Raw genomic sequence first — 55,020 nt, forward strand, 5'->3', positions numbered from 1 at the left:
GGTTCGGAATCCGCGAGTGCAGCGCCATCAGCAGGGCGATCAGCACGGCGAAGAGAGCGAGGACGACGCCGCGCCGCCAGATGCCCCGGTCCTCGCGCCACCGCGCGGGCAGGAGACCCCCGAGTCTCCCGGCGAAGGAGCCGGTGTGCGTCCCGGCTGCGCCGTTCCCCGTTTCCGCCGTGTACGCCTGCGCCATGAATGCTGTCCTCACTGCCTTGCACTGTCTTGCCGTCACGCCTGCCTCGCCGCCGTCCCAAGGACCCTAGGCGATGGCCGGTGGTCACTCCGCCGTCCCGGGACGGCCGTACTTCCTCGATGACGACGGGGCGCCACCACGGGTTCCTGGCGTACGGCCCGCCGCCGACGCTGTGACAGAACGGGCACACTTCCGCGCCCGGGCGCGGCGGCGCGCGCCGTGTGACGGGGTCCTCTTTTCGCGGGGCGGCATGAAGTGCCACCATGGAGGCGGTCCGGGGACGCCGTCAGGGCGCCTCGAGATGACGAAGGAGCCGAATACTCATGACGCTTCAGCCTGCCCAGAAGGCCACCGACAGCAGCAAGGCGCTGTACGGAGGCAAGCAGCAGCGCCGCATCACCGTGCACGACATCGCCGCTGCCAAGGAGCGCGGCGAGAAGTGGCCCATGCTCACCGCCTACGACGCGATGACCGCGTCCGTGTTCGACGAGGCAGGCATCCCCGTGGTGCTCGTCGGCGACTCGATGGGCAACTGCCACCTCGGTTACGAAACCACCGTGCCCGTCACCATGGACGAGATGACCCTGCTGTCGGCGGCCGTCGTACGGGGCACCAAGCGCGCCCTCGTCGTCGGCGACCTGCCCTTCGGCGCGTACCAGGAGGGCCCGGTCCAGGCCCTGCGCAACGCCACCCGGCTGGTCAAGGAAGCGGGTGTCGGCGCGGTCAAGCTGGAGGGCGGCGAGCGTTCGCTGGCCCAGACCGAGCTGATCGTGCGGTCCGGCATCCCGGTCATGTCGCACCTCGGTCTGACCCCCCAGTCCGTGAACACCATGGGCTACCGCGTGCAGGGCCGCAGCGACGAGGCCGCGCACCGGCTGATCCACGACGCCAAGGCCGCTCAGGACGCGGGCGCGTTCGCGGTGGTCCTCGAACTGGTCCCCGCCGAGCTCGCCGCCGAGGTCACCCGCTCCCTGCACATCCCCACCATCGGCATCGGCGCCGGCCCCGACACGGACGCGCAGGTCCTGGTGTGGACCGACATGGCGGGCCTGACGGGCGGCAAGGTGCCGCGCTTCACCAAGCAGTACGCTGACCTCCGCCGGACCCTCGGCGACGCGGCGAAGGCGTTCGCGGACGACGTCGCGGGCGGCGCGTTCCCCGCCGAGGAGCACACGTTCCACTGAGTCACGCGCACCACCGCATCGAGCCACTCCCGGCACAGACGACAGCCCGCCGACCGTCCCCCGTCGGCGGGCTGTCGGCGTGACGTGCCAGTCGGCCGTAACGTGCCAGTCGGCGTAACGTGAGAAGTGGCCTCGGGGACCGCACGTACATCGCCAGGAGGCGGGACATCATGGCCGCACTCGTGAGCAGGAACTTCGACTCGGCTGACGAGACCCGTGCGTTCGAGGACGGGAAGGGAAAGCTGGACGTCATCAACACGGAGCACGGGCCGGTCGGCCGGGCCGTGTTCGAACCGGGCTGGCGCTGGTCCACCCACATCAAGCCGATCGCGGGCACGGACAGCTGCCAGGCCGCCCATGTGGGCTACACGGTGAGCGGCCGGATGAAGGTCGTCATGGACGACGGCGAGACCGGCGAGGCCGGCCCCGGTGACTTCATCTCCATCGCACCCGGCCATGACGCCTGGGTCGTCGGCGACGAGCCGTGCGTGGTGATCGACTGGGTCGGCTTCGGCGAATACGCCAAGTCCTGACCGGCACGGACAACGGCCGCCGGCTTCTCGTCGGCGGCCTGCCCCGCGCAGGATGCCTCCGCTACGGGCCGTCGTGGGCGAAGGGGGCCCAGAGCATCGGGTTCGTGGGGTCCGCGTCGCGCAGTTCCGCGACGGCGCGGTGCAGGGCCACGGCGGCACCGGCCGAACGCAGCGCGCCCGGGGCTCCGAGGTTCCGGTAGAACGCGGCGGCTACGGCGGGCGCGACCCGGTCCTGGACGGACCACAGGGTGGACACCACATGGCGGAAGCCCGCCATGCGCAGCGCGGCCGCGGTGTGGATGGCCTCGTCCGGCAACTGCCCACCGCCCAGCCGCGTATGGCAGGCGGAGAGGAACGCCAGGTCCGCACCGGTCAGTCGGAGCTCCGCGAAGTCGAGCACGTTCATGTCGCCGTCGCGCAGGCACAGGCCCGAAGTCGCCGGTGCGCTCATGTCCAGTCTGCCGTGGCAGGCGAAGTGCGCCCACGGGTGCCCGGGCAGTCGCTCCCGCACCGCCGCCACGGTGGCCGCGTCGTCGGCCAGTGTGCTCAGCCGCTCGCGGCCGAGCGCGTCGCGCAGTCCCCGGAGCTCCTCCGGAACTCCCGGCAGGGGCGTGTGGCCCCGCCCGGTGTCGGACAGTGCCACGGCCAGCAGCCGGGGATCGCCCGCCGCCGGCCGCCGCCTGGCGTCGACGAGTGCGGCGAGGGTCGTGGTGCAGGACGACACCACCGCGTAGGGCAGTCCGACCGGCTCGGTCCGGTCGGCGCGGGTGCGGGGGTAACGCCCCGCCGCATGCAGCGGCAACGACACCAAGGAGGCCGTGGGGCACCACCAGATCCGCGGGGGCGCCTCGGACCGGTACGGCAGGGCCAGCCGGTCCAGCACCGGCCGGGCGATCTTCTTCCACAGCCATTCCAGGGTGTCGTGGACAGTGTGCTGCGCGCGTTGCCGGATCCGGCCCGTGGCACCGGGTGCCAGCGCGTCCCCCAGGTGCTCCAGGTAGGTGTTGCAGACGCTGTCGGCGCTGCGGAAGTCGACGTCGGGCAGCGGTACGACGTCGACCCGTCCGCCCGGAAGCACCAGGATCGCGTCGCAGCGCAGGGTGCTGATGTTGACGACGACCACGGGACCCTCGGCCGCCGCGGTAGCGAGTTCACCGAACTCGGGCGGGGCAAGGAAGCGTTCGAAGCCGGGCAGGCTCCTGACCCGGTCGCACAGTTGTGTCCAGCGGCGGGCCAGCCGCAGCCGGGTCTCCGGGTCGGCCCGGTCGTCGCCGTCCAGCGCGGAGCGGACACTCTCCAGCTCCGCCGCGAGGGAGGGCTCCCGCGCCGCGAGGGAGGCGAGGTCGCCGCGCAGGTGCAGCGTGGAACGCCACAGCACCGACCGACCCTGCTCCAGGAGTTCCACGGCCAGTTCGGGCCGGCCCTCGGTGATCGCCAGGGCAGCCGCATCCCTCGGCATCGCGGCACCGCTGCGCAGGGCCTGCTCCTGGTCGGGGCGTTCGAGCCCGGTCCAGCCGATGTCCCGCAGCAGGGAGACCGCGACGCGCGCCCCCACCAGCGCGTCGGCGGTGTCGCCTGCCTCGTGGGCCAGACCCGCCCACATCCGGGTGGCGGACAGGCGGCTCTCGGGCGAGGAGCCGACCGCGTGGGCCGCGTCCCTGAGCGCCGTCAGCGCCGCCTCGCGGTCGGGGCCGTCAGGTGCGAACCGAAGGCGGTTCACCAGCGCCACCGCCAGACCGATCAGCACTTCGGCGCGGTCCACGTCCGTCGCCTCACATGCCGCGACCGCCGCCGTGAAGGCCGCCACGGCCTCTTCCACCTCGGCGCGGTCCGGCCCACCGTCGTCGTGCGAACGCAGCAGCAGAGAGCCGAGGAGCCACCGCGACTCGAACGTGCTCTCCTCGCTCACCGCGGTGGCCGCGGCCTCCCGGGCCGCGGCCACCGCGCCGTCCCGGTCACCCTCCTCCTCCAGTGCCGTGGCCAGCAGGACCAGCAGCTTCGGTCGCAGGGCGTGTGAGCGGGGCACGGCCGCCAGCGCACGGCGGGCGTCCTCGGAGGTGGCGGAGCCGCCGGCCGCGAACAGGGAGTACATCAGCGTCCGCGGATGGTCCGCGGGTGACTCCCGCAGCACGGTCCGCGCCTCGTCCGCCACCGCGTCGGCCTCGCGCCGGTCCTGCGACCGGCGGATGAGGGAGGCCCGGCTGCGCAGCACCGACGCGAGGTTGGTGGCGGCATCGACCCGGTGCCTCGGGTTGTCCGCGGTCCGTGCCGCCGCCCGCAACAGGACGACGGCCTCGTCCAGATCGTCCGGTGAACCTCTGCGCGAGCCCCGCACGTGCAGCGCCGCCCCGAGATTGGTGCGGGACACCGTGTCGTCCGGTGGCAGGCTCTCGACGGCCGCGCGCCCCAGCGCGACCGCCTCGTCCAGGTATCCGTCGATCGGGGCCTCGGCATCCGCTGCGGCGGCAGCGCCGTCGCCCGCCGCCGGTCCGGCGCCGGTGTCCGTGTGCTGGACGGCCAGCGACGTCAGGGCGCTGCAGAGACTCGCCTCGAGGTGGGCCCGTGCCTCCTCGTCGCCGCCCGGCCGCGTCAGCACCTGCCTGCCGATGTCCACGGCGCGATGCACCGGCTCCGCGTCACCGGTGACCTGGGACAGGTCACGCAGAATCCCGACGGCGGCCTCTGCGGCCTCCGTACGCACCGGATCGTCCGGGGCGCGGGCCGACAGTTCCTCCAGCGCGACAAGGGCCGCCTCCCGCAGGTCGGCGGTGTGGCCCCGCAAGTCGTAGCGGTAGCGCAGGACTCCACGCAGTGCGCCCAGCAGGACCGCCCGTGCCGGATGCCCTTCGGGTGCCAGGCGCACCCCGTCCCGGGTGATGTTGACGGCTGCCACGAGGGACGCGTCGTCGCCCGTCGCCTCGAACCGCTTGAACGCCGCCTCCGCATTCAGGTACTTCGCCACCGGCACCATCTCCGGGTCCACCGGAGGAGGGGGGTCGGCGGCCTCCAGTCGCCGTAGGTTGGCGACGGCCTGGGGATGGCCCCTCGATGCGGCGATCCGGAACCAGTGGACCGCGTCGGGGTCCTCCTGGTTGTGCAGCAGTGCTCCCAGGTTGTTGGCGGCCTCCGGATGCCCGTGGCGGAACGCTTCGGTGTACCAGAGGCGGGCCATGCGGATCCGGCCGGTGCGCTCCGCCACCAGAGCCAGGTTGTACATCCCGTTGAAGTCGGCGTACCCCCCGGCCGCCTCCCGGAAGAGCCTCTCCGCCTCCTCGGTACGACCGTGGCGGTCCAACTCCACTCCCCGAAGGAGCAGTTGCCGTCCGCGGTCCTCTCCCGCACCGTCGTCCCCCGCTCCGCCCCCATCGCTGCCGACCGCCATGAGCCCCCCTGGCCCTGAGTGGTGCGAACAGCACTCAAGGTAAACCGGCGCTCATTACAGTGTGGCCATGTCCGACGCAGCGGCCCCGGCCTATCTCGCCACCACCGACCGTGAACTGACCGGCCGTGCCTACGACTTGCTCGAGGCCGGGCAGCTCACGGTGTCGCCGCACGGTTCGGGCGGCGTGTACGGCTTCGTCGTGGCCGGTCCGTGTCCCCGCTGCGACCACCACATCGTCGACCGTCAGGTCTCGGTCGCGCTCACCGGCACCGGCGGGGTCGGCCGTTCCGCGGACACCGACCCGGTGGAGACCGTGGTGCTGGACGTCTCCTGCGGCTGCGGCAGTACCCACGTGGACGCCCCGGAGGGCCTGACGGGATGCGGCGCCAGCTTCCGCCTCGAACTGGACATCGTGTGAACCTGCGGCCCCGCAGGCCGACCGGTCCGCCCAGTGCGGCCGACCTGGCGGAGCGGGACCGGTTCAGGGAACTGGTGCGCGAGTCGCTGCCGGCGGTGCGGGCGAGCGCGGAGGCGTGGCGCAACGGTCTCGCGGCCTTCATCACCCTGATCGGCGCGGCGATCGTGATCAAGGGCCGGGGCACCACCGCCGAGCTGCCCTTCGGCTGGCGGGTGGCCGTCACCGTGCTCGTCGGCGGCGGACTGGCCCTGGCCGTGGTGGGCCTGTGGCACGCTCTGGCGGCGCAGGCGGGGAACCGGCCACTGGCGGTGACCCTGGCCGGCATCCACCGTGATCACGGATCGGTGGACGGTTTCGAGGTGGCGACGGCGATATCGGCGGCCCGGCGGCTCACCCGTGCCCGCCGTGCCGTGGCGGTGGCCCTCGTACTGCTGTTCGCCGGCACGGCGCTCACCTGGTGGGCGCCCGCGGCCAGGCCCGCGTTCCTGAAGGTCACCCACGGTACGGGGACCACCTGCGGCGCCCTGTTGTCGGCGGACGGCGGCACGGTGCGTCTGTCCGTGGCCGGGCGGGCGGGTCCGGTCGAGATCCCGCTCGCGTCGGTCGACAACATGGCCGTGACCGGCACCTGCCCGTAGGCGCGCGTCGGCGAGGGCCCGCCGGGTCCGCGTCGGCGGCCTGTCGGCCGGGTGTCGGTGGTCTGTCGGTGGTCTGTCGGCGCGGTCGGACACCGTGTTCCCCATGACGCGAACCGACAAGAACGCCGTCGAGGTACGGGGCCTCGTGAAGCACTACGGCGAGACGAAGGCGCTCGACGGGGTGGACCTCGACGTCCGTGAAGGAACGGTCCTCGGGGTCCTCGGTCCCAACGGCGCGGGCAAGACCACCCTCGTGCGCTGCCTCTCCACCCTGATCGTCCCCGACTCGGGCCGTGCCACCGTCGCCGGCTACGACGCGGTGAAGCAGCCCCGGCAGCTGCGCCGCACCATCGGGCTCACCGGCCAGTACGCCTCGGTCGATGAGAAGCTCTCCGGCTGGGAGAACCTGTACATGATCGGGCGGCTGCTGGACCTGTCCCGCAGGGACGCCCGCCTCCGGGCGGACGAGCTGCTGGAACGCTTCTCGCTCACCGAGGCCGCCAAGCGGCCCGCCGCGCAGTACTCGGGCGGCATGCGCCGGCGCCTCGACCTCGCCGCCTCGATGATCGGCCGCCCGGCCGTGCTCTACCTCGACGAGCCGACGACCGGTCTCGACCCCCGTACCCGCAACGAGGTCTGGGACGAGGTGCGGCGCATGGTCGCGGAGGGCGCGACCGTGCTGCTGACCACGCAGTACATGGAGGAGGCGGAGCAGCTCGCGAGCGAGCTGACCGTCATCGACCGGGGCCGGGTCATCGCCGGCGGCGCCGTGGAGCAGCTGAAGGCCAAGGTCGGCGGACGCACGCTGCAGATCCGGCCCAGCGACCCGGCACAACTCGCCGCCATGGCGGGGGCGGTGGCCGAAGCGGGCCTCGACGGCGTCGGAGGGGTGTCGGCCGTGCCGGACGAAGGGCAGCTGTACGTGCCGATCCTGAGCGACGCCCAGCTCACCGCGGTCGTCGCGCTCCTGGCCGGCCGGGGCTTTCCGATCGCGCACATCGGCACGCATCTGCCCAGCCTGGACGAGGTGTTCCTGGCCATCACCGGCGAGAAGAGCTCGTCCGCCGCCGTCGAAGACACCGACATGATCCCCGAGGAGGTCGCGGCATGAGCGCGGCAGCACTCACCGCCCCCGTCGCCGCCGACCGGGCAGACGGACGGATCGGCCTGCGGGCCAATCTGCGGCACATCGGCGCCCTGGTGCGCCGCAACGCCATGCAGATCAAGCAGGACCCGGAGTCGATGTTCGACGTCCTGCTGATGCCGATCATGTTCACGCTGCTGTTCGTGTACGTCTTCGGCGGCGCGATCTCGGGCAAGGGCAATCAGGACGTGTACGTCAACTACGTGGTGCCCGGCCTGATGGCGATGATGGGCCTGAACATCGCCATGGCCGTCGGTACGGGCATCAACGACGACTTCAGGAAGGGTGTGATGGACCGGTTCCGGACGATGCCCATCGCCCGGTCCTCGGTGCTCATCGCCAAGATCGTGGTCGAGGTCGGCCGGATGGTGATCGCCACCGCGATCCTGCTCGGCATGGGCTTCCTGCTGGGGCTGGAGATCAAGACCTCCGTGCTCGGCCTCCTGGCGGCCGTCGGTCTCTCGCTTCTCTTCGGCGCCTCGCTGACGTGGATCTTCATCCTGCTGGGGCTGACCATGAAGACGGCGCAGGCCGTCCAGGGGATGGCCATGCTGGTACTGGTGCCGCTGCAGTTCGGGTCGTCGATCTTCTCGCCGCCGTCGACCATGCCGGGCTGGCTGAAGACGTTCACCGACTACAACCCGCTCTCCAACCTCGCCGACGCGGCCCGCGCGCTCATCAACGGCGGGCCGGTCGCCGAGTCGGTGTGGATGACGCTGGGCTGGACGGCGGCGATCACCGTGGTCACGGCGCCGCTGGCCGTCGCCAAGTTCCGCAGGAAGACGTGACGTCCGGTCCGTGACGCTCAGCCCGTCGCGCTCAGCCCATGGCACTCAGCGCGTGGCGCGCAACAGGGCGGCGGCCTCCTCCAGGGTGAGGCCGCCGCCCTCCGCGTACGCGTCCTCGAAGGCGGCGTCCCCGAGGGCGGCGCGGGCGACGTCCTCGGCGAGATCGCGGTTCTCCCGATCCAGCGAGGTCATGAACTGGCCCTGTGGAAGCAGCCCTTCGTACGCGCCGAGCAGCCGCGCCGCGAGCAGCGCGTCACCGGCCCCCGCGAGCGCGCGGGCCGCCGTCAGGATGTGCGCGGCCGGCATCTGCGGCGCGATCATCATGGACAGCGGCTCCAGGGCGTACGCGAGCGCCTTACGGGCTCCGTCGCACGCCTCGGCGTGGCGGCCGTCGACCGTGTCCAGCCACGCCAGGAAACCGACGACCATGCCCTCGAAGACGGCGAGAGTGTCGCCCGTGAGGTCTGCGCGCAGTGTCGCCAGCTCCGCGCGTGCCTCGTCGCTGCGTCCCGAGCGGCCGAGCCGCATCGCGAGCACCGTCCGGGCCAGTGCCCTGGCCTCGTACCCGGCGTCGTGTCCCGCGGAGAGCACCTCGCGCAGAATCACCTCGGCCTCGGCCCCGTGGCCGCTCTCCAGCAGGGCGTTCGCGAGACGGCCGCGCAGCAGGGACGCCTGGCCCCGGGCGCCGAGCGTGGCGGCGCGCTCGACGGCCGCGCCGTAATCGGCGGCGGCCTCCTCGAACGCGCCCCGCCGCGCTTGGGCCTCGCCGCGGGACGCGAGCGCCTCGGCCACGCCCCAGGCGTCACCCAGCCGCTCGAAGATCCGCAGGCTGCGGTCGGCGTCGCGGTGGGCGTCACCGGCCCACATGCCGCGGTTGGCGAGGATGTTGGCCCGCCACTGGAGGGCGTTGGCCAGCTCCCACTCCGGGCCGTGCTCCTCCGCGGTCCGCACGGTCAGGTCGAGTACGTGGCGCACCCGGTCGCCGTCGCCGGTGATCAGTACGGCGTAGAACCAGAGCGAGGCGGGGAAGCGGCACACCTGCGGCGGGCCCGCGTCGTAGACGCCGACGACGCGGCGCAGCCAGGCGAGCTTCTCGGGGGTGGTCCACTCCTCGACGCCGTGGTCCATGCTGACCATCCGGACCAGCGCGGCCTGCCGCCGGGCCTCTGCGAGCAGTTCGGGCCGCATCGGCGGGGGCGCGTCGGTGCAGCGCTCGGTGAGCGGCGGCGCCGGGTGCACGGGCGGGGCGAAGGGGTCGCAGTGGAGGGCGGACACGGCCTCGGTCCACTGGCGGGCGTCGGTGCGCAGGTCCTGCATGTGCCAGTACCAGGACAGGGAGAGGACGAGACACAGGGCCTCGTGCTCGTCGCGGGCCTCGACCGCCTGCCGCAGGGCGGTGCGCAGGTTCTCGTACTCGCGCCGCAGCAGGGCGAGGGCGGCCTGCTGGCCGTGGCCGCGGAGCAGGGGGTCGGTGGTGCGGGCGAGCTCCCGGTAGTGCACCAGGTGCCGCCGCTCGGCCCCGGTCCGCTCCCCGGCCTCGTCGAGCCGCTCGGCGGCGTACTCGGCGACGGTCTCGAGCAGCCGGTACCGCATCTGCCCGTCGGCGGCCGGCTCGGCGACGACGAGCGACTTGTCGACAAGCGCGCCGACCGCGCCGGCGACGTCACCCACGTCGCTCACGCCGTCGGCGTCGGCGGAGTCGCCGGCCGGGGTCGGGCAGACCGTCTCGGCCGCGGCGAGGTCGCAGCCGCCGGCGAAGACCGAGAGGCGGCGGAGTACGGCCCGTTCCGGCTCGGTCAGGAGGTCCCAGGACCAGTCGACGACCGCACGGAGCGTCTGCTGACGCGGCAGGACCGTACGGGCGCCGCTGGTCAGCAGACGGAACCGGTCGTCCAGCCGGTCCGCGATCTGCCGCGGGGTGAGCATCCGCAGCCGCGCCGCGGCCAGTTCGATGGCGAGCGGCAGGCCGTCCAGCCGGCGGCAGATCTCGGCGGCCGCGGTGGCCGTCTCCTCGTCCGCGTCGACACGGAACCCCGGCCGCGCGGACGCGCCCCGTTCCGCCAGCAGCCGCAGCGCCATCGGGTCCGGCAGCGGGTCGACCGGGCGGAGAAGTTCACCGGGGACGCCGAGCGGCTCACGGCTGGTGGCCAGGACCGTCACGCCGGGGCAGGTCTCCAGCAGGCGCTCCGCCAGCGTCGCCGCCGCCTCGACGACGTGTTCGCAGTTGTCGAGGAGCACGAGCATGCGGCGCCGGGCGCAGTGCTCGGTGAGACGGACGAGCGGGTCGTCGCCGTGCGGGTCGGCCGCACGCAGCTCCTCCGCGCCGGCGCCGCGCAGCACCGTCTCACGCCCGCCGACCGCGGTGAGCACCGCCTCCGGTACCGCCGACGGGTCGTCCACCGGCGCGAGTTCGGCGATCCAGACGCCGTCCGGCCAGGGGTCGCCGGGGTGGGCGGCGGCCCGCTCCGCGGCCTCCTGGGAGAGTCGCGTCTTGCCCGCGCCGCCCGGCCCGAGCAGGGTCACGAGCCGGGTACGCGCCAGGTCGTCGCGGATCTCGCGGAGCTCGGGCTCGCGGCCGACGAAGCTGGTGAGCCTGGCGCGCAGATTGCCGGTGGGGGCGGCCGGCGCCGGCGGGTTCAGCAACTCGGCGTGCAGGGCGGTCAGTTCGGGGCCGGGATCGGTGCCGAGCCGGTCGGCCAGTTCCCGGCGCACCTCCTCGTACGCGGCCAGCGCCTGCGCCGCCCGGCCGGTGTCCCGCAGGGCCCGTACGCGCAGGGCCTGGAGCGGCTCGTCGAGCGGATGCGCCTCGCAGAGCGCGGCGAGCTCCGGCAGTGCGTCCTGCGCGCCGTCGAGGGCGACCGCCGCCGCGAGGCGCGTCCGGCGGGCGTCCAGCCGCCGGGCCTCCCACCGGACCTCCGCCGCCGCACGGTCCGGCAGGTCGGCCAGTACCGGCCCCCGCCACAGTGCGAGCGCGTCGTCGAGGAGGGCCGTGGCCTTGACCGCGTCGCCGTCCTCCAGTGCCCGCGCCCCTTCCCCGGTGAGCCGGTCGAAGCGGTGGAGGTCCACGTCGTCGGGGTCGGCGCGGATCCGGTAGCCGCCGTCGGCGGAGGCGACGGCGGCGTGCCCCAGGGCCCGCCGCAGCCGGCCGACGAGCGCCTGCACGGCCCCGGTCGCGTCGGCAGGCGGGTCCCCGTCCCACACCTCGTCGATCAGGACGTCCACGGGGACCGTGCGTCCGGCCCGCAGCGCGAGTGCCGCCAGCAGGGCGCGCAGCCGGGCCCCGCCGAGCACGACGGGCGTGCCGTCGTCGTGGACGGCCTGTGTGGTGCCGAGCAGGAGATAGCGCACCGCCCCATTGTCCCTGCGGCGGCCACCGCGCCGGTGTCGACGCCCCTCCGGCCGGGCAGGCGCAGGAACCGGGAGCGACCTGCCGGACGTTTCACCCCGCACCACCGGTACGGTCTACTCCGCACACCACCCGCCGTGCCGTCCCGCACGCCCGCCGCATTCAGGAGCCGCGTCCATGACCACCGCCGCCAGGCGTCACAGCGACCGCGCCGTCAGTCCCGTCTTCCTGGGGATCGCCGCGGTGATGGGGGTCACCGGCTGGGCGGTGTGGACGGGCTTCTCGACCAACACCGGGCTCGCCGTCTTCCTCTTCGTCGTCTCCGCGTGGATCGTCTCCCTCTGCCTGCACGAGTACGCGCACGCCCGCACCGCGCTGCACGGCGGCGACATCTCCATCGGCGCCAAGGGCTATCTGACGCTGAACCCGCTGAAGTACACGCACGCCCTGCTGAGCATCGTGCTGCCGGTCATCTTCGTGATCATGGGCGGCATCGGTCTGCCGGGCGGCGCGGTCTTCATCGAGCGGAACCGCATCAGGGGCCGCTGGAAGCACAGCATGATCTCGGCGGCGGGTCCGCTGACGAACGTGCTGTTCGCCGCCGTGTGCACCGCGCCGTTCTGGCTGGACGCGCTGGACGGCGTGCCGGTCGAGTTCCGTTTCGCGCTCGCGTTCCTCGCGATGCTCCAGGTCACCGCCGCGATCTTGAACTTCCTGCCGGTCCCGGGTCTGGACGGCTACGGCGTGATCGAGCCCTGGCTCTCGTACAAGGTGCGCCGGCAGGTGGAGCCGATCGCGCCGTTCGGACTGATCATCGTCTTTGTGATCCTTTTCATCCCCGAGGTCAACGTGGTGTTCTTCGACGCCGTCTACGGGGTCATGGAGGCTCTCGGCGTGAACGAGTTCGGGATCTACTGCGGCCGGGACCTGTTCGAGTTCTGGAACGGGCGACACGAGTTCTGCGCGTCCTCGGCCTGACGCACGGGCCCGACCTGACGCACAGGCGTGGTCCGGCGCGCAGGCCCGGTCCGGTCCTGCGGGCCGGTCAGGCCGCCCCGCCCCCGGCGCCTGCCGCGGCACGCTCTGCCTTCGCCCGACGCCGGTAGTACCAGGCCATGTTCGAGGCGAGCCCCGCGAGCAGCACCCACACGATGCCGAGCCACAGGCCCTGCACGAAGGAGATCACCGCCGCGACGACGGCGAGGACGCAGACGGCGAGGGAGTAGAGAGCGAGGCGGGGCATGGGGTGGAGCTCCTGTCGGTTCCTGCGGACGGGGCGCCTCCGCCCGCCGCGGCGCGGCGGGAGGTACGGCCTCTCCAGTGTCCCCCATGCCCGCCCCGCGACCGTGCCCGGCGCCCGCGACGGCCGGCACGTCCGCTCAGACGTCGGTGACGCGCAGCCCCGCGTGTGCCTTGTAGCGGCGGTTGACCGAGATCAGGTTCGCCACCAGCGACTCCACCTGGTGCGCGTTGCGCAGCCGTCCGGCGAAGACGCCCCGCATGCCCGGGATCCGGGCGGCCAGAGCCTGGACGATGTCGGTGTCGGCACGGGTCTCGCCGAGCACCATCACATCGGTGTCGATCTCCTCGATCGTCTCGTCCTGGAGCAGCACGGCGGACAGATGGTGGAAGGCCGCCGTGACCCGCGAGTCGGGCAGCAGGGCGGCGGCCTGCTCGGCGGCGCTGCCCTCCTCGGGCTTGAGCGCGTACGCGCCCTTCTTGTCGAAGCCGAGCGGATTGACGCAGTCGACGACGAGCTTGCCGACGAGCTCCTTCTGCAGCGTCTCCAGCGTCTTGGCGTGCCCGTCCCACGGCACCGCCACGATCACCACGTCGCTGCGCCGCGCGCACTCGGCGTTGTCGGCGCCCTCGATGCCGAGACCCAGTTCCTCCGCGGCGGCCTCCGCGCGCTCCACGGAACGGGACCCGATGATCACCTTCTGGCCGGCCCCGGCCAGCCGGTAGGCGAGTCCGCGGCCCTGGTCGCCGGTGCCGCCGAGGACACCGACGACGAGGTCGGAGACATCGGGAAGGTCCCGGGGGTCCTTCGCCGGGGCCTTGGGCGCGGTGCCTGAACTGTCGGTACCAGTAGTAGTCATGGGCCGACTCTACTTCGCGCGCCCCGGCCTCCCGATCGGGTGAGACGGAGCCGACCCGGCCCCGCCCGGTCCGGGTCCGGTGCAGGATGCGCGGCATGGATGCCGTACACGTCGCGCTGCTGCGCGAAGTCCTCGCCGGAACCCAGTGGCCCGCGGCGACCCGGCGGTTCGCCCAGGCGCTGCGGTCCTCCGTGGTGCCCCGCGGCGGCGGGCTGCTGCTCGTCGGCACGGCGGAGTACGAGCCGTGGCACATGGCCGCGCATCTCGTCGACGAGGCGGCGTGGTCGGGGCAGCCCGAGCTGACGCCGACGCTCGTACGGCACCGGGTGCGGGCCACGGATCCGGCGCACCTGGCCGTCGGGCTGGGCAGGCTCGAGGCGGCCAGGCGCGGCGAGACCCTGCTGGTGGTCGCGCCCGCGCCGCCGGACGAGGGCCTGCTGGAGCGCGTCCACGACGCACGACGGGCCGGGGCGACGGTCCTGGCCCTCGACGACGGCGACCCCGAGGTGCACGGCCTGGCGCACGAGGCCCTGACGGTGCCGGGCGCCGACCACGCGGCGGGTGCGGCGGAGATCGACATCGACACGGTGCAGCACCTGGTGAGCGCGGCGGCGGGCGAGAACTGCCTGCCGGCGCCGCGCGGCCGCTCGCGCCTGAGGGACCGGCTGTCGTGGCTGGCGGACCAGCTGACGTCACCGCCGCCGGCGCGCTGGTAGCGCGGGACGCCGGGCGCTAATTCGGTTGCCGGGGGCGACGAGCAGCCCGGAGCATGGCCGTCTGTGACCTTCAAGCTCTCCGCCGTCCTGCCCGATCTTTCGCCGTGGCGGTCGTCCCGCGGTTTCCGGCTGCTGTGGACCCAGGGCCTTGTCACGTACTTCGCGAGCTCGATGGCGATGATCGCCCTGCCGCTGCAGATCAAGGACCTGACCGGCTCCCCGCTCGCGGTGGGCGCGATGGGCGCGGTGGAGCTGGTCCCGCTGATCGTCTTCGGTCTCTACGGCGGCGCGCTCGCGGACGCCGTGGACCGCCGCAAGGTGATCCTCGGCACCGAGGCCGCGCTCGGTCTGCTGGCGGGCATCCTGCTCGTCAACGCGGCACTGCCCGAACCGATGCTGTGGCCGCTGTACGTGGTCGCGGCCGGGGTCTCCGCGTGCGCGGGGCTGCAGCGCCCGGCGCTCGACTCCCTGCTGGCCCGGATCGTGCCCCACGACCAGCTCACGGCGGCCGCCGCGCTGAACTCCATCCGCTGGCAGCTCGGCGCGATCGCCGGCCCGGCGGTCGCCGGCGTCGTGGTGGCCTACGCCGGGCACGCGACGGCGTACGGGCTCACGGTCGCCGGCTTCGCCGTCTCGGTGCTGCTGTGCCTGCGTCTGGACCCTGCGCCGGCGGCCCACGACGCCGAGAAGCCGTCCCTGCGCGGCATCGCGGAGGGCGCCCGGTACGCGTGGTCGCGCCCGGTGCTGCTGGGGACGTACGCGATCGACCTGGCGGCGATGATCCTCGCCTTCCCCCACACGATCTTCCCGTTCCTGGCGGACGACCTGGACGCCGAGTGGTCCCTCGGCCTGATGTACGCGGCGGGCTCGGCCGGGTCCGTACTGCTGAGCCTGACCAGCGGCTGGACCTCCCGGATACGCCGGCACGGCCTGCTCGTAATCTTCGGCGCGGCGGGGTGGGGCCTCGCCGTGGCGGCGGCCGGCTGGTTCACGGACGTATGGCTGGTGCTGGTGTGCCTGGCGTTCGCGGGCGCCGGCGACATGCTGAGCGGGCTGGGCCGCTCGACGATCTGGAACCAGACCATCCCCGACGGCCTGCGCGGCCGCCTGGCCGGTATCGAGGTCCTCTCGTACAGCGTCGGCCCGCAGCTGGGCCAGGTGCGGGCCGGCGCGATGGCGGGCTGGACGGGGACGCGGCCGGCGATCTGGGGAGGGGGCGTGGCGTGCGTGGCGGCGGTGGGGGTGCTGGCGGCGGTGCTGCCGAGGCTGGTCACGTACGACGCGGACACGGACGAGGACGCGGTGGCGCGGCGGGCCGCGCGGGAGGCGGCGGACGCGTGACGCCTGCGGCGGGCGTCTTCCCCGCCCCGCCCCTTCCCGAAACCGGGGACTCCGCCCCCGGTTTCGGGAAGGGGCGGGGCGGGGAAAGGCTCCGCGCAGCGGCCCTGCACGCGCCCGCCCGCGTTCAGTCCTCCGTCGGCGGCGACGGCGCATCGTGCCAGCGGGGATCCGTCTCCCACTCCAGATTCCGCTCCCGCGCCGTCTCCATCGCCTGCGTCGCCTCCGTCCGGGACGCGTACGGCCCGAAGCGGTCCTTCGCAGGGCACTCCGGGCCTTCCTCGACCTTCTTGTGCTGCAGGCAGTAGTACCACTCGCCCGGCTTGCCCACCGTGCGCTTCTTGAACAGGGCCATCGTCGGCTCCTTCCTCTCAGGCCATGCTGCCCCAGCGGGGCTGGTTAGACTCGCTGGCATGTCTGGCCAGTCGCTGCTCGTACCAGGGGAGCTCTCTCCCACCCGTTCCGTCCCCGGCAACATCCGGCGTCCCGAGTATGTCGGGAGGCCCGCGCCGACCCCGTACACGGGGCCGGAGGTCCAGGACGCGGAGACCATCGAGCGGATGCGCATTGCGGGACGCATCGCCGCGCAGGCGATGGAGGAGGCCGCCAAGCACATCGCGCCCGGTGTGACGACGGACGAACTGGACCGTGTGGCGCACGAGTTCATGTGCGACCACGGCGCCTACCCGTCGACGCTCGGCTACCGCGGTTTTCCGAAGTCGCTGTGCGCCTCGATCAACGAGGTCATCTGCCACGGCATCCCGGACTCGACCGTGCTGCGGGACGGCGACATCGTGAACCTCGACGTCACGGCGTACATCAACGGTGTGCACGGCGACAACAACGCCACCTACCTCTGCGGTGACGTCGACGAGGAGTCGCGGCTGCTCGTCGAGCGCACCCGGGAGTCGCTGAACCGTGCGATCAAGGCGGTCAAGCCGGGCCGCCAGGTCAATGTCATCGGCCGGGTCATCGAGTCGTACGCCAAGCGGTTCGGTTACGGAGTCGTCCGCGACTTCACGGGCCACGGGATCAATTCGTCGTTTCACTCCGGGCTGATCATCCCGCACTACGACGCGGCGCACGCCACGACCGTCATCCAGCCCGGGATGACCTTCACCATCGAGCCGATGCTCACCCTCGGGACGTACGAGTACGACATGTGGGACGACGGCTGGACGGTGGTCACGAAGGACCGCAAGCGCACGGCGCAGTTCGAGCACACGCTGGTGGTGACGGGCACGGGGGCCGAAATCCTTACGTTGCCCTGACCCACGGGGCGGGTAGCGTTTTACCGACAGGACGTCGGGAACACATTGACTTAGGCAAGCCTGAGCAGAAGGATCGGTGGTGGCGACAGCCGCCGCCGTGCGTTCCCGTCCCATCGGTCTCTGGAGGCCCGCCTTGGACGCCACCGCCACCCCCTTCTCCACACAGATCCGTCTCGCCTCGCACGAGCGGCACACCACGGTGCAGACGTCCGACTTCATGGACCGCCTGCTCGCCGGGCGGCTCGGCGTCGAGGCGTACGCGCGGTACACCGAGGAGCTGTGGTTCGTCTACCGGGCGCTCGAGGGCGCGGCGCACGCGCTGCGGGACGACCCGGTCGCCGGCCCGTTCATCCGGCCGGAGCTGATGCGCACCGCGGAGCTCGAGCGTGACCTCGGGCATCTGCGGGGCGCGGACGTCCGGCCCGAGGAGCTCGTACCGCTGCCGGCCACGGCCGCGTACGCCGCCCGGATCGAGGAGTGCGCGCGGACCTGGCCCGCCGGGTACGTTGCGCACCACTACACCCGCTATCTCGGCGATCTCTCCGGCGGCCAAGTGCTGCGGGACATGGCGGAGAAGACCTGGGGCTTCGACCGCAAGGGCGACGGCGTCCGCTTCTACGTCTTCGAGCAGATCCCGAACCCGGCGGCGTTCAAGCGCGGATACCGCGAACTGCTGGACGCGGTGGACGCCGACGACCTGGAGAAGCAGCGCATGGTCGACGAGTGCCGCTCGGCCTTCGATCACAACGTGGCCGTCCTGCGGGAGCTGGAGCGGGAGTTCCCGCTCAGCGCGTAGCCGTCAGGACGTGGGGCCCGGCGCCGTCACCGCGTGCGGCAGCCGGGTCCGCCCGCCGCCCGGGAGGCTCATCCGGACGGAGGCGGGCGCCCAGCCGGGGGCAGGGGCGGCCGCGGGCGTCGCGAGGCGCACACGGCCGCCGATCTCGACGATGCCGTCCGGGCCGGGGGCGGTCAGGATCTGCGACCCGCGGCCCTGCGTGATGTTCAGCGCGCGGCCGAGCCGGTCGGTCAGCAGCAGCGCCGCCGCGCCGGTCGCCTCGTCCTCGACGATGCCGTCCCCGTTCCGGGGAAACGCGCGGGCCCGTACGCGGCCCCCCGCCTCGTCCTCCCACGCCCACGTGCAGAGCCGGCCCTCGCCGGGCGGCGGGGCGGGCATCGCGTCGACCTCCGCCGGTGACGCGTACTGCTCGAACCGCCACGGCGACGCCCATGCGGCGCGGGCGGTGATCCAGGTGAACTCACCGTCGTGGCGCGCCCAGACCTCGCCCGCGGGCGGGTTGACGGCCTCCAGGTCGAGCAGCCAGGCGGTGCCGACGAGCGGGCGACCCGCGAACGGCAGGCGCAGCGTCGGCGTGTAGATGTCGACGACCCCGCGCTCGGGGTCGTCGACGAACACCGTCTCGCTGAAGCCCAGTTCCGCGGCGAGTGCCTGCCGGGACGCGCGGTCCGGGTGGCGAGCGGGGTCGCGTACGACGCCGAGGGCGTTGCCGTGCCTTCCGTCGCCGTCGCAGAAGACGCGCAGGACGTCGAGTTCGCCGCTCGCGCCGGGCGGGTCGAGTTCGTTCACGCAGGCATTCAAGCATCCCGGGTCAGGAGCGGGCGGCTTCCCGGCGGCGGACGCACCTCATGACCGGCACGAGGCGTCCGGCACGTAGGTTCACTTCTGGCCTGTTCGCCTGTTCGCCTGCTCGCTTGAAGGAGCGGAAAGGACCGACGTGTTCGACAGCTTTCTGATCGGCATGCGCGAGGGGCTCGCGGCAGGGGTGGCCCTCGCCCTCCTCCTCGCCTGTCTGGTGAAGGAAGGCGGGCGGGACGCCGTGCGCCCGGTCCTCACCGGGGTCGCGGCCGCGGCCGTCGTCTTCCTGGGCTTCGGCTTCGTACTCGAACACGGCCCCCAGCCGCTCACGTTCCAGGCGCGCCGGCTGCTCGCCGCGGTGCTGTCGGCCGTGGCCGTCTGCCTGCTGACGTGGTGGATCCTCCACCTGCGGCACCCGGCCCGGCGTCCGGCGGCGGCGCTCGTCGCCACCGGGTTCCTGGTGGTGGGGCGGGTGGGCCTGGAGACGGAGCTGTTCGTGTGGGCGGCGGTGCGTGCCGCGACCGGGAGCGGCGGCGGCAACGGCGCCCCGCTGGTGGGTGTGCTGCTCGGGATCGCCACCGCCGTCGTGCTCGCCGGGCTGATCCACCGGGGCGCGCTGCGGCTCGGTCCGGCGAAGTTCCTCCCCTGGACCGGCGGCATGCTCGTCGTGGTCGCGGCCGGAGTGCTCGCGTACGGCGTCCAGGATCTGCAGGACGCCCGGTTCCTCGGCGGGGCGGCGGACCGGGCGTTCGACATCGGCTCCGCCGTCCCGCCGGACAGCTGGTACGGGGCGCTGCTGGAGGGCGTGTTCGCCTTCGGGCCGAGCCCGACCGTCCTCCAGGTCACGGTGTGGGCGCTGTATCTGGTCCCGGCGCTCGGCCTTTTCCTCGCCCCGGTAGGGTTCGGACGGTCCATGGGGGTCGAGGAGCAGAAGGCAACCGATGAGAAGGCTGGGTCGGGCGGCGACGGGGCTCGCGGTGACGGCGGTACTGTCCCTGACAGCGAGCGCGTGTGTGACGGTGCACGGCGAACGGGCGGTGGTCCCGTCGGCGACGAACGATGAGGCGGCGCAGGCACTCGCCGCGTTCACCGAGGCGTACAACAAGGCCGACAAGGCCTACGACCCCGCTCTCGACGCGGCCCATGTCACCGGTCCGCTGGGGGCGATCAACCAGGCCGGTCTCAAGGCCCGCCAGGTCAACTTCCCGAACGGCAACCCGAACCACACGCCGCTGGAGCTGACCGACACGAAGTTCCTCATCCCGAAGAAGGCGGGCTGGCCCCGCTGGTTCGTGGCGGACACCGACTCCAACCTCGACGAGGACGGCGGCGCGAAGGACAGCCGCTGGGTGCTCGTCTTCGTGCGGACGGGCCCCGACGCGGGGTGGGAGGCCGCCTATCTGACGATCCTGTCCCCCCAGCAGATCCCGGCCTTCAGGACGGACAAGGACGGGCACGCCGAGCCCGTCGCGCCGGACAGCACGGCGCTCGCGGTCGCCCCGCGCAATCTGAGCGAGGAGTACGCCTCGTACCTGAAGGAGGGGAAGCCGGACCACTTCAAGGCCGGCCCGCACACCTCCGCGTGGCGCGAGGCCCGTGCGAAGACGGCGAACGTGCCCGGGACGAGCACCCAGTACATCGATCAGCCCCTGGACTCGGGCGACTTCGCGCCGCTGGGCCTGGTCACCCAGGACGGCGGCGGCTTCGTGTTCTTCTCGGCGCGCAACTTCGAACGCCAGACGGCCGCGAAGGGCGTGCGGCTGAAGGTCGTACCGGACGTCAAGGCACTGATGACCGGCGAGGTGAAGTCCTCGCTCACCAAGGAGCGGGTCTCGAACCTGGTGGCGGTCGTGCCGCCCGGCAACGGGCGCGAACCCGGCCAGGTGGTGGACGTGCGGGGCCGGCTGACGGGACTGACCTCGGCGAAGGGCTCGTAACACGGAGGCGGCGTCCTCGCGGCTTCACGCCCCTGGTGGCTTCGACGGCTCGGGCGGGGGTCGGCGAAGGCGGGCGGGGCGTGTCAGCGGCCGAGCGGCCAGGCTGTCGCGTGGTGGTCCACGTCCGTGTTCTCGCCGGCGTACTTCGCGCAGGCGTCCGTGAGGGTCTCCAGCAGCGTCAGTGGGTCCGGCAGCGGATGCTCCGGGCCGCGCACCCAGGCGACGCCCAGGTCACCGTCGCCGGGGAGCCGGGCCGGGGGCACGAGGACGTAGCTGCCGCGGCAGTGCCAGCGCAGGCCCGGGTGCTCGTCCATGGTCTCCGGGTGGCAGTCCAGGGCGCAGGGCCACCACTCGTCCTCGTCCTCCGGGGTACCGCGGGTGGCGGTGAAGAAGAGCATCCGGTCCGTCCCCACCTCGGCGACCGGTCCGACGTCGATCCCCCGCTCGAACAGCCGGGCGAGCGCGCCGCGACCGGCTTCGAGGGGCACGTCGAGCACGTCGTGCACCATGCCGGTGGCGGTGATGAAGTTCGCCTCGGGCTGGCCCTGCGCCCAGCGCTGGATCTGTTCCCTGTCGGTCGTGGACTGGGTCTGCCAGGCGAACGAGAGCGGATGCGTGGCCGGGGTCGGACACCCGATGCGCTCACAGGAACAGCGATAGCCGACGGGGTGCGCGGCAGGAGCGAGCGGCAGTCCCGCGGCGGCGGCGGCCAGCAGCAGCTCCTCGCGACGCGAGTCGTCCGCCTCGGCGTTCCCGCTCCGGCGGCGCAGCCACTGCGCCAGCCTGTTCTCCCGGGAAGGCCCACTCGCCGTGCCGCGGTAGCGGCCGATACCGTCGCCCATCTATCCCCTCACACCTCACGCTCGCCCCACGCGGACACTGCCATGCTCCCACCATCCTGCTCCCCGGGTGGCCACAGTCCTCAACCGGGGTGGGGCACGTCGCCCGCCGGGAGGTGGCACGCCCGCCGTCCAGGGGCGCGCGGGGGCATGCGCGGGGGCACACGGATCACCCCGGGGGCGGCCGGAATCAGCGGGTCGCGGCGGGCCGGTCGGGGGGCGGGCGGCGGTCGCTCTTGCGGCGGCCGGGGCTCAGTCGCGGGGCGCGAGGCCGTTCACGGCGTAGTCCACGACCAGGTCGGCGTACTCGTGCGTGAGCGGCAGGGTGCGCAGCAGCCAGCGGTGCGCGAGCGGTCCGACGAACAGCTCGAGGGCGATACGCAGGTCGATCCCGGCCCGGACCTGCCCGGCCTCCTGCGCGGCGCGCAGCCGTGTGACGTACAGCCGGAGCTGCGGCTCGAGCAGCTTCTCGACGAACTGGGCACCGACCGTCGCATCGACCACGCCCTCCGCGGCGAGGGCACGGGCCGGGGCGTCGTAGACGGGGGTGTTCATCTCGTCGACGGTGGCGCGCAGGACCAGGCGGAGATCGGCCTCGAGGTCGCCGGTGTCGGGGATCTCGTAGCCGTCGGGACCGGCCGCGTCCGACGCCTGTTCGGCAAGATCGAGGAACGCCTCGAGGAGAACGGCCGCCTTGGAGGGCCACCAGCGGTAGATCGTCTGCTTGCCGACCCCGGCGCGGGAGGCGATGCCTTCGACGGTGGTCTTCGTGTAGCCGACCTCGCCGACGAGGGCGAGGGCGGCGTCGTAGATCGCGCGACGGGAGCGCTCGCTGCGGCGCGAGGAGTCGGGTGCCTTCGGCTGCTCGGTCATGCGGTCAAACCTACAACGGGTGAGCCGAGACGTCTCGTCTCAGCTGCCGTCGTCGGCCGCGGCGTCGCGGGGCGGCCAGGCGTCGCCCCACTCCGCGTCCCTGGCGTCCTTGTAGCGCGCGCCGCGACGCTTGGTCACCGTGTCGCGGCGCAGCCCATCGTCCCGGGTGCAGAGGTCGAGCAGCACCAGGCCCTTGCGGATCTGCGGCTTGCGGACGACCCGCGCGGCGGCCGGCTCGGGCCCCACGGGGGGACGGGTGGCGGCGACGTAGCTGAACTTCTCGTCCTCGTACGGCAGTGAACCGCCCTTGATCTGCCGGTGCAGGGAGGAACGGGAGACCCGGGCGGCGAAGTGGCACCAGTCGGAGCCCGGTTCTATGGGGCAGGCGGCGCTGTGCGGGCAGGGCGCGGCGATGCGCAGTCCGGCGGCGACGAGCGCGTCGCGGGCCTCGATGATCCGTGCGTAACCGTCGGGGGTGCCGGGTTCCACGACGACGACGGCCCGGGCCGCGCGCGCGGCCTCCGCGACCACGGCGGCGCGGTCGGCGGCGGTGAGTTCGTTGAGCACGTAGGAGACGGTGACGAGATCGGTGCTCTCGATACGGAGCGTCGAACTGATCCGGGAGCGCTGCCACTGCACGTCACGCAGGGAAGGCACCCGGGAGGCGGCGGCCAGCTCACGGCCGAGCGCGAGCGCGGGCTCGGCCCAGTCCAGCACCGTCGTCCTCGGCGCCGCCTCGTCCCACGCGTCGGCGACCGCCCAGCTCGCGGCACCGGTGCCGCCGCCGATGTCGGTGTGCGTCACGGGCGACCAGCCCGGCACCGCCGCCCGCAGCGCACCGAGCGCGGACCGCACCGCCTCGTAGGTCGCCGGCATCCGGTACGCGGCGTAAGCGACGACGTCGCTGCGGTCCCGCAGGATGGGCGCGGCGGTGGGCGTGTCCCCACGGTAGTTGGCGATCAGCCGCTCGACGGCCTGCGCGGCCTGCGTGGGCGGCAGCCCGTCCAGCAGCCGCGCGAGGGCGGCACGGAGGGTGTCGGCGGTGGGGGCGGTGACGGTCACCGAGAGAGTCTACGCGGGCCTGCGGAACACGGCGCCGGCCGCTGCGCGGGTCCCTCCCCCACCTTGCCTCGAAACCGGGTGCTCCGGCCCCGGACCCCGCGCTTCGAACGCCGGCGGGGCTGGGTGTGCCCGGCTGGGTAATCCCGCCTACCTCCGGCCTGGCGGCGGCCGTAGGCCGGAGGTACCCCCGCCCAACGGCCGCCAGGCCGTAGGGGGAGTGGAGGCCGCCGCGCAAAGCGCCGTACCGGGGGCCGGGGCGGTGCCCCGTACGGGGCACCGGGGAGGAGCCCCCGGTCCAGTAGGGGACGGACGCCCCGTCCCCTCAGACCGCCTCCGGCCTCCGTTGCCACGGACGGCACAGGCCGATGAAGCACGCCACCGAGCCCACGCCGCACACCACCTGCACCACGGCCATCGGTACCGCCGTCCCCTCCCCGGCGATACCGACCAGCGGCGACGCGATCGCGCCGATCAGGAACGACGCCGTGCCGATCAGCGCCGACGCCGAGCCGGCCGCGTGCGGCGTGCGCAGCAGGGCGAGCGCGTTCGTGTTCGGCATCGCGAGACCCATTGCGGACATCAGCACGAACAGCCCCGCCGCGATCGGGAAGAGGCCGACCTCGCCGAAGACGCCCGCCGTCATGAGCAGCAGCGCGGTCGCCGCCAGGGTGATGACGGACAGGCCGAAGCCCAGTGCCTTGTCCAGGCTGACCCGGCCGACGAGGAGTCTGCCGTTGATCTGGCCGACGGTGATCAGGCCGATCGAGTTGACGCCGAAGAGCAGACTGAACGTCTGCGGCGAGGCGCCGTAGATCTCCTGCACCACGAACGGCGACGCCGAGATGTACGCGAACAGCGCGGCGAAGGCGAGTCCGCCGGTGAGCATGTAGCCGGCGAAGACGCGGTCGGCGAGCAGGCCGCGCATGGTGCGCAGGGCCTCGCCGACTCCGCCGCTGTGCCGCTTGTGTGCCGGCAGGGTCTCGTGGAGCCATTTGACGACGACGAGCGTGAGCAGGATGCCGACGGCGGTGAGGACGACGAAGATGCCGCGCCAGTCGGTGACCCGCAACACCTGGCCGCCGATGAGCGGGGCGATGATCGGCGCGACGCCGGATATCAGCATCAGGGTGGAGAAGAACCTGGCCATCTCCACGCCGTCGTACAGGTCGCGCACCACCGCGCGGGCGATGACGATGCCGGCCGCGCCCGCGAGGCCCTGCAACAGCCGGAAGGCGATGAGGAGTTCGGCGGTCGGGGCGAGCGCGCAGATGGCCGTGGCGACGACGTACACGAGCATGCCGGCGAGCAGCGGGCGGCGGCGTCCCCACTTGTCGCTCATCGGGCCGACGACGAGCTGGCCGAGGGCCATGCCGGCAAGGCACGCGGTGAGGGTGAGCTGGACGGTCGCGGCAGGTGCGTGCAGCGAGTCGGTGACGGCGGGCAGCGCCGGGAGGTACATGTCCATGGACAGCGGCGGCAGAGCGGTGAGGCCGCCGAGGACGAGTGTGACGACCAGTCCGGCCCGGCGGGCCGCGGCGACGCCGGTGGAAACGAGCGCCACCGGTGGGGCTGAAGGGGCGGATGCCGGTCCGATTTGGGTGATCTGTCCTTGTTTGCTCTGGCCGCTCTCCGGCATCTACAGCTCCTATTCCTATTTTCAACATCTATGCTCTCAGCTCGTCCGGACTGATCAAGACCTTTTCTGCGTGAACATTCGGCATGGGCAGGGGTGGGCGAAGGATGAGCGACACCGTGCGGTGGGGCGTACTGGCGACCGGCGGCATGGCCGTCCGGTTCGTCGAGGATCTGTTGGGGATGCCGGACGCCGAGGTCGTGGCGGTGGCGTCCCGTACGGAGGCGTCCGCCAAGGCTTTCGCCGACCGGTTCCGGATACCCCGGGCGTACGGGGACCAGGCCGCCCTCGCGGCCGACGAGGACGTCGATGTGGTGTATGTCGCAACACCGCACTCCGCGCACCGGGCCGCGGCCGCGCTGTGCCTGGAGGCCGGAAAGCCGGTGCTGTGCGAGAAGCCCTTCACCCTGAACGCGGCCGAGGCGACGGAGCTCGTCGAACTGGCCCGGGCCCGCGGCACGTTCCTCATGGAGGCCATGTGGATGTACTGCCATCCGGCCGTCCGCCGTATCGCCGAGCTGGTGCGCGAGGGGGCGATCGGTGAGGTGCGGACCGTGCAGGCGGACTTCGGGCTGGCGGGACCGTTCGCCCCGGACCACCGGCTGCGGGACCCTGCGCTCGGCGGCGGCGCGCTGCTCGATCTCGGCGTCTATCCGGTCTCCTTCGCCCAGCTGCTGCTGGGCGAGCCGGACCGGGTGCAGGCCGACGCACTGCTGTCCCCCGAGGGTGTGGACCTCAACACGGGGATGCTGCTGGGCTGGTCGGACAGCGGCGCGACGGCACTGCTGTCCTGCTCGATCACGGCGGCCACCCCGGTCACGGCGTCGGTGACCGGCACGGCCGGCCGGATCGACGTGCCCGACGGCTTCTTCTTCCCCGAGCGTTTCGTCCTGCACCGCGACGGCGAGGAGCCGGAGGAGTTCCTCTTCGACGGCCGCCGGGACTCGCTGGAGCACGAGGCGGCCGAGGTGATGCGGGCCGTGCGGGCGGGCGAGAAGGAGTCCCCTCTCGTCCCGCTCGACGGCACGCTCGCCGTGATGCGGACGCTCGACGCGGTCCGTGACCGCATCGGCGTCCGCTTCCCGGGCGAGACGAGCAAGACCAGCGCGGTGAGCGAGAACGTCCGCTAGGGAGCGTATTTCGGTTGTGATCAACAGATGGTCCCGGTGAGGTCCTTGAGCCAGATCATCGAGGCGCGGAGGTAGAGGCCGGCGAGGTAGCTCGCAGGTGTCTTGTCGTACCGTGTAGCGATGCCTCGCCAGGCCTTCAGCTTGTTGATCAGCCGCTCGACGGTGTTGCGCTCCTTGTAGAGATCAGCGTCGTGGCTGACGGGCCGGCCGCCCCTGGAGCCCTTCTTCCTCCGGTTGGCAGCCTGGTCCTTCTTCTCCGGGATGACCGCCTTGATACGGCGTTTGCGCAGGTGGCCGCGGTTGCCGCGAGACGAGTACGCCTAATGGGCAGTGAAGCGGGGCACCGCCAGGCCCACCCCGGCCCGTTGAGGCCCTGAAAGAGACTGCGGGCCCCGCTTCAGCAAGCGCCGTACATCGTGGTGGTGATCGGTACCGGGAAAGCCGCAGAGTACGCCCGGGCCCTTGAGCCGTTGGACAAGCACCGGCCCCCGGCACCGTTCACCACCACGAGACCGGACGCAACTACCGCATCCAGTCCGACGATCGGATCGTTGAAGTCCGTGGTCCGAGCCGCCTGCGGGGATCACCTCTCATCAAGCCTGGAGCTGCCGAGCTCACGAGCAGACCGAGGGCCCCGCGGGTCGCTGGGGTCACGAACGGCTAATCGGATCCTGGGCCATCGAGCCCTTCCATTAGGGAGACGCGTGCCCCCGCACGGCTGCGACCAGCAGCAACAGCCCCCTGACCGAGAGGACGAAAACGACACGATGACCGTCACCTGCGGGATCGACTGGGCCAGCGACCACCACGACGTCGCCCTGGTCGACCACGAGGGAGCCCTTCTGGCCCGAGCCCGGATCACCGACGACGCCGCAGGCCTGCAACAGCTCCTGGACCTTCTCTCCACCCACGGCGACAGCGAGGATGCCCCGATTCCCGTGGCGATCGAAACCTCCCGCGGCCTGCTCGTGGCCTGCCTGCGAGCCACCAACCGCCCCATCTACGCGATCAATCCGATGGCAGCGGCCCGCTACCGCGACCGGCACGCGGTCGCCCGCAAGAAGTCCGACCACCTCGACGCCATGGTGCTGGCGAACATCCTGCGCACCGACCGGGCCACCCACCGACCGCTGCCCGACGACAGCGAACTCGCCCAGGCCATCGCCGTCCTGGCCCGCGCCCCAGCAGGACGCCGTGTGGACCGTCGACCAGGCGCCGAACTCCGCCGGCACCTCCCGCCACTGCCCGCCCGTCTTGAACCGCCAGATCACGCCCTCGAACTGTTGCCGCAGCCGCTCGGGATACGGGCCGTACTCGCCGATCGGCAAGTACGGCCCGATGACTCCCACTCTGCATCCGTCAGTTGCACTCGCGTCACCCAAGAGGGTTTAGCAGTCCAGGCCCTGCCGCGAAGGTAAACCTCGCAGATTGATCACGACGCAATACGCTCCCTAGCCGACATGGCCCCCGGGGAATCCCGCCACACCGGCGCCACGCGCCTGCGGATCGCCCCGCGTGGCACTGCGTCCTGAGCCGGCGTCGCCGCCACGTCAGGCCGACGTCACCGATCCGCCCACGGGCAGGCGCAGTGCCAGCTCGTCGTCGAGGAGCGCGGCCACGTGCCGATCCCAGGCGGTGGCCAGGGCGACTGCGGCGGGGCTGGGGAGCATCGCGCCGGACGTCAGCGCGCGCACGGTGTCCGGCCCGGTGCCCGTGGGCCAGGGGATCGACGCCAGGCCCAGCTGGTGGTCCATGTCGACCACCGACTCGACGTCGAACCGAACGAACAGCGGCGTTCCGTCGGCGTCCTCCGGCAGCCCGTGGAGGTTCCGGCAGTACGCCGGGCCCAGCCGCCCCCCGGACGTCCACAAGGGCCACCCGGTCGGCCGCGTCCGCCTCCACCACGACGCCGCGGGCCAGTACGGATCCGCGGTCCCCGTCCTCGGTGATCACGTACGCGAGGTCGCCCACGGCCACGTCGTCGTGCCCGCCGACGTACCAACGGTCCGTCCACGGCGTGCCGTCCGCAGCGCACTCGAACATGTCGACGGCGTCGTAGAAGATCCCGGCGTCACAGGTCAGCACCCGCACGGCCATGCTGTCGTCACCTCCCGAAAAGAGGCCAGTGTACGGGTACGCGGGGGGAAAAACCGGTGGGCGGCGGCCGGGCCCGCCCTTATGGTCGCCCTTGATGGAGATGTCCTTCCGGAAGCTGCCGGACAACCAGCACGAGATCCTGGTCCGCGCCCGCAAGGGGCCGGACATCAGACTGCCTGCCCAGCCCGTCGGCCCGAGCATGCCGCACGACCTCGTCCACGCCGTCGTGGAGACCGCCCTCGGTATCGACGACGGCTTCTGGGGTGCGATGGCGCGCGGTGCCACCTTCCAGGGGTTCGTTCTCATCTCGCCGGGGCGGCACCGCCGCTCGGGGATGAAGGTGCTGCGGCGCGGTGGCGACGCCGTGATGGCCGCCGAGCTCTCCGTGAACTGGGCCCATCGGGTGTGGCGCGGGCTGCCCGCAGAGGGCCGCGGTGTCGGCCCGGCGCCACTCGACGCGGAGGCGCTTGCGAGGACGGGGCCGCGGCTGGACACTGCCGCCGCCCGCTGGGCCGCGGTCCCCGAGGGCGGGGAGCTCCTCTGGCGCTGGGGCACGGACCGCTAAGGGCACTGATCTGCGTCTTTCCAGCGGGTTAACAGAACTCCGCAGGAGGTGTACCAGCAGCCTCGGCCTGACCGCCCAACCCGGCAACCGTTCCCGGTCGCATCAGTCGGCGTACAGATCGGACTCGGAGACCGACGGGCCAACCGCCTCGAACGGGTTGTCCACGGCGAGGAGGTCGTCGATCTCGGCGCGCAGGGCCGTGAAGGCCCCGCCCAGGGTCGTCGCGTTCCGGGTGGTCTCGCGTAGTACGTGGTACCCGGCGGACAGGCCCTTCCGGTCCAGGTCCAGCCGGGCCCACACCAGAGTCGAGACGATGAAGCTCTCCTCGGTGGCCGTCAGACGGGCGTCGATGCCGAACTCATCCACGGTCCGTTGGACGGTCGTGCCCTCAAGGTAGTTACTCAGGCGCACCTGTATGCCCGGCGGCAAGCTGGCCGCCGCGGGGTCCTCGGCGTCCCAAGGGTCTGCGGGGGTCTCGCCGCCGACGGGTTTCAGGACGAGAGCGCGTTCCACGCTGACCGCGTCCTCGCTGAACTGCTCAAAGTGGTCTCGCTGGAGCCGCTGCACGCCGACGAAGAGGCGTTCCTGCTCCGCTTTGAGGTCCGTGAGCGCGGTGAAGAGATCGATTGGGTTCACGGCGCAGACGCTAACGCCCGGGTCCGACAATGACGGCCGCCGTCAGGGCCGGATGATCCACACCCCGTGATCGCAACCAAATACTCACCCTAGACGGCTTGCAGGCCGGGATTGCCGGCCTCGGTCACGAACGAGGCCGTCGTGGTGACCGGCGCGTCCGGTGTGGTCACCGCGGCGACCGTGCGGAAGTCGGCGCGCGCCTGCTGCCGGTCGAGAGTGACCGTCACATAGCCGCGTCGGCCGTTGTAGAACCGCATGTGCGGGTTGGCCCGGGTGTAGGTGTCCCAGGTGGCCGGCTTGTCGGCGCCGTCCTTGCCGCTGGAGATCGAGGTGGCGACGATCTCGGTGCCGACGACCTCCGCCCCGGGCGTCTCGTAGTCGCGCTTGATGTCGTACGCGTAGGCGACGTGCACGTCACCGGTGAGGACCATCAGGTTCTCGACGCCGGCGGACCGGGCGCCGTCGAGGACGCGGTCGCGGGAGGCGGGGTAGCCGTCCCAGGCGTCCATGCTGAGCCGGGGGTCGTCGCCCAGGTCCAGCGCGCGCCGGGAGAAGTTGACCTGCTGCGGCACGACGTTCCAGGTGGCGGCGGAGGCCCGCCAGCCGTCGATGAGCCAGCGCTCCTGCTGGGCGCCGGTCATGGTGCGCGACGGGTCCTCCGACTCGGGCCCCGAGACGTGTGCCCGGTCGCCGTACGCCTGGTCGGAGCGGTACTGGCGGGTGTCGAGCACGTCGAACTGGGCGAGCTGCCCGTAGTGCAGCCGGCGGTACAGCTGCATGTCGGGGCCGACGGGCTGCTGGGGCGCGCGCAGCGGCATGTTCTCCCAGTACGCGCGGTACGCGGAGGCCCGGCGGAGCAGGAACTCCTCCGGCGGTACGCCGTTCTCGGGCGTCCCGTCGGCGTAGTTGTTCTCCGTCTCGTGATCGTCCCAGGTGACGACGAAGGGGTGGGCGGCGTGGGCGGCCCGGAGGTCGGGGTCCGACTTGTAGAGGCCGTAGCGCAGCCGGTAGTCCTCCAGGGTGACCGTCTCGCGGTTGAAGTGGGCCGGCAGGACGCGGTCGGTGTAATTGCGGGCGCCGCCCGCGGAGTTCACGGCGTACTCGTAGAGGTAGTCGCCGAGATGGAAGACGACGTCGACGTCCTCGGCGGCGAGGTGCCGGTAGGCGGTGAAGTAGCCGTCGTGGTACGCCTGGCAGGACACGGCGGCGAGCTTCAGTCCGCCGAGGGCGGCACCGGGCGCGGGCGCGGTGCGGGTGCGCCCGGCGGGGCTGATCCAGGTGCCGGTGCGGAAGCGGTAGTAGTAGACGCGGTCCGCCTCCAGGCCGACGGCCTTGACGTGGACGCTGTGGTTGAACTCGGGGTGGGCGGTGACGGACCCCCGCTTGGCGATCCGGGCGAAGGCGGCGTCGTACGCGACCTCCCACTGGACCTGGACGCTCGCCTGCGGCAGGCCGCTGCCCGGTTCGTACGGTTTCGGCGCGAGGCGCGTCCACAGGACGACGGAATCGGGCCGGGGGTCGCCGGAGGCGACGCCCAGGGTGAAGGGGTCCTCGGTGATCTTCCGGCCGTTGACAGTCCTGGCGTGCGCGGTGCCGGGCAGGTTGACCGAGAAGGCCAGCGTCGCGGCGGCGGCCGTGGCGGTGAGGATGGTGCGCCGGCCGAGATGCCGGGCTGCCGCAGCTCTGAGCTCGGCCGAATGGGCGGTGTGCGCGGGTGTCATGTGGCCCTCCCCTGACGGCTGTTGTCAGCCGCATTGGAGCCGGAGCCGACGAATCCGCGTTGTCGCGGACACAACATCCGCATGTCGGTCGGATGAGATCCGTGTGCGACGCATGCGCGTACGCTGCGGGCCATGAAGTCAGTGGCGAGGATCGCGGTGGTGACAGGCGCGGGCTCCGGCATCGGCCGGAGCGTCGCGCTCGAACTGGTACAAACAGGACAGGGCGCGGCCGCCGGTTCGAGGGTCGGCCCGAAGTGGTCAGTGGCCCTCGCCGGTCGGCACAACGAGACGCTCGAGGAGACCGCGGCGCTGATCCGCGCCGCCCGGCCGGACGCCGAGCTGCTGTGCGTCCCGACGGACGTGACGGATCCCGAGGCGGTCGCCGCGCTCTTCTCCGCCGTCCACGAGCGCTACGGCCGGCTGGATCTGCTGTTCAACAACGCGGGCACGTTCGGCCCCGGCGGTGTGCGCTTCGAGGACCTGGAGTACTCCGCCTGGCGCAAGGTCGTCGACACGAACCTGAACGGCGCGTTCCTGTGCGCACAGGCAGCGTTCCGCCTGATGAAGGAGCAGACACCGCAGGGCGGCCGGATCATCAACAACGGCTCGATCTCGGCGCACACGCCGCGCCCGAACTCCGCGCCGTACACCGCCACCAAGCACGCGCTCACCGGGCTGACCAAGTCCCTGTCACTGGACGGCCGGCCCTACTCGATCGCCTGCGGCCAGATCGACATCGGCAACGCGGCCACCGACATGACGAGCGCCATGCAGTCGGGCGTCCTCCAGGCGAACGGTGAACTGTCCCCGGAGCCGGTGATGGACGTGAGCGACGTGGCGCGGACCGTGCGCCACATGGCGGAACTGCCGCTGGAGGCGAACGTGCAGTTCGCGACGGTACTGGCGACGAACATGCCGTTCATCGGGCGCGGCTGACCGCTCCCCGCCGGCCGGCTCGCACCCGGGACGGCGTCCGGTTCCGCCGTCACCCGTGCAGCGAGCGGCCGTACGCCGGCTCCGTGCCCCATCCGTGCGGCGGGCGCCGGGAATTGGACCGCACGCGGGCCAGTCCGTGACAGGCTGGCGCGCATGGAGCGCACGGATCAGAGCTGGGAGAGCGTGGAGCGCCTGCACGCCTGGCTGCGGGAGAGCAACACGTACCCGCCGGAGCAGGAGGTGCTGCTGCGGGTGCTGAAGCTCTCCGAGGAGGTCGGCGAGGTCGCCCAGGCGGTCATCGGCGCGAAGGGGCAGAACCCTCGCAAGGGCACCACGCACAGCTGGCAGGACGTGGAGTCCGAGCTGTGCGACGTGATCATCACGGCCATGGTGGCGCTGCGCACGCTCACCCCGGACGCGGCGGGGACCTTCACCTCCCGTCTGGACCATGTGGTGAACCGCTCCCTGGGTGACTGACCGGCCACGCGTCGCAGGTCGTGCGTGTGGTTTCAAGTCCGTCCCACTCGGAAGACTTTCCGTGGGGAAGGAAAGCGCACGCCGCAACGGACCAGTGGGGGGCCGGAGTTGGGCTTTCGATGCGCCGCGTGCGACGGCCCGGGCGCCCGCTGGGACGCCGGCCGGCGCACCGCTCTGTGCCCACCGTGCGAGCACACCGGCCGTACGGCCGGCCGTGAGCCCGTCCGGCTGGGCGACGTCCTGACCGCCGCGGGGGGCGACCCCGCGTTCGCCGCCCTGAGGGAGCGCTGCGGCCCCCGCCGCACGTCCTGCCGGTACTGCGGCGCCACCGCCGAGTGGCACCGTACGGCCGACGGCCGCTGGATGCTGATGGAGCCGGGCACGCACCCCGCCGAATCCGTGCCGCCGGGCCGCCGCCGGCACACCGCGGCCGACCCCCGCACCGCCGCGCCGACCGGTCTCTGCCGCGTGGGGCACGCCGACGTCTGTCCGGCGCGCTCGGCCCCGCCCGACACTCCGGCCCTGCTCGCCCTGTGGCGGCGGAACGCGCGGCAGTGGGTATGAGCAGCGAGCCGGGGGCCGCTCCATCGGCCTCCGCACCGCAGGCGAAAAGGTGATCGTTCAACCGCCTTGTCCGACAGGTGAGTTACTGCCCGGTCGGTGTGGATCTCGGAATCTTCATTGAGTACTGTCCGTGACGCCGTCGCCACACCAGGGGCACAGGGCCCCGAAGGGACTAGCGACGGCGTGAAGGACCAAGACCTCTGTTGACCACTGCAGTTGAACTCTTCACCGTCCGGCCCTACACACCGCACTGCCGGGTCATCCATGACGAGGGCGAGCACGCCGTCATCGGCATATCGCCGGGGAACTCGTACTTCTCCGCCCGTCGCGTCACGGATCTGGCCCACTGGGGCGCCCGCCACTTCCGCCGGGTCGACCTCGTCTACACCGACCTGCACGTCGCCGACATGTACGAAGCGCTCGGCTACCCGCCCGACGACGCGCGCCGCAAGGCCGTGAAGAACCTCCGGGGCGTACGGGCCAAGGTCACCAACGCCGCCCGGGACGCCGACCCCGCGGGCGGCCGCGTGAACGCCCGGCCCGTGTCGGAGCTCGCGTCGCACCCGGCCTACCGCGAACTCCACGACCACTTGGGCAACCTGCTCGCGACCGACGCCGAGTTCCGCACGACCTGCGACGCGCTGGTCGACACGTTCCTCTCGTCGAAGGTCCTGGGCGGTGCGCAGAGCACGGCCCGCCAGCGCGAGGTCTGCCTCCAGTACATCGCCGCCGAAGCCCCCTTGTTCCTCGACACCCCGGCCATCCTCGGCGTCTCGTCCTCCCTGAACTGCTACCACCAGGCGCTCCCCCTGGCCGATCTGCTGTACGCCCGCGGCTCCGGCCTCCGCGCATCCCGCAACCAGGGACACGCCATCGTCACTCCCGCCGAAGGAGACCAGCGTGACCAGCACTGACACCCTGCTCGACTTCCCGTTCTCCGCACGCGGCGACCGTCTCCCGCCGCAGATCGAGGACCTGCGCGCCGAACCGGTCAAGCGCGTGCGCACCATCGCCGGCGACGAGGCATGGCTCGTCTCCTCGTACGCCCTGTGCAAGCAGGTCCTCGAGGACTTGCGGTTCAGCCTCAAGGACACCTCCGCCCCCGGCGTGCCCAGGCAGTACGCGCTGACCATTCCGCCGGAAGTGGTCAACAACATGGGCAACATCACCGGGGCCGGGCTGCGCAAGGCGGTGCTGAAGGCCATCAACCCCAGGACCGGAGGACTCACGGACTGGATGCGCGGCCACGCCGAGGCCCTGGTCGACGAGCTCATCGATCAGGGCCCGCCGGTCGACCTCCGCGGCCGGTTCACCAACCCCTACGCCGAGCATCTGCACTGCCGCATCCTCGGCATACCGGAGGCCGACGCGCCGCGCCTCGCCGCCAGTCTCGACATCGCGTTCATGAACTCGGCGTGTCCCGTCACGGGAGCACGCCTGAACTGGGACCGCGACATCGGCTACATGGTCGCCCGGCTCGACGATCCCGAGACCACCGGACTGATGGCCGAACTCGCCGCCCTTCGGGGCCTGCCCGAGTACGCGCACCTCACCGACGAGATGCTCGCCACCGTGGGCGTCACCATGTTCGGCGCGGGCGTCATCTCCACCATGGGCTTCCTGACCATGGGGATCTTCTCCCTCATGCAGCACCCTCAGGTGTGGGAGCAGCTCCGGAGGAACCCGGAGAAGATCCCGGCCGCCGTGGACGAACTGCTGCGCGTCAACCTGTCCATCGCCGACGGTCTGCCCCGGCTGGCCCTCGAGGACGTCGTACTCGGCGGCACCCTGGTGAGGCGCGGCGAACTCGTCCTCGTCCTGGTCGAGGCCGCGAACACGGACCCGGGCGCGTTCCCCGACCCGCACCTCGTCGACATCGACCGGCCCGAGGCGAGCACGCACCTGTCGTTCGGCGGAGGCGCGCACTACTGCCCGGCCACGGCCCTCGGGAAGAAGCACGCGGAGATCGCGATCGAGGTACTCCTCGAGAGGATGCCCGGCCTGCACCTGGCGGTCCCCGTCGACCAGCTCGTGTGGCGCACCGGATTCATGAAACGCATTCCCGAACGCCTGCCCGTCGCCTGGTAGCGCACGACCGAATCGGCACGGCGCACCCGCCGGCTCCGGCCTCACGGCCGGGGCCGGCACAGGCAGGCAGACGGGCAGGCGGGCGTTGAGCGTTGGGCGGCAGACGAGTCGGGCTGTACGCCGGGTTCTGTGCACCCGGGACCTCGCGGTCGTCGGGGCGACGGCCATCCATCTAGGACCGGCGTTGCCACCGGCCTCGTGCGGTCTACCCGCGGACTCGGGCGGGCAGCCCTCATGCGTCCGCGCAGGACCACCTTGCGGCGGTCCCTCTTGACCTTGCTCCGGGTGGGGTTTACCTAGCCGCCTGAGTCACCTCAGGCGCTGGTGGTCTCTTACACCACCGTTTCACCCTTACCGAGGACCGAGGCCCCCGGCGGTCTGCTTTCTGTGGCACTGTCCCGCGGGTCACCCCGGGTGGCCGTTAGCCACCACCCTGCCCTGTGGAGCCCGGACGTTCCTCGGGAGCCCCCTGTCGGGACCTCACGCGGCCGTCCGCCCGGCTCGTCTGCCGTGAGGACCATGCTACCTGCCGTTTCGGAGGGCTCAGCCGCCCGCCGTCCGCGTGATCGGGGGCTTCACCTCGGCCGGGGCACACGGCCAAGGAAACGCGGCGGCATTCCGTGCGGTCTCCCGGCTCGCTTGACCTTGTCGCAGCGTCAACGTTTCTACTGGTCGCATGCGAATCGGAGAGATCGCCGCCCTCGTCGGGGTGACGCCCCGCACCGTCAGGCACTACCACCACCTCGGGCTGCTGCCCGAACCCGTCCGCCGCCCCAACGGGTACCGGGAGTACAGCGTCCGCGACGCCGTACTGCTCGCGCGGATCCGGCGGCTGACGGAGCTGGGGCTGGGGCTCGACGAGGTGCGGGACGTGCTCGCGGACGACGCCGGACGGGATCTCGTCGAGGTGCTGGAGGAACTGGACGAGGACCTGGCCCGGCAGGAGGCGCTGATCCACGGGCGGCGGGCACGGCTTGCCGTGCTGCTCGCGCAGGCCCGGAGCGGCGAGCTGACCACGGAGGGGCCGGTGTCGCCGCGGCTGGCGGAGGTGTTCGGGGACATGGCCCGCGCGTCCGCCGGGCTGCCCGGTCCGGAGCCCGCGATGGCGGCGAAGGACCGTGAACTGCTGGCGCTGCTGGACACCGTGGCGCCCGAACCGGAACAGGAGAGGCTGATGGGGGCGATGCGCCGGATGACCGAGGCGCCGGAGGCGATGGAGCGGGCGTACGCCCTGTACGAGGAGATGGACGCACTCGCCGACGCGGATCCGGCCGATCCCCGGGTGGAGGCCACGGCCCGGTCCCTCGCGGCGATCCTGCCCGACGACATCGTGGCGAACCTGGGGGCGAACACCGTGCCGGACGACGGGTTCATGGACGCCTTCTTCGCCGAATTGCCGCCCGCCCAGACGGCGGTCGTGACCCGTGCGCTGGAGCTGCTGGTGGAGCGTGCCCGGTGAGCCGGCTGCCGCGGGCGCTGCGGACCGTCGCGTACGCGGTGCTGCCCGCCGAGGTGCTGCTCACTGTCTGCCTGGTGGGCGGTGTGGCGGTCCCGCTGCCCGTCCTCGCCGCCGCGGAGGCCGCCGTCGTGCTGCTGCTCGCCGCCGAGGCGTTCGCGTACGTGGCGCTGCGCAGACGCGGCCTGACCGGGCGGGAGGCGGTGGCGGAGCTGGTGCCCGTACCAGTGCTGCGGCTGGTGGGCCACGAGCTGCGGCTGATGCGCAGCCTGTTCCTGTGGGCGGGGCGTCGCCGCGACGGGGTGGGGCCCGGCGATCTGCCCTTCGGGCACGCGCGGGACCAGGCCGCGATGATGTACGGCTTCACGTTCGTGTGCGTCGTGGAGACGGTGGGTGTGTCGTTTCTGCTGAGGGACTATCCGAGGGTGCACGCCGTGCTGCTCGTCGTCGACATCTACACGGTGCTGTTCATGCTGGGGCTGCAGGCGGCTGCCGTGACCCGTCCCCACGTTCTGTCGTCGGACACGCTGCGGCTGCGTCAGGGCGGCCACGTAAACCTGCGGATACCGCTGGAGCGGATCGCGGACGTCCGGTACGAGCCGCTCTTCACGCACAAGGGGCGGGACGGCGTGCTCGATCTGATGGTGGCCGCGCAGACCTCGGTGACGCTGGAGCTCTCCGAGCCGGTCACCCACGTCGGCCCGCTGGGACGGGAGAGGTCCGTCCGCACGGTCCGCTTCCACGCCGACGACGCGAGGGCCCTCGCGAAGGCGCTGCGGGGGGCGGTGAGCGCCCGACGCCCGGAGGCGGAGCCGGTCACGCCGGCGTGAACCGCACCTTCGCCCGCTGCGGGTCCGCCTCGGTGAGCCGGACCCGCAGCCGCTCCCCCAGGGGCAGCGGAGCGCCGTCGCCGTCGACGCGCGCCACCACCGCCGGGTCCTCGAGGTGGACGGTGCCGGCCGACGGGTCGTTCTCCTTCACGTCCACGACGACCGCGTCGAACAGTTCACCGATCCGGTCCCGCAGCACCACGGCCTCGACGATGTCGAGGCATTCACGTTCGACGGTGTTGCCGCGCCGGGAGCCTTCCGCCATCTCCTTCGGGAGCGCGTCGAGCGCCGCGCTCACCCACTCCGGCGGCTCCCGGCCCGCCACGGCGGCGACGCACAGCTCGCCCGCGTACCGGTCGACGAGCCGGCGCAGCGGGGCCGTGCAGTGGGTGTACTCGGCCGCGACCGCCGCGTGAACCGCGGGTACCGGCAGCACGCCGCCCGTGAACGCCGTGTACCCGGCGCCGCGCAGCAGCGTCGTGCACTCCTGCAGGAAGGCGGCGTTGCGCGGCTCGGCCGGATCGAGGGAGCGGACGAGCTCCGCGTACGAGACGTGGTGCGGCCACTGGACGTGCAGGGCCTTCGCGCAGCGGCGCAGGCGCGCCACGGCTCCGTCGGGTGCGGTCGGCAGGGTCCGCAGGATGCCGGTGCCGTACGCGGTCATCAGGTCGGCGGCCGCCATGCCCGTGAGCAGGGAGATCTGGGCGTTCCAGCCCTCGGCGGGGCGCGGGGCGCGGTAGGCGAGGACGTAGGTGCCGCCGCTTTCGTCGATCTCCTGCTCGGGCACGTTGAGGGAGATGCCTCCGCGCTCGATCTCGAGCGCCTCGCGCCGCTTGCCGATGTCCCTCAGCAGTGCGAGCGGTTCCTCGGCGGTGCCGGTGTCGATCTGCCGCTGCGCTTCTTCGTAGTCGAGCCTGACGCGGCTGCGGACGAGCGCGCGGCGGACATGGGCGGTGACCGTGCGCCCCTCGCCGTCGAGGTCGATCCGCCACAGCAGCGTGGGGGTGGTCCGGCCGGGGAGCAGACTCGCGGCGCCCTCCGAGAGGGCGGGCGGATGGAGGGGCACCTTCTCGTCGGGGAAGTACAGGGTCTGCACCCTGCGGTGGGCCTCCGTGTCCAGCGCGCCGCCGGGTGTCACGAAGGCGGCGACGTCGGCGATCGCGTAGTGGACGCGGAAGCCTCCGCCGTCGCGGCGGGCGAGGTGCATCGCCTGGTCGAGGTCGACGGACCCGGGCGGGTCGATGGTGAAGAAGGGGAGGTCCGTGGCGTCCTCCTCGGGCAGCCGCGGCTCCCGCGCCGCCGCCTCGGCCTCCGCGAGGGCCGCCGCCGGGAAGTCGCCCGGCACGTCGAGCGTCGTGCGCAGCTCACGCAGGGCGGCGCGCAGCGGAGCCTCGGCTGCGCCGGTCACGTTCATCTGGCGGCGGGGCATGGACCGAGCGTAGGCCGGGGCGGGGGTGGTGGCATTTCGGTGGCCCGGGCCCTTTGTAGTCTGGCGCGGGGCCGCACCCCCGCCCGTGTTCGTACGAAGGAGACCTGCCGTGCTTGTCCTGTTGCCGCCGTCGGAGGGCAAGGCCGCTTCCGGCCGCGGGGCTCCGCTGAAGCCGGAGTCGCTGTCGCTGCCGGGGCTCGCGGAGGCGCGGGCCGCCGTGCTGGACGAACTCGTCGAACTCTGTGCCGCCGACGAGGCGAAGGCGCAGCAGGTGCTCGGGCTGAGCGAGGGCCTGCGCGGCGAGATCGCGAAGAACGCGGAGCTGCGGACGGCGGGCACGCGGCCGGCCGGTGAGATCTACACGGGCGTGCTGTACGACGCGCTGGGCCTGGCCACGCTCGACGCGGCCGCCCGGAGGCGGGCGCGGCAGTCGCTGCTGGTGTTCTCCGGGCTGTGGGGCGCGGTGCGGGTCGGCGACCGTATCCCGTCGTACCGCTGTTCGATGGGGGTGAAGCTGCCGGGGCTCGGCGCGCTGGGCGCCCACTGGCGGGGCCCGATGGAGTCCGTGCTGCCCGAGGCGGCCGGCGGCGGGCTGGTGCTCGATCTGCGCTCGTCGGCGTACGCGGCGGCATGGAAGCCGAAGGGTGAGGTGGCGGGCCGTACGGCAACGGTGCGGGTGCTGCACTCCCAGATGGTCGACGGGGTGGAGAAGCGCTCGGTGGTCAGCCACTTCAACAAGGCGACGAAGGGCCGGATCGTACGGAGCCTGCTCGAGGCGGGCGCGGCGCCGAAGTCCCCGGCGGCGCTGGTGGAGGCGCTGCGGGACCTCGGATACGCGGTGGAGGCGGAGCTTCCGGCACGGGGCGGCAAGCCGTGGGGTCTGGACGTGATCGTGTCCGAGATCCACTGAAAGCTTTTTCGTTGCATTCTCTGCAACGGTCGTTGCGGAGTGTGCTCGGCGCGGGCAGGATGACGCCATGTCCTCCGTGCTCGACCTCGCCCCCGTGATCCCTGTCGTCGTCATCGACGACGCCGCCGACGCCGTGCCGCTGGCACGCGCCCTCGTCTCCGGCGGACTGCCCGCGATCGAGGTGACGCTCAGGACCCCGGCCGCGCTCGACGCGATCCGCGCGATCGCGGCCGAGGTCCCTGACGCGGTCGTCGGCGCCGGGACGGTGATCTCCGCGGAGCACGTCTCCTCGGCGATGGCGGCCGGGGCACGTTTCCTTGTCAGCCCCGGGTGGACGGACACGCTGCTGGACGCCATGCGGGCGTCCGGGGTGCCGTTCCTGCCGGGCGTCTCGACGACGTCCGAGGTCGTGGCACTGCTGGAGCGCGGCGTGCGCGAGATGAAGTTCTTCCCCGCGGAGGCGGCCGGCGGCACGCCCTACCTCACGTCCCTCGCCGGCCCCCTCCCCCAGGCGCGCTTCTGCCCCACGGGCGGTGTGTCGCTCGCGTCCGCACCGGCGTATCTGGCGCTGCCGAACGTGGCGTGCGTGGGCGGCACGTGGATGCTGCCGACGGACGCGGTACGGGCCGGGGACTGGGCCCGGGTCGCCGCCTTGGCCCGCGAGGCGGCGGGCCTGGGCGCACGGCCCGCGGGCACGTAGCGCCGCGCCCACTTGCCGGCCCCGTCGGGGCTCCGCCCCGAGCCCCGCGCCTCAATCGCCGGCAAGGCTGGGTGTGCCCGGCTGGGCTGGTTTGCCGCGAAGCGGCAATTCCAGCCCGGCCGGCGCTTGAGGCCACCGCGCCAAGCGCGGTGCCGGGGCCCGGGGGCGCACCCCCCGGTTTCGGGAAGGGGCGGGGTGGGGGCAGGCCCGCCGTAGGCGGGCCCGCGACCGCGGCCGCACCGCGGGGTCAGCGCAAGTGCGACGTGTCGTTCAGCAGCCGCAGCGACGCGTTGGCGTCCGCGTAGTACGCCACCGCCGACAGCGACGCCGCCGACAGCTCCATGCGGAACAAGGACTCGGGCGGCGCCCCCAGTGCCAGGCGGACCAGAGTCTTGACCGGGGTCACGTGGGTGACCAGCAGGACCGTGCGGCCCTGGCAGCGTGCGAGGAGTTTGTCACGCGCCGCGGCGACCCGTCGCGCCACCGTCGCGAAGCTCTCGCCGCCGCCCGTCGGCACCGCCTTCGGGGAGGCGAGCCACGCGTCGAGGTCGTCGGGGTACCGCTCCCGTACCTCCGCGTACGTCATGCCCTCCCACGCGCCGAAGTCGGTCTCGCGCAGGCCCTCTTCGAGGGTCACGTCGAGGCCGAGCCTCGCGGCGACCGCGTCCGCCGTCTCGCGGCAGCGCCGCAGCGGGGAGCTGACGATCTCCTGGATCGTGCCGCGCTCGGCGAGCGCCGCGGCGACGGCGTCGGCCTGGCGGCGGCCCACTGCCGACAGCACCGGGTCGCTCCCGCCGCTGCCGGAGAAGCGCTTCTCGGGGGTCAGGACCGTCTCCCCGTGCCGGAGCAGCACGAACGTGGCGGGCAGCCCCAGGTCGGGCGGGCCCCACCCCGGCACGGGGGCGGCCGCGGGGGCCGGATCCGCCAGGGCCGTGGCCGCCTGCGTGCCGGGGGCGGCAGGGGCGGGGGCCGCGGGAGCGGGCTCCACGACCGCCGCCCGCCCCATCGCCGCCCGCGCCTTCGCCGCGCCGGCCGCAGCGTCGCCCACCACCCGTGCCGCCTCCGCGTCACGCGCGTCGAGCGCCGCCATGGAGCGCGACGGCTCCCACTGCTTGCCCTGCCTGCCCGCGTCCATCGCCTCGTTGGCGAGCCGGTCCGCGTGTTTGTTGCGCTCGCGCGGGATCCACTCGTACGTGACCTGGCCGGGCGGGAAGACCCGCGCGGCCTCGGCGGCGAGCGGCTTCATGTCGGGGTGCTTGATCTTCCAGCGGCCGGACATCTGCTCGACGACCAGCTTGGAGTCCATCCGTACGCGGACGGTCGCCTCCGGGTCGAGTGCGTGGGCGGCCCTGAGCCCGGCGACCAGACCCTTGTACTCGGCGACGTTGTTCGTCGCCACGCCGATGTACTCGGCGGCCTCGGCGAGGGCCGCCCCGGAGGCCGGGTCGAGGACGACCGCGCCGTAACCGGCCGGGCCGGGGTTTCCCCGGGAGCCGCCGTCGGCCTCGACGACGAACTCCCGCATCAGAGTCCCGACTCGGACGTACGGACGAGGATGCGGCGGCAGTTCTCGCAGCGCAGCACCGTGTCGGGCGCGGCGGCGCGGACCTCGTTCAGCTCGGTGATGTTCAGCTCCAGCTGGCAGCCCTCGCAGCGCCGCTGGAACAGCCGGGCCGCTCCGACGCCGCCCTGCTGGACGCGCAGCTTCTCGTACAGCTTCAGCAGGTCGGCCGGGACGGATCCGGCGACGACCTCGCGCTCCTTGGTGACGGACGCTGCCTCGCCGTCGATCTCCTCCTGCGCGGCGTCCCGGCGGGCGGTGGCGGCGTCGACCTTGCCCTGCACGGAGGAGACCCGCTCGGTCAGCTCGGCGACGCGCTCCTGCACGGACTCACGGCGTTCCATGACCTCGAGGACGATGTCCTCGAGGTCGCCCTGGCGCTTGGCGAGGGAGACGATCTCGCGCTGCAGGTTCTCCAGGTCCTTCGGCGAGGTGATCGCTCCGGAGTCAAGACGCTGCTGGTCTCGGGTGGCGCGCTGGCGCACCTGGTCGACGTCCTGCTCGGCCTTGGTCTGCTCGCGAGCGGTGTCGCTCTCCTCCGTCTGAGCGGCGACGAGCAGGTCGCGCAGCTGGGTGAGGTCCTTGGTCAGCGACTCGATCTCGGCGTGCTCGGGCAACGACTTGCGCTTGTGCGCGAGCTGCGCCAGTCGCCGGTCGAGGGCCTGGACGTCGAGGAGTCGGATCTGGTCGGCGGGCGCTGCGTTCAGTTGGGGGCTCCAGAAGGTGAATCGTGATGGGCGGACCAGGGGTCGGTGACCGTCTTCGAGACGTGGACCCGCAGGTCCCAGCCGTGCCGGTCGGAAATCTCGTCGAGCTGTGCCGCGGCCTGTTCGCACCAGGGCCATTCGGTGGCCCAGTGCGCGGCGTCGACCAGGCCGAGCGGCGAGTGCTGAGTGGCCTCCGAGGCCGGGTGGTGGCGCAGGTCGGCCGTGAGGAAGGCGTCGACACCGGCTGCCCGTACCTGGTCGAAGAGGCTGTCGCCGGAGCCGCCGCTGACCGCGACGGTGCGGACGAGGGCGTCCGGGTCGCCGGCGAGGCGGATGCCCTGCGCGGTGGCGGGCAGGCGCTTCGCGGCGCGCGCCGCGAACTCGCGCAGCGTCTCGGGGCGGTCGAGTTCGCACACCCGGCCGAGGCCGCGACGCCCGTTCGGGTCGGTGGCGTCGGGCACCAGGGGGCGGACCACGCGCAGGTCGAGCGCGCCCGCGAGGGCGTCGGAGACACCGGGGTCGGCGGTGTCGGCGTTGGTGTGCGCGACCTGCAGGGCGATGTCGTTCTTGATCAGCGTGTGCACGACCCGGCCCTTGAAGTGACCGGCCGCGACCGTCGTCGTACCGCGCAGATAGAGCGGGTGGTGGGTGACGAGCAGGTCGGCGCCGAGCTTCACCGCTTCCTCGACGACCTCCCGGACGGGGTCGACGGCGAACAGCACGCGGGTGACCGGGGCGTCGGGGTCTCCGCAGACCGTGCCGACGGCGTCCCACTGTTCGGCCCGCTCGGGGGGCCACAGGGCGTCGAGCTCGGCGATGACTTCAGACAGACGGGGCACGCAGCAAAGGCTACCTGCCCCGCCCGTCCGCGCGGTGTGCGCCTACTTCACCGCGCCCGCCTCATGAGAGACCGCGCCTACTTCACGAGGAAGCCGCGGAGGTCGTCGAGGACCTCGTCGGCGGCGGTGACACCGAGCCCGAGGTACCAGGTCTCGTCGGGAACGTCCTTGGCCTGCCCCGCCTTGACGGCCTTCAGGTCCTTCCACAGCGGGTTGGACTCGGCGGTGTCGCGCTTGGTCTTCGATGGATCGCCGTAGACGCCCGTGAAGATCCAGTCGGCGTCGGCCTCGTCCATCTTCTCCGGGCTGATCTCGGCGGCGAGGTCGTTGATCTGCTGGTTCTGCGGGCGCGGGACGCCGGCGTCCTTCAGGATCGTGCCGATGAAGGAGGCCTGCGCGTAGAGGCGGATCTTGCCCGGCATGTAGCGGAGCATGGTGACGGTCGGCTTCTTCTCGCCGAGGTCCGTGCCGAGCTGCTTCGCCTTCTTCTCGTACGCGGCGAGCTTCGCCTCCGCCTCCGCCGTCCTGTCGAGCGCGGCGGCGTTGAGGAGGTAGTTCTCCTTCCAGGTGAAACCGGGGCGGATGGAGAAGACGGTCGGAGCGATCCGGGACAGCTCCTTGTACTTGTCGCTCGCCCGCAGCTGGCTGCCGAGGATCAGGTCGGGCTCGAGGGCGGCGATGGCCTCCAGGTTGAGGCTGTTGATGGTGCCGACGCTCTTGGGGGTGCCCGCGGTCTTCTTCAGGTACTCGGGGATGCCGTCGTCGCCCTCGGTCGGCGCGTAGCCGACCGGCTCGACGCCGAGGGAGGCGACGTTGTCCAGCTCGCCGACGTCGAGGACGACGACCCGCTTGGGCTCGGCCTTGATCTCCGTGGTGCCGAGCGCGTGGGTGATGGTGCGCGGGAACTCGCCGGGCTCGGCGTCCGTGCCCATCGCGGCGGTCTTCTCGGCCGCGTCACCGAAGTCCTTGCCGCCCTGGGCCACGGCCTTCTTGCCGCCGTCGTCCGCCTTCGCCCCGGTGTCCTCACCGGCGTCGCCGCCGGTGCCGCAGGCGGTGAGTGAGAGTGCGGCGGCGAAGGCGACTGCGGCGGCTGCACCGCGGCGGCGTAGGGACATGTCGTGCTCCTGATCTGCGAACTTAGGTGGCCCTTACCTTAAGCACGGCCCGGGTGGGCAGCACAACCGCCCCCTCGTTCTCAGGCAAATCGGTACATGGCCACCCTTATGTGTGAAGAGGCGTGGGTCGTGTTGTTCGGCAGGAAGTGCGATACCTAGCTTCGGTTGCCGGAGGTGAGGCATCGATGACAGCCCTGGCCATCGAGACCGCCGCACGGGACAAGGCTGTGGCGGACAACGACGGTACGGACGGCGCCGACGGTCCAAAGGACGCGGAGGGCGCGGAGCCCCCGGCGGGAGCCGGACGACCGGGCATCACGATCACCGCGGACGGCACGTACGGAGCACGCCTCGCCGGGACGGGCGACGCGCTGTTCCCCGAGCGCTGGACGCTCGACGGGCCCGAGCCGTACGCCGTTCCGCTGCCGCTCGACCAGCCGGAGGAGCCTGAGGCGCAGGTGCTGCCGCTCGCCGACGGCCGGGTCCTGATTTGCCGTCGCGTCGCGGAGCGGCACACCCTCTCACTGCTCTACCCGACCGGTCCCGCGACGGGCGAGGTGGCCCTCGGGGCCGTCACCGCCGAGGAGTTGACGCTGCTGCCGCCGTCGCCGGACGGCATCCGTGCCTACGCCCTGGCGCCCGGCGAGCGTTCGTCCTGCATCTGGCTGGTGGCGGGCGGCGCGGGCGGTCCCGAGCACATCGCGGACGTGACCGGGCACTGCTCGGGCGGCGCGTGGCTGGACCGTACGGGCCGACTGCTCGCACTCGACCGCAGGCAGCCGGACGGCGGGCCGGTGAAGACCGTCGCGGTCGATCTGGCGCGGGGCGGCGAGGTGACGCCGCTGCTGCAGATCACCGAGGACAGCGACGACCGGCTGCTGCTCGCGGACGCCGACAGCGGTCTGCTGCTGGTCCGTTCGAACGCGCCGTGTCCCGGCCAGGACCTGCTCGGCTGGGGCGTGCTGGGCAGTGCGCGTCCGGTGCGGTTCCCGCGGAGCCTGCGCCTGCCGGACGCGCTGGTGACGCCGTTCGCCGTACAGCCGGGGCAGGTTCTGATGCCGGAGAGCTGTGCGGTGGCCCTGCGGATCGACGGCGCGGCGGGCAGCTGGCTGGGCGTATGGCGCCCCGACGAACGGACGCTGCATCACATGGCTTCGCCGCGAGGGTGGTTGACCGGGTCCGGGACATGGAGCCGGGACGGCGTGCTGCAACTTCCCTGCGCCACTGGGTCGATGCCCTGCCAAGTGGTGCGGACCCAGGCGCCGCCCCTTGCCGTTCCCTCTGCAGAAACCTATCCCCCTGGGTCGGCCACAGAACCGGCACAACCGGAAGCCGCAGGTGGGGAACCGTGCGAAGGTTCCGTCAGTCCTGTTGTGTGCAGGCCGGTTCCCTTGCAGCAGGCACCGCTCACCGGCCGCGACGCCCGTGGTTAGACTCACGGGCCGGGGTGACCGGGCCACGGGTTCCACAGGTGCGGCCGGGCACCCTGCTACACACGTACGCAGCGATCACACGGGGTGACTTCCCACATGTCTGAAGCCCGAACCGACACGACCCACGAGCGCCCGCAGCCTGCGGCCGCCGGGCGGGGCGACGGCGGTGGTGCCGGAAAGCACCGGGGCGGTGCGGCGACGGAGGACGCGGCGACGCAGCCGCACGGCCGGCACCGTCGCCCGTCGGGTTCCGACGGGTCGTAACGACCCTGCCGCCGCAGTCGAGCGGCGGAGCACGTCCGAGAGGGGCGGTCAGAGCCGGAACGGGCTCCGTCCGCCCCTCTTCCGTTGCGCGGGGCGCGGTCGGTGGCCGGGTTCGCGATTCGCGGTCACGCACCACTAAATTTTCGGGAGTACTGCACGGCCTGCCTTCTGTGACACCCCGCGAGCGAGGAGTGGGACCGATGGACGAGAACGCAGCGCTGATCGACCGCTTCGAGGAGGACCGGGGTCGGCTGCGGGCCGTGGCCTACCGGATGCTCGGCTCGGTCAGCGAGGCCGAGGACGCGGTGCAGGAGACCTGGCTGCGCGTCAGTCGCGCCGACACCGGCAGTGTCGAGAACCTCAGCGGCTGGCTGACCACGGTGGTGTCCCGGATCTGCCTGAACATGCTGCGCAAGCGCGAGTCACGGCGTGAGGAACCGCTCGAGGTACGGGCGCCGCAGCCGGCCACCGGTCCCGAGGACGGGAGCGACCCCGAGCAGGAGGCGCTGCTGGCCGACTCGGTCGGCGTGGCGCTGCTGGTCGTGCTGGACACGCTGGCGCCGGCCGAACGGCTCGCGTTCGTCCTGCACGACCTGTTCGCCGTGCCGTTCGACGAGATCGGCCCGATGATCGAGCGTTCGCCGACCGCGGCGCGACAACTCGCGAGCCGCGCCCGCCGCCGGGTCAAGGGCGGCGCGGCCGCCCCGGCGCCGGACGCCGATCTGGCGCGGCGGCGCCGGGTCGTCGAAGCGTTCCTGACGGCGACACGGGGCGGGGACTTCACCGCGCTGCTCTCCCTGCTCCACCCCGACGTGGTGCTGCGCGCCGACAAGGCGGTCGTCCCCAGCCCCGAACCGATCGTCGTCCACGGCGCCCGGCCGGTCGCCAAGGGCGCGATGGCCGCGATGGGGCGTGCCCGGTACACGGGCGTCGCGCTGGTGGACGGCACGGTCGGCCTCGTGATGGCGCCGCAGGGCCGGCTGTCGGTGGCGCTGACCTTCGCCGTCGCCGCCGATGGATCGATCACCGGCATCGAGGTCATCGCGGAGCGGGAGCGGCTGGCGGAGCTGGAGGTGGCGGAGCTGGGCGACGCGTGAGCCGGGCGGGGTGGGGCGGGTCCGCTGCGCGGGGCCGTTTCCCCACCCCGCCCCTTCCCGAAACCGGGCTCCGCCCGGACCCGGTACCGCGCTTCGCGCGGTGTCCTCAATCGCCGGACGGACTGCACAGCAGCCCCGCCGACGATTGAGGCGCGGGGGTCCGGGGGAGGAGCCCCCGGTTGGGAAGGGGCGGGGTGGGGTGGGGGGGAACGGTCCCGCAGGGCTGGCTAGCCCCGGCGCAGTGTCAGGATCTCCGGTGATGCGAACGTCTCGCCCCGCGGGCGGCCCGCGAAGTACGGGGTCAGCGTCTCGTCCAGTTCGGCGTACGTGAAGGCGTCCTTCGCCGTGTCGTACTTCGCCGCCACCCGCGGGCGTTCCATCACCGCCACCATGCCGCCGTGGACGACCAGCAGGCGGCCGTTGACGCCGGCCGCCGCCGGGGAGGCGAGGTAGCCGACGAGGGGGGCCACGTGTTCCGGGGAGAGCGGGTCGACGGTGCCGTCCTGCGGCGGTGGGGCGCCCTGGAAGACGTCCTCCGTCATCCTGGTCCGCGCCCGTGGGCAGATGACGTTCGCCGTCACGCCGTACTTGGCCAGGGCCGACGCCGTGGACGTCGTCAGGCCGACGATCCCGCCTTTGGCCGCCGCGTAGTTCGGCTGGCCGGCCGAGCCCGCGAGGAACGCCTCGGAGGAGGTGTTGACGATCCGGCCGTACACCGGCCCGGCGCCCGACGCCTTGGCGCGCATGCGCCAGTGCTCCGCGGCGAAGCGGGTGGTGTTGAAGTGGCCTTTGAGGTGGACCCGGATCACCGCGTCCCACTCGTCCTCGCTCATCGAGAAGACCATCCGGTCGCGCAGGATGCCCGCGTTGTTGACGAGGACGTCCAGCTTGCCGTACTCGCGTACCGCCAGGTCGACCAGGGCGCGGGCCGTCTCGAAGTCGGCGACGTCGCCGAGGTGGGCGGTCGCGCGGCCGCCCACCGCGCGGATCTCCTCGGCGACGGACTCGGCGGGTGCGGCGGATGACCCGCCCGTGCCGTCGCGCCCAGGCTGCCCGTAGTCGTTGACGACGACGGCCGCGCCGAGCCGGGCGAGTTCCAGGGCCTCGGCCCGGCCGAGACCGCGACCCGCGCCCGTGACGATCGCGCTCAGGCCGGCGAGGGGAAGGGACATGGCGGGGCTCCTCACAGCTCGACGCAGGTACGCAGGGCCTCGCCGCTGCGCATCTGGGCGACCGCGTCGTTGATGCCGGCGAGCGGTACGCGGTGGGTGATGAGGCCGGCCAGGTCGATGCGGCCGGCCCGCCACAGGGCTGTGGCGCGCTCGTAGGAGCGCAGCACGTCCCCGCCGCCGTACATGGACGGCAGGATGCGCTTCTCGTCGAAGAACAGCTCGAACATGTTGAGTTGCAGGTGGTCGTCCATGGCTCCGGCGCCGACGACGCACAGTGTCCCGCCGCGCCGGGTCGTCTCGTAGGCGGTGCGGGCCGTCGCCGACCTGCCGACGACCTCGAAGACGTAGTCGAAGCCCTCCCCCGCGGTGATCCGCTGCTTCGTGTCGGCGAGCCCGTCCGGAGACACCGCCTCCGTCGCGCCGAACCGCAGTGCCGCCTCCCGCCTGGACTCGACCGGGTCGACGGCGACGATCTGCGCCGCACCCCGGACCTTCGCGCCCTGGATCGCGGAGATGCCGACGCCGCCGCAGCCGATGACGGCGACCGACGAACCGGTCTCGACCTCGGCGGTGTTGATCGCCGCGCCGAGGCCGGTGGTCACGCCGCAGCCGATGAGGGCGGCGATGTCGAAGGGCACGTCGTCGGGTATGGGCACGGCGCAGCCGGCGTCGACGACGACCTCCTCGGTGAAGGTGCCGGTTCCGGCGAAGCCGAAGACGTCGCCGCCCTGCCTGCGGAAGTTGGGGGTGCCGGCGTTCATGAAGCCGGCGAGGCACAGATGGCTCTGGCCGCGCCGGCAGGCGGGGCAGCCGCCGCACGCGGGCAGCCAGCACATCAGCACCCGGTCGCCGGGGGCGAGGCCGGTGACGCCGTCGCCGGCCTCGAGGATCTCGCCGGCGCCCTCGTGGCCGGGGACGAAGGGCGCGGGCTGGGGAAGTACGCCGTTCATCGCGGAGAGGTCGGAGTGGCACAGTCCGGTGGCCCGGATCCGTATCCGCACCTTGCCCGGGCCGAAGCCCACCGCCTCGACGTCGTCGTGGACTTCGAGCTTGCCCTGGCCGATCTCGTGCACTACGGCTGCGCGCATGACACGTCCCTTCAGCAGGCTGTCACAGGGTCTCTACGAGGGTGTCGGCGAGGACCGGGGCGTCGTCCCGTTCGACGGCGGCCACCGTCACCCGCACGCGGCCGTCGTCGCCCCGCCACATGCGGATGCGGAGGGTCTCGCCGGGTAGGACCACGCCCGCGAAGCGTGCGGTGTACGAGCGGACACGGGTGACGTCTCCGTCGAGGAGCGTGTCGACGACCGCCTTGAGGGTCATGCCGTAGGTGCACAGGCCGTGCAGGATCGGGCGGTCGAAGCCGGCGAGTTTCGCGGACTCGGGGTCGGCGTGCAGCGGGTTCCAGTCGCCGGAGAGCCGGTAGAGGAGGGCCGCGTCCTCGCGGACGGCGCGCTCGACGGTCCGGTCCGGTGTCCGCTCCGGGGGCGCCGTCCGCGTGGAGGGGCCGCGTTCGCCGCCGAAGCCGCCTTCGCCGCGTACGAAGATCTGGGAGTCGTTGGTCCACAGCGGCCCGTCGTCGTCGGCCGCCTCGGTGCGCAGGACGAGGATCGCGGCCTTGCCCTTGTCGTACACGGCGGCGACGCGCGTGGTGGAGGTGGCCGTGCCCTTGACGGGGATCGGGCGGTGCAGCTCGACCCGCTGGCTGCCGTGGAGGACGGCGGCGAGGTCGAAGTCGAGGCCGGGCACGGAGAGGGCGCCCACCACGCCCGTGCCCGCTCCGGCGACGGTGGCGAAGCTCGGCAGCACGTGCAGCCGGGATTCGAGGGTGTAGCGCAGTTCGTCGGGGTCGGTGGCGGGACGCCCGGCGCCGACGCCGAGGTGGTAGAGCTGGATGTCCTTGTGGTCCCAGGTGATGGTGGTGGAGCGGGGCTCCGCGGCGACGGCCCTTGCGGCATCGATGGGCATGGGGCTGCTGCTCCTCGAGGAGTGGAAGACCTCGGCGCGGTCGTCCGCACCGTCGGCCGCACCGAGGTCGTACGGGACCGGCCGGGCGAGCCCGTTCTAGAACGCGTTCTAGGCCGATGGGCTCCTGTATAGCGCGGCCCCCGGCAGTTGTGAAGACGGCTGACGGTATGTCAGGCAGCGCCCCCGGGCCGCCGCGCGGGCTCCGCCCGGGACATTTGTCACCGGCAGGTCCGTACGGACGGATCTGCCGGGTGCCCCTGCCCGGTCCGTAGCGTCGGGCCATGAACAGCTCCAGGACGCTTTCCAGGACGCCCCAGAGCGGCCGGCCCATGGCGGCCGGCCCGCCGACCGGGTTCACGATGCTGCCGTGGCTGCTGATGGGCCTGGGCGCCGTCGCCAACCTGCTCAAGGGAGAGACGCCCAACCCCTGGGTCGGCGGACTCGGGGTGCTGGTCTTCAACTCCCTCTACATCGCCGTCGTCTTCCGCGCCTTCGACGACACCAGACGCGACGCGGCCCCGACCCGCTGGGCCCTGGCGGCGCTCGCGGCGATCACCTTCGCCCTCGCCGCCGGCTACGGCGGCAACTGGCTGCTCTTCTTCCCCCTCCTCGGCCTGGCCGTCGGCGCGGCCCTGCGCGGCCCGCTGCTCGGGTGGGTGGTGGTCCCGCTGTGCCTCGCCGCGGGGGCCGTCGCCGCCTGGCGGGACGGCTGGGACGCGATCGGCGTCGTGTACGGCACGTTCATCTCGTCGATGGTCACCGCCGCCGTACTGGCGCTCTCCGACACGGTCAGGGAACTGCGCGCCACCCGCGCGGAGCTGGCGCGCAGCGCCGTCGAGCAGGAACGGCTGCGCTTCTCCCGCGACCTGCACGACCTGCTGGGCCACACCCTGTCGGTGATCGTGGTCAAGGCGGAGGCCGCCCGCCGGCTCGGCGGGCGCGACATGACGGAGGCGCTGACCCAGATCCGTGACATCGAGGCGGTGGGCCGCCATGCCCTCACCGAGATCCGCGAGGCCGTCACCGGCTACCGCGAGGGCAGTCTGACCGCCGAGCTCGGCCGGGCCCGCGACACCCTGACGACGACCGGGGTCGAACCGGTGGTGCGCCTGTCCGGTCCGCTGCTGGAACCGGAGGCGGAAGCGCTGCTCACGTGGGTGGTGCGGGAGTCGGTGACCAACGTCGTACGCCACGCCGGGGCGTCGCACTGCGAGATCGCCCTGACCGGCACCACCGAACACGTCCGTCTCACTGTCACGGACGACGGGCGCGGTCCCGGCCCCTCCGACGTGCCCGGCAGCGGTCTGCGGGGCCTCGCGGAACGGCTGGCCGCGGCGGGCGGCACGCTCGCGTCGGGCCCGTGCCCGCAGGGCGGGTTCCGGGTGACGGCCGAACTGCCGGTCCGGTCGTAACCTGAGCCCATGGACGAGATGCCCCGCGAGCACAGACCCGCCGCGTCGGTACGGGTGCTGCTCGCTGAGGACCAGGGCATGATGCGCGGCGCGCTCGCGCTGCTGCTGGGGATGGAGCCGGACATCGACGTCGTCGCGCAGGTGGGGCGCGGCGACACGATCGTGGAGGCGGCGCTCACGTCCCGGCCGGACGTGGCCCTGCTGGACATCGAGCTGCCGGGCCGCAGCGGCCTGGACGCCGCCGCCGACCTGGCGCGGGAGGTCCCGGACTGCCGGGTGCTGATCCTCACCACCTTCGGCCGGCCCGGCTATCTGCGGCGGGCCATGGAGGCGGGGGCGGCCGGCTTCCTCGTCAAGGACGGGCCGGTGGAGGAACTGGCGCAGGCGATCCGGCGGGTGCTGACGGGCGAGACGGTCATCGATCCGGCGCTCGCGGCCGCGGCGCTCGGCGCCGGCCCGGACCCGCTCACCGCCAGGGAACGGGACGTCCTGAACGCGTCGGTGGACGGGGCGACGGTCGCCGACATCGCGGCGGCGCTGCGTCTGTCGGAGTCGACCGTACGGAACTATCTGTCGTCGGCGATCGGCAAGACCGGCACCCGCAACCGCATGGAGGCGATGCGGGTGGCCCGCCGGCAGGGCTGGCTGTAGCCCGGTCCGCGGAGAGCGGCCCTACGCCCGGTCCGCCGCGGGACGCGGCAGCCACAGCAGCATCAGCACCGCGGCGGCGAGCAGCACCCCCGTGCCGGTACGGAACGCCAGCGCGTAACCGGCCGTCAGCGACTCGGGGTCGGTGGCGCCGCCGGAGCGGGAGGCCGCGACCGTGGAGAGGATCGCCAGGCCCAGCGCACCGCCCATCGTCCGCGAGGTGTTGATCAGGCCGGACACCAGGCCCGCGTCGTCGGGCGCAGCACCGGAGGTCGCGAGCGAGGCGAGCGGGGTGGCGACCAGGCCGATGCCGGCCATCATCAGTACGCCGGGGCCGGCGATCGCCGTCAGGTACTCGCCGTTGGCGTCCATCGCCGACTGCCAGCCGAAGCCGGTGGCGGCGATCAGCGCACCGAGGACGGCGACGTTACGGGCGCCGCCCCTGGCCATCAGCGGCGGCGCGAGCTTGGAGCCGACGATGACGCTCACCGAGCTGGGGATCAGGGCGAGCCCGGCCTCGAGCGGCGTGTAGCCGAGGACGTTCTGGGCGTAGACGGTCATGAAGAACCACATGGCGAACGCGGCGGAACCGGTCACCAGCATGGCCACGTTGGCGGCGGAGACCGCCCGCGAGCGGAACACCTTGAGCGGCATGAGCGGAGCCTTCGCCCGGGCCTCCACCGCCAGGAACGCACCGAGCAGCGCGAGCCCGCCGAGCAGCGGCAGCAGGGTCACGGCCTCGCCCCACCCCGACTCCTCCGTCTGCACGATGCCGTACGCGACAGCAGCCAGACCGCCGGTCGCGAGGACCGCGCCGGGCAGGTCGAGCCTGCGGCTCTTGCCGGTACGGCTCTCGGTCAGCCACACGACGGCGGCCGCCAGCACCAGCACGCCCACGGGGACGTTGATCAGGAGCACCCAGCGCCAGGACAGCAGGTCGGTCAGCACACCGCCGACGAGCCCGCCGGCCGCGCCTCCCGCCGCGCCGACGGCCGCCCAGGTGGCGATCGCCCGGGTACGGGCGGGGCCCGGCGGCACGGCCGCGGTGATGATGGTCAGCGTGGCGGGCGCCAGCACGGCCGCGCCGAGCCCCTGCGCACCGCGGGCCGCCAGCAACTGCCAGCCCTCCTGCGCCAGTCCGCCCGCGACGGACGCGGCGGTGAACAGGCTCAGCCCGACCAGGAACATCCGCTTGCGGCCGAACATGTCGGCCGCCCGGCCGCCGAGGAGCATGAATCCGGCGAACGCGATCGAGTACGCGTTCAGCACCCACTGCAGCCCGGTCGGCGACAGCGCCAGGTCCGCACGCATCGACGGCAGCGCTACATTGACGACGGACACGTCGAGCACGACGAGGAACTGCCCGGCGCACGCGGCGGCGATCACCGCCCAGGTGCGCGGGGACGGCATGGCGGAAGCGGGCCGGACGGGCTCTTGTGTCTTCGATGCGGGACGGACCATGGGCGTCATGGTCGCAGGCCGGGGGCGGTCCGTACATGCTGATTTCGACGTAGCCCGCCGGGACCGCGGGTCCTAGGACCTCCGCAGCAGCGTCACCACCGCCGCACCGCCCAGCCCGATGTTGTGCGCGAGGCCGGTGCGGGCGCCGTCGACCTGGCGGGGCCCGGCCTCGCCGCGCAGCTGCCGCACCAGCTCGGCCGCCTGCGCGAGCCCGGTGGCGCCCAGTGGGTGCCCCTTGGAGATCAGGCCGCCGGACGGGTTGACCACCCACCGCCCGCCGTACGTCGTCGCGCCGCTCTCGACGAGCTTGCCGGATTCCCCGTCCGGGCACATGCCCAGCGCCTCGTACGTCAGCAGCTCGTTGACGGAGAAGCAGTCGTGCAGTTCGACTACGTCCACGTCCTCGATGCCGAGCCCGGACTTCTGGTACACGGCGAGCGCGGCGGCGCGGGACATCGGCTTTCCGACGGCGTCGACGCACGAGCCGGAGGCGAACGACTCCTCGGTGTCGGTGGTCATCGCCTGGGCGGCGATCTCGACCGCCTTGCCGTGCAGTCCGTGCCGGACGACGAAGCGTTCGGAGACGACGAGCGCGGCGGCCGCGCCGTCGGACGTCGGCGAGCACTGGAGCCTGGTCAGCGGCGGGTGGACCGGTTTGGCGGCGAGGATCTCGTCGACGGAGTACAGGTCCTGGAACTGGGCGTCGGGGTTGTCCGCCGAGTGCCGGTGGTTCTTGGCGGCGACGGCGGCGAGCTGCGCCGCCGTCGTGCCGTACCGCTCCATGTGCTCGCGGGCCGCGTTGCCGAAGATCTG

52 protein-coding genes, 1 other RNA gene and 3 pseudogenes (2 of these 56 running past the window's edge) are annotated in these 55,020 nt (G+C 72.7%); 29 read left to right on the plus strand and 27 right to left on the minus strand.

What is annotated here, in order from left to right:
• Nucleotides 1-196, minus strand: partial view of an endonuclease/exonuclease/phosphatase family protein gene (locus tag OGH68_RS09900; protein WP_264242993.1) — the start only. The gene continues 806 nt to the left of window position 1, outside the view; only the first 196 of its 1,002 coding nucleotides appear in the window; its start codon is at nucleotides 194-196; its stop codon lies off the left edge, out of view.
• 323 nt (nucleotides 197-519) lie between these two features.
• On the opposite strand from OGH68_RS09900, the gene panB reads away from it, so the two are divergent.
• Nucleotides 520-1,380 (plus strand): 3-methyl-2-oxobutanoate hydroxymethyltransferase, encoded by an 861-nt coding sequence (panB, locus tag OGH68_RS09905; RefSeq protein WP_264242994.1) that lies wholly within the window; start codon nucleotides 520-522, stop codon nucleotides 1,378-1,380.
• A 170-nt stretch (nucleotides 1,381-1,550) separates the two neighbouring features.
• On the plus strand, nucleotides 1,551-1,913 hold the full coding sequence (locus tag OGH68_RS09910) for a cupin domain-containing protein (protein ID WP_264242996.1): 363 nt from the start codon (nucleotides 1,551-1,553) through the stop codon (nucleotides 1,911-1,913).
• Between the two features lie 61 nt (nucleotides 1,914-1,974).
• Here the strand turns inward: OGH68_RS09910 and OGH68_RS09915 are convergent, their stop codons facing one another.
• The gene (locus tag OGH68_RS09915; protein WP_264242997.1) at nucleotides 1,975-5,208 is read right to left on the minus strand and encodes a CHAT domain-containing protein; all 3,234 of its coding nucleotides are present in this window, start codon (nucleotides 5,206-5,208) and stop codon (nucleotides 1,975-1,977) included.
• A 154-nt stretch (nucleotides 5,209-5,362) separates the two neighbouring features.
• Here OGH68_RS09915 and OGH68_RS09920 point away from each other — a divergent pair, with 154 nt between their 5' ends.
• From OGH68_RS09920 to OGH68_RS09935, 4 genes are all read left to right on the plus strand, one after another.
• The gene (locus tag OGH68_RS09920) at nucleotides 5,363-5,713 is read left to right on the plus strand and encodes a hypothetical protein (RefSeq protein ID WP_264243000.1); all 351 of its coding nucleotides are present in this window, start codon (nucleotides 5,363-5,365) and stop codon (nucleotides 5,711-5,713) included.
• A complete protein-coding gene (locus OGH68_RS09925) occupies nucleotides 5,710-6,351 on the plus strand; it encodes a hypothetical protein (RefSeq protein ID WP_264243001.1) in 642 nt (213 codons plus the stop codon). Before OGH68_RS09920 ends, OGH68_RS09925 begins: the two co-directional genes overlap by 4 nt.
• 103 nt (nucleotides 6,352-6,454) lie before the next feature.
• The gene (locus OGH68_RS09930; protein WP_264243002.1) at nucleotides 6,455-7,462 is read left to right on the plus strand and encodes an ATP-binding cassette domain-containing protein; all 1,008 of its coding nucleotides are present in this window, start codon (nucleotides 6,455-6,457) and stop codon (nucleotides 7,460-7,462) included.
• The gene (locus OGH68_RS09935; RefSeq protein WP_264243003.1) at nucleotides 7,459-8,283 is read left to right on the plus strand and encodes an ABC transporter permease; all 825 of its coding nucleotides are present in this window, start codon (nucleotides 7,459-7,461) and stop codon (nucleotides 8,281-8,283) included. The genes OGH68_RS09930 and OGH68_RS09935 overlap by 4 nt, the downstream gene beginning before the upstream one ends.
• Before the next feature lie 45 nt (nucleotides 8,284-8,328).
• Here the strand turns inward: OGH68_RS09935 and OGH68_RS09940 are convergent, their stop codons facing one another.
• Complete coding sequence (locus OGH68_RS09940; RefSeq protein ID WP_264243004.1) at nucleotides 8,329-11,631, minus strand: ATP-binding protein; 3,303 nt, start codon at nucleotides 11,629-11,631, stop codon at nucleotides 8,329-8,331.
• A gap of 175 nt (nucleotides 11,632-11,806) precedes the next feature.
• On the opposite strand from OGH68_RS09940, the gene OGH68_RS09945 reads away from it, so the two are divergent.
• Nucleotides 11,807-12,607 (plus strand): site-2 protease family protein, encoded by an 801-nt coding sequence (locus OGH68_RS09945; protein WP_264243005.1) that lies wholly within the window; start codon nucleotides 11,807-11,809, stop codon nucleotides 12,605-12,607.
• A 67-nt stretch (nucleotides 12,608-12,674) separates the two neighbouring features.
• On the opposite strand, the gene OGH68_RS09950 is transcribed toward OGH68_RS09945, so the two are convergent.
• Complete coding sequence (locus tag OGH68_RS09950) at nucleotides 12,675-12,872, minus strand: hypothetical protein (RefSeq protein ID WP_264243006.1); 198 nt, start codon at nucleotides 12,870-12,872, stop codon at nucleotides 12,675-12,677.
• Nucleotides 12,873-13,008: 136 nt separating this feature from the next.
• Nucleotides 13,009-13,728, minus strand: coding sequence for an NADPH-dependent F420 reductase (gene npdG / locus OGH68_RS09955; RefSeq protein ID WP_264243007.1), 720 nt, complete (start codon nucleotides 13,726-13,728; stop codon nucleotides 13,009-13,011).
• Nucleotides 13,729-13,823: 95 nt separating this feature from the next.
• On the opposite strand from npdG, the gene OGH68_RS09960 reads away from it, so the two are divergent.
• Both OGH68_RS09960 and OGH68_RS09965 read left to right on the plus strand, forming a co-directional pair.
• Nucleotides 13,824-14,444 (plus strand): hypothetical protein, encoded by a 621-nt coding sequence (locus OGH68_RS09960; RefSeq protein WP_264243008.1) that lies wholly within the window; start codon nucleotides 13,824-13,826, stop codon nucleotides 14,442-14,444.
• 63 nt (nucleotides 14,445-14,507) lie between these two features.
• Nucleotides 14,508-15,785, plus strand: coding sequence for an MFS transporter (locus tag OGH68_RS09965; protein ID WP_264243009.1), 1,278 nt, complete (start codon nucleotides 14,508-14,510; stop codon nucleotides 15,783-15,785).
• A 124-nt stretch (nucleotides 15,786-15,909) separates the two neighbouring features.
• Here OGH68_RS09965 and OGH68_RS09970 read toward each other — a convergent pair whose 3' ends face one another.
• On the minus strand, nucleotides 15,910-16,137 hold the full coding sequence (locus OGH68_RS09970) for a hypothetical protein (protein ID WP_264243010.1): 228 nt from the start codon (nucleotides 16,135-16,137) through the stop codon (nucleotides 15,910-15,912).
• Between the two features lie 58 nt (nucleotides 16,138-16,195).
• Between OGH68_RS09970 and map the strand changes: the two genes are divergently transcribed.
• Entirely contained in the window at nucleotides 16,196-17,053 is an 858-nt protein-coding gene (gene map, locus OGH68_RS09975) for a type I methionyl aminopeptidase (RefSeq protein ID WP_264243011.1), read from the plus strand.
• A 133-nt stretch (nucleotides 17,054-17,186) separates the two neighbouring features.
• Complete coding sequence (locus tag OGH68_RS09980; RefSeq protein ID WP_264243012.1) at nucleotides 17,187-17,849, plus strand: heme oxygenase (biliverdin-producing); 663 nt, start codon at nucleotides 17,187-17,189, stop codon at nucleotides 17,847-17,849.
• Nucleotides 17,850-17,852: 3 nt separating this feature from the next.
• On the opposite strand, the gene OGH68_RS09985 is transcribed toward OGH68_RS09980, so the two are convergent.
• Complete coding sequence (locus tag OGH68_RS09985; protein ID WP_264243013.1) at nucleotides 17,853-18,638, minus strand: PhzF family phenazine biosynthesis protein; 786 nt, start codon at nucleotides 18,636-18,638, stop codon at nucleotides 17,853-17,855.
• A gap of 148 nt (nucleotides 18,639-18,786) precedes the next feature.
• On the opposite strand from OGH68_RS09985, the gene OGH68_RS09990 reads away from it, so the two are divergent.
• Entirely contained in the window at nucleotides 18,787-19,710 is a 924-nt protein-coding gene (locus OGH68_RS09990; RefSeq protein WP_264243014.1) for an FTR1 family iron permease, read from the plus strand.
• Nucleotides 19,625-20,584, plus strand: a complete 960-nt coding sequence (locus tag OGH68_RS09995) for a hypothetical protein (RefSeq protein WP_264243015.1) — start codon at nucleotides 19,625-19,627, stop codon at nucleotides 20,582-20,584. Before OGH68_RS09990 ends, OGH68_RS09995 begins: the two co-directional genes overlap by 86 nt.
• Before the next feature lie 83 nt (nucleotides 20,585-20,667).
• Here the strand turns inward: OGH68_RS09995 and OGH68_RS10000 are convergent, their stop codons facing one another.
• The 4 genes from OGH68_RS10000 to OGH68_RS10015 all read right to left on the minus strand — a co-directional run bounded on the left by OGH68_RS10000 (nucleotide 20,668) and on the right by OGH68_RS10015 (nucleotide 24,994).
• Complete coding sequence (locus OGH68_RS10000) at nucleotides 20,668-21,426, minus strand: bifunctional DNA primase/polymerase (protein WP_264243016.1); 759 nt, start codon at nucleotides 21,424-21,426, stop codon at nucleotides 20,668-20,670.
• Between the two features lie 249 nt (nucleotides 21,427-21,675).
• A complete protein-coding gene (locus OGH68_RS10005) occupies nucleotides 21,676-22,296 on the minus strand; it encodes a TetR/AcrR family transcriptional regulator (RefSeq protein ID WP_264243017.1) in 621 nt (206 codons plus the stop codon).
• A gap of 39 nt (nucleotides 22,297-22,335) precedes the next feature.
• Nucleotides 22,336-23,358, minus strand: coding sequence for a small ribosomal subunit Rsm22 family protein (locus OGH68_RS10010; protein WP_264243018.1), 1,023 nt, complete (start codon nucleotides 23,356-23,358; stop codon nucleotides 22,336-22,338).
• Between the two features lie 322 nt (nucleotides 23,359-23,680).
• Nucleotides 23,681-24,994, minus strand: a complete 1,314-nt coding sequence (locus OGH68_RS10015; protein ID WP_264243019.1) for a Bcr/CflA family multidrug efflux MFS transporter — start codon at nucleotides 24,992-24,994, stop codon at nucleotides 23,681-23,683.
• Between the two features lie 104 nt (nucleotides 24,995-25,098).
• Between OGH68_RS10015 and OGH68_RS10020 the strand changes: the two genes are divergently transcribed.
• Nucleotides 25,099-26,121, plus strand: a complete 1,023-nt coding sequence (locus OGH68_RS10020; RefSeq protein ID WP_264243020.1) for a Gfo/Idh/MocA family protein — start codon at nucleotides 25,099-25,101, stop codon at nucleotides 26,119-26,121.
• Between the two features lie 20 nt (nucleotides 26,122-26,141).
• Here OGH68_RS10020 and OGH68_RS10025 read toward each other — a convergent pair.
• A pseudogene (locus OGH68_RS10025) lies at nucleotides 26,142-26,441 on the minus strand (transposase); the annotation flags it as partial.
• Between the two features lie 447 nt (nucleotides 26,442-26,888).
• Here OGH68_RS10025 and OGH68_RS10030 point away from each other — a divergent pair.
• Nucleotides 26,889-27,342 (plus strand): annotated as a pseudogene (locus tag OGH68_RS10030) (IS110 family transposase); the annotation flags it as partial.
• On the opposite strand, the pseudogene OGH68_RS10035 reads toward OGH68_RS10030, so the two are convergent.
• Together OGH68_RS10035 and OGH68_RS10040 are read right to left on the minus strand one after the other, a co-directional pair.
• A pseudogene (locus tag OGH68_RS10035) lies at nucleotides 27,318-27,499 on the minus strand (transposase); the annotation flags it as partial. The pseudogenes OGH68_RS10030 and OGH68_RS10035 overlap by 25 nt on opposite strands.
• A gap of 172 nt (nucleotides 27,500-27,671) precedes the next feature.
• The gene (locus OGH68_RS10040) at nucleotides 27,672-27,992 is read right to left on the minus strand and encodes a hypothetical protein (RefSeq protein WP_264243021.1); all 321 of its coding nucleotides are present in this window, start codon (nucleotides 27,990-27,992) and stop codon (nucleotides 27,672-27,674) included.
• Nucleotides 27,993-28,312: 320 nt separating this feature from the next.
• Here OGH68_RS10040 and OGH68_RS10045 point away from each other — a divergent pair, with 320 nt between their 5' ends.
• A complete protein-coding gene (locus tag OGH68_RS10045) occupies nucleotides 28,313-28,783 on the plus strand; it encodes a hypothetical protein (RefSeq protein WP_264243022.1) in 471 nt (156 codons plus the stop codon).
• A gap of 102 nt (nucleotides 28,784-28,885) precedes the next feature.
• On the opposite strand, the gene OGH68_RS10050 is transcribed toward OGH68_RS10045, so the two are convergent.
• Both OGH68_RS10050 and OGH68_RS10055 read right to left on the minus strand, forming a co-directional pair.
• Nucleotides 28,886-29,419, minus strand: a complete 534-nt coding sequence (locus OGH68_RS10050; protein WP_264243023.1) for a hypothetical protein — start codon at nucleotides 29,417-29,419, stop codon at nucleotides 28,886-28,888.
• Nucleotides 29,420-29,508: 89 nt separating this feature from the next.
• Nucleotides 29,509-31,140 carry an alkaline phosphatase D family protein gene (locus OGH68_RS10055; RefSeq protein WP_264243024.1) on the minus strand — a complete coding sequence of 544 codons (1,632 nt, stop codon included), beginning with the start codon at nucleotides 31,138-31,140 and terminating at the stop codon, nucleotides 29,509-29,511.
• A 132-nt stretch (nucleotides 31,141-31,272) separates the two neighbouring features.
• Between OGH68_RS10055 and OGH68_RS10060 the strand changes: the two genes are divergently transcribed.
• The 5 genes from OGH68_RS10060 to OGH68_RS10080 all read left to right on the plus strand — a co-directional run bounded on the left by OGH68_RS10060 (nucleotide 31,273) and on the right by OGH68_RS10080 (nucleotide 35,205).
• Nucleotides 31,273-32,076, plus strand: a complete 804-nt coding sequence (locus OGH68_RS10060) for an SDR family oxidoreductase (RefSeq protein WP_264243025.1) — start codon at nucleotides 31,273-31,275, stop codon at nucleotides 32,074-32,076.
• A 153-nt stretch (nucleotides 32,077-32,229) separates the two neighbouring features.
• Nucleotides 32,230-32,553 carry a MazG-like family protein gene (locus OGH68_RS10065; protein ID WP_264243026.1) on the plus strand — a complete coding sequence of 108 codons (324 nt, stop codon included), beginning with the start codon at nucleotides 32,230-32,232 and terminating at the stop codon, nucleotides 32,551-32,553.
• A 108-nt stretch (nucleotides 32,554-32,661) separates the two neighbouring features.
• Nucleotides 32,662-33,117 carry a DUF6083 domain-containing protein gene (locus OGH68_RS10070; protein WP_264243027.1) on the plus strand — a complete coding sequence of 152 codons (456 nt, stop codon included), beginning with the start codon at nucleotides 32,662-32,664 and terminating at the stop codon, nucleotides 33,115-33,117.
• Nucleotides 33,118-33,320: 203 nt separating this feature from the next.
• Complete coding sequence (locus tag OGH68_RS10075; protein WP_264243028.1) at nucleotides 33,321-34,031, plus strand: tRNA-dependent cyclodipeptide synthase; 711 nt, start codon at nucleotides 33,321-33,323, stop codon at nucleotides 34,029-34,031.
• Entirely contained in the window at nucleotides 34,018-35,205 is a 1,188-nt protein-coding gene (locus OGH68_RS10080; RefSeq protein ID WP_264243029.1) for a cytochrome P450, read from the plus strand. The genes OGH68_RS10075 and OGH68_RS10080 overlap by 14 nt, the downstream gene beginning before the upstream one ends.
• 100 nt (nucleotides 35,206-35,305) lie before the next feature.
• On the opposite strand, the gene rnpB is transcribed toward OGH68_RS10080, so the two are convergent.
• An RNA gene (gene rnpB / locus OGH68_RS10085) (RNase P RNA component class A) lies at nucleotides 35,306-35,709 on the minus strand.
• Between the two features lie 172 nt (nucleotides 35,710-35,881).
• Here rnpB and OGH68_RS10090 point away from each other — a divergent pair.
• On the plus strand, nucleotides 35,882-36,664 hold the full coding sequence (locus OGH68_RS10090) for a MerR family transcriptional regulator (protein ID WP_264243030.1): 783 nt from the start codon (nucleotides 35,882-35,884) through the stop codon (nucleotides 36,662-36,664).
• Entirely contained in the window at nucleotides 36,661-37,491 is an 831-nt protein-coding gene (locus tag OGH68_RS10095; protein WP_264243031.1) for a hypothetical protein, read from the plus strand. Before OGH68_RS10090 ends, OGH68_RS10095 begins: the two co-directional genes overlap by 4 nt.
• On the opposite strand, the gene OGH68_RS10100 is transcribed toward OGH68_RS10095, so the two are convergent.
• On the minus strand, nucleotides 37,478-38,920 hold the full coding sequence (locus OGH68_RS10100) for an RNB domain-containing ribonuclease (RefSeq protein ID WP_264243032.1): 1,443 nt from the start codon (nucleotides 38,918-38,920) through the stop codon (nucleotides 37,478-37,480). The two genes, OGH68_RS10095 and OGH68_RS10100, sit on opposite strands and share 14 nt — an antisense overlap.
• A 109-nt stretch (nucleotides 38,921-39,029) precedes the next feature.
• On the opposite strand from OGH68_RS10100, the gene yaaA reads away from it, so the two are divergent.
• Nucleotides 39,030-39,830 (plus strand): peroxide stress protein YaaA, encoded by an 801-nt coding sequence (gene yaaA / locus OGH68_RS10105; protein ID WP_264243033.1) that lies wholly within the window; start codon nucleotides 39,030-39,032, stop codon nucleotides 39,828-39,830.
• Nucleotides 39,831-39,897: 67 nt separating this feature from the next.
• Entirely contained in the window at nucleotides 39,898-40,530 is a 633-nt protein-coding gene (locus OGH68_RS10110) for a bifunctional 4-hydroxy-2-oxoglutarate aldolase/2-dehydro-3-deoxy-phosphogluconate aldolase (RefSeq protein WP_264243034.1), read from the plus strand.
• A 247-nt stretch (nucleotides 40,531-40,777) separates the two neighbouring features.
• Here OGH68_RS10110 and OGH68_RS10115 read toward each other — a convergent pair whose 3' ends face one another.
• The 4 genes from OGH68_RS10115 to OGH68_RS10130 form a co-directional block, all read right to left on the minus strand.
• Entirely contained in the window at nucleotides 40,778-42,055 is a 1,278-nt protein-coding gene (locus OGH68_RS10115; RefSeq protein ID WP_264243035.1) for a bifunctional RNase H/acid phosphatase, read from the minus strand.
• The gene (locus tag OGH68_RS10120) at nucleotides 42,055-42,798 is read right to left on the minus strand and encodes a zinc ribbon domain-containing protein (RefSeq protein ID WP_264249996.1); all 744 of its coding nucleotides are present in this window, start codon (nucleotides 42,796-42,798) and stop codon (nucleotides 42,055-42,057) included. Before OGH68_RS10120 ends, OGH68_RS10115 begins: the two co-directional genes overlap by 1 nt.
• Nucleotides 42,795-43,637: a Nif3-like dinuclear metal center hexameric protein gene (locus OGH68_RS10125; RefSeq protein ID WP_264243036.1), complete on the minus strand. Its 843-nt coding sequence runs from the start codon at nucleotides 43,635-43,637 to the stop codon at nucleotides 42,795-42,797. The genes OGH68_RS10120 and OGH68_RS10125 overlap by 4 nt, the downstream gene beginning before the upstream one ends.
• A gap of 77 nt (nucleotides 43,638-43,714) precedes the next feature.
• A complete protein-coding gene (locus OGH68_RS10130; RefSeq protein ID WP_264243037.1) occupies nucleotides 43,715-44,752 on the minus strand; it encodes an ABC transporter substrate-binding protein in 1,038 nt (345 codons plus the stop codon).
• Between the two features lie 185 nt (nucleotides 44,753-44,937).
• On the opposite strand from OGH68_RS10130, the gene OGH68_RS10135 reads away from it, so the two are divergent.
• The gene (locus OGH68_RS10135) at nucleotides 44,938-46,185 is read left to right on the plus strand and encodes a hypothetical protein (RefSeq protein WP_264243038.1); all 1,248 of its coding nucleotides are present in this window, start codon (nucleotides 44,938-44,940) and stop codon (nucleotides 46,183-46,185) included.
• A gap of 464 nt (nucleotides 46,186-46,649) precedes the next feature.
• Nucleotides 46,650-47,546, plus strand: coding sequence for a sigma-70 family RNA polymerase sigma factor (locus tag OGH68_RS10140; RefSeq protein ID WP_264243039.1), 897 nt, complete (start codon nucleotides 46,650-46,652; stop codon nucleotides 47,544-47,546).
• A gap of 227 nt (nucleotides 47,547-47,773) precedes the next feature.
• On the opposite strand, the gene OGH68_RS10145 is transcribed toward OGH68_RS10140, so the two are convergent.
• The 3 genes from OGH68_RS10145 to OGH68_RS10155 are packed head-to-tail and all read right to left on the minus strand — an operon-like array spanning nucleotide 47,774 to nucleotide 50,686.
• On the minus strand, nucleotides 47,774-48,718 hold the full coding sequence (locus OGH68_RS10145; protein ID WP_264243040.1) for a 3-oxoacyl-ACP reductase: 945 nt from the start codon (nucleotides 48,716-48,718) through the stop codon (nucleotides 47,774-47,776).
• A gap of 11 nt (nucleotides 48,719-48,729) precedes the next feature.
• Complete coding sequence (locus OGH68_RS10150; RefSeq protein WP_264243041.1) at nucleotides 48,730-49,806, minus strand: Zn-dependent alcohol dehydrogenase; 1,077 nt, start codon at nucleotides 49,804-49,806, stop codon at nucleotides 48,730-48,732.
• A 22-nt stretch (nucleotides 49,807-49,828) separates the two neighbouring features.
• Nucleotides 49,829-50,686 (minus strand): MaoC/PaaZ C-terminal domain-containing protein, encoded by an 858-nt coding sequence (locus OGH68_RS10155; protein WP_264243043.1) that lies wholly within the window; start codon nucleotides 50,684-50,686, stop codon nucleotides 49,829-49,831.
• Nucleotides 50,687-50,967: 281 nt separating this feature from the next.
• Between OGH68_RS10155 and OGH68_RS10160 the strand changes: the two genes are divergently transcribed.
• Complete coding sequence (locus tag OGH68_RS10160) at nucleotides 50,968-52,098, plus strand: sensor histidine kinase (protein WP_264243044.1); 1,131 nt, start codon at nucleotides 50,968-50,970, stop codon at nucleotides 52,096-52,098.
• Between the two features lie 9 nt (nucleotides 52,099-52,107).
• Nucleotides 52,108-52,749: a response regulator transcription factor gene (locus OGH68_RS10165; protein WP_264243045.1), complete on the plus strand. Its 642-nt coding sequence runs from the start codon at nucleotides 52,108-52,110 to the stop codon at nucleotides 52,747-52,749.
• Nucleotides 52,750-52,770: 21 nt separating this feature from the next.
• Here the strand turns inward: OGH68_RS10165 and OGH68_RS10170 are convergent, their stop codons facing one another.
• Nucleotides 52,771-54,207 carry an MFS transporter gene (locus OGH68_RS10170; RefSeq protein WP_264243046.1) on the minus strand — a complete coding sequence of 479 codons (1,437 nt, stop codon included), beginning with the start codon at nucleotides 54,205-54,207 and terminating at the stop codon, nucleotides 52,771-52,773.
• Between the two features lie 72 nt (nucleotides 54,208-54,279).
• Nucleotides 54,280-55,020: the 3' portion of a thiolase C-terminal domain-containing protein gene (locus tag OGH68_RS10175; protein ID WP_264243048.1), read on the minus strand. 450 nt of this gene lie beyond the right edge of the window; the window shows 741 of its 1,191 coding nt (coding positions 451-1,191); its start codon lies beyond the right edge, outside the window; the stop codon is at nucleotides 54,280-54,282.

This window comes from Streptomyces peucetius (assembly GCF_025854275.1).
Classification (GTDB): Bacteria; Actinomycetota; Actinomycetes; order Streptomycetales; family Streptomycetaceae; genus Streptomyces; species Streptomyces peucetius_A.

What these genes read in the sequence shown, in the direction of transcription:
- OGH68_RS10130 (WP_264243037.1), bottom strand. Translation starts at nt 44,752, where the DNA reads ATGTCCCTACGCCGCCGCGGTGCAGCCGCCGCAGTCGCCTTCGCCGCC.
- OGH68_RS09950 (WP_264243006.1), bottom strand. Translation starts at nt 12,872, where the DNA reads ATGCCCCGCCTCGCTCTCTACTCCCTCGCCGTCTGCGTCCTCGCCGTC.
- OGH68_RS10145 (WP_264243040.1), bottom strand. Translation starts at nt 48,718, where the DNA reads ATGTCCCTTCCCCTCGCCGGCCTGAGCGCGATCGTCACGGGCGCGGGT.
- OGH68_RS10005 (WP_264243017.1), bottom strand. Translation starts at nt 22,296, where the DNA reads ATGACCGAGCAGCCGAAGGCACCCGACTCCTCGCGCCGCAGCGAGCGC.
- OGH68_RS10000 (WP_264243016.1), bottom strand. Translation starts at nt 21,426, where the DNA reads ATGGGCGACGGTATCGGCCGCTACCGCGGCACGGCGAGTGGGCCTTCC.
- OGH68_RS10020 (WP_264243020.1), top strand. Translation starts at nt 25,099, where the DNA reads ATGAGCGACACCGTGCGGTGGGGCGTACTGGCGACCGGCGGCATGGCC.
- OGH68_RS10155 (WP_264243043.1), bottom strand. Translation starts at nt 50,686, where the DNA reads ATGCCCATCGATGCCGCAAGGGCCGTCGCCGCGGAGCCCCGCTCCACC.
- OGH68_RS09960 (WP_264243008.1), top strand. Translation starts at nt 13,824, where the DNA reads ATGGATGCCGTACACGTCGCGCTGCTGCGCGAAGTCCTCGCCGGAACC.
- OGH68_RS10170 (WP_264243046.1), bottom strand. Translation starts at nt 54,207, where the DNA reads ATGGTCCGTCCCGCATCGAAGACACAAGAGCCCGTCCGGCCCGCTTCC.
- OGH68_RS10090 (WP_264243030.1), top strand. Translation starts at nt 35,882, where the DNA reads ATGCGAATCGGAGAGATCGCCGCCCTCGTCGGGGTGACGCCCCGCACC.
- OGH68_RS10060 (WP_264243025.1), top strand. Translation starts at nt 31,273, where the DNA reads ATGAAGTCAGTGGCGAGGATCGCGGTGGTGACAGGCGCGGGCTCCGGC.
- OGH68_RS10015 (WP_264243019.1), bottom strand. Translation starts at nt 24,994, where the DNA reads ATGCCGGAGAGCGGCCAGAGCAAACAAGGACAGATCACCCAAATCGGA.
- OGH68_RS10150 (WP_264243041.1), bottom strand. Translation starts at nt 49,806, where the DNA reads ATGCGCGCAGCCGTAGTGCACGAGATCGGCCAGGGCAAGCTCGAAGTC.
- OGH68_RS10065 (WP_264243026.1), top strand. Translation starts at nt 32,230, where the DNA reads ATGGAGCGCACGGATCAGAGCTGGGAGAGCGTGGAGCGCCTGCACGCC.
- OGH68_RS10165 (WP_264243045.1), top strand. Translation starts at nt 52,108, where the DNA reads ATGGACGAGATGCCCCGCGAGCACAGACCCGCCGCGTCGGTACGGGTG.
- npdG (WP_264243007.1), bottom strand. Translation starts at nt 13,728, where the DNA reads ATGACTACTACTGGTACCGACAGTTCAGGCACCGCGCCCAAGGCCCCG.
- OGH68_RS10100 (WP_264243032.1), bottom strand. Translation starts at nt 38,920, where the DNA reads ATGCCCCGCCGCCAGATGAACGTGACCGGCGCAGCCGAGGCTCCGCTG.
- OGH68_RS10140 (WP_264243039.1), top strand. Translation starts at nt 46,650, where the DNA reads ATGGACGAGAACGCAGCGCTGATCGACCGCTTCGAGGAGGACCGGGGT.
- OGH68_RS09910 (WP_264242996.1), top strand. Translation starts at nt 1,551, where the DNA reads ATGGCCGCACTCGTGAGCAGGAACTTCGACTCGGCTGACGAGACCCGT.
- OGH68_RS10160 (WP_264243044.1), top strand. Translation starts at nt 50,968, where the DNA reads ATGAACAGCTCCAGGACGCTTTCCAGGACGCCCCAGAGCGGCCGGCCC.
- OGH68_RS09935 (WP_264243003.1), top strand. Translation starts at nt 7,459, where the DNA reads ATGAGCGCGGCAGCACTCACCGCCCCCGTCGCCGCCGACCGGGCAGAC.
- OGH68_RS10055 (WP_264243024.1), bottom strand. Translation starts at nt 31,140, where the DNA reads ATGACACCCGCGCACACCGCCCATTCGGCCGAGCTCAGAGCTGCGGCA.
- OGH68_RS10115 (WP_264243035.1), bottom strand. Translation starts at nt 42,055, where the DNA reads ATGCGGGAGTTCGTCGTCGAGGCCGACGGCGGCTCCCGGGGAAACCCC.
- panB (WP_264242994.1), top strand. Translation starts at nt 520, where the DNA reads ATGACGCTTCAGCCTGCCCAGAAGGCCACCGACAGCAGCAAGGCGCTG.
- OGH68_RS10045 (WP_264243022.1), top strand. Translation starts at nt 28,313, where the DNA reads ATGGAGATGTCCTTCCGGAAGCTGCCGGACAACCAGCACGAGATCCTG.
- OGH68_RS09930 (WP_264243002.1), top strand. Translation starts at nt 6,455, where the DNA reads ATGACGCGAACCGACAAGAACGCCGTCGAGGTACGGGGCCTCGTGAAG.
- OGH68_RS09970 (WP_264243010.1), bottom strand. Translation starts at nt 16,137, where the DNA reads ATGGCCCTGTTCAAGAAGCGCACGGTGGGCAAGCCGGGCGAGTGGTAC.
- OGH68_RS09920 (WP_264243000.1), top strand. Translation starts at nt 5,363, where the DNA reads ATGTCCGACGCAGCGGCCCCGGCCTATCTCGCCACCACCGACCGTGAA.
- OGH68_RS09945 (WP_264243005.1), top strand. Translation starts at nt 11,807, where the DNA reads ATGACCACCGCCGCCAGGCGTCACAGCGACCGCGCCGTCAGTCCCGTC.
- OGH68_RS10135 (WP_264243038.1), top strand. Translation starts at nt 44,938, where the DNA reads ATGACAGCCCTGGCCATCGAGACCGCCGCACGGGACAAGGCTGTGGCG.
- map (WP_264243011.1), top strand. Translation starts at nt 16,196, where the DNA reads ATGTCTGGCCAGTCGCTGCTCGTACCAGGGGAGCTCTCTCCCACCCGT.
- OGH68_RS10110 (WP_264243034.1), top strand. Translation starts at nt 39,898, where the DNA reads ATGTCCTCCGTGCTCGACCTCGCCCCCGTGATCCCTGTCGTCGTCATC.